Annotated in this window: 46 protein-coding genes (1 of these 46 running past the window's edge); 31 read left to right on the top strand and 15 right to left on the bottom strand. The window is 71.9% G+C overall.

The genetic code is table 11. The annotated features are described in order from the left end of the window. The first annotated feature begins 177 nt into the window (after positions 1-177). Complete coding sequence (locus AB0K52_RS21095; RefSeq protein ID WP_208497450.1) at positions 178-441, top strand: GlsB/YeaQ/YmgE family stress response membrane protein; 264 nt, start codon at positions 178-180, stop codon at positions 439-441. Between the two features lie 90 nt (positions 442-531). Beyond that, a complete protein-coding gene (locus AB0K52_RS21090; RefSeq protein ID WP_363534950.1) occupies positions 532-1200 on the top strand; it encodes a hypothetical protein in 669 nt (222 codons plus the stop codon). 146 nt (positions 1201-1346) lie between these two features. On the opposite strand, the gene AB0K52_RS21085 is transcribed toward AB0K52_RS21090, so the two are convergent. Then, positions 1347-2216 (bottom strand): NlpC/P60 family protein, encoded by an 870-nt coding sequence (locus tag AB0K52_RS21085; protein WP_363534947.1) that lies wholly within the window; start codon positions 2214-2216, stop codon positions 1347-1349. Positions 2217-2552: 336 nt separating this feature from the next. Here AB0K52_RS21085 and AB0K52_RS21080 point away from each other — a divergent pair, with 336 nt between their 5' ends. Next, entirely contained in the window at positions 2553-2990 is a 438-nt protein-coding gene (locus AB0K52_RS21080) for a universal stress protein (RefSeq protein ID WP_363534944.1), read from the top strand. Positions 2991-3008: 18 nt separating this feature from the next. On the opposite strand, the gene AB0K52_RS21075 is transcribed toward AB0K52_RS21080, so the two are convergent. After that, the gene (locus AB0K52_RS21075) at positions 3009-3947 is read right to left on the bottom strand and encodes a WYL domain-containing protein (RefSeq protein WP_363534942.1); all 939 of its coding nucleotides are present in this window, start codon (positions 3945-3947) and stop codon (positions 3009-3011) included. Positions 3948-4029: 82 nt separating this feature from the next. Here AB0K52_RS21075 and AB0K52_RS21070 point away from each other — a divergent pair, with 82 nt between their 5' ends. After that, the gene (locus AB0K52_RS21070; protein WP_363534939.1) at positions 4030-4401 is read left to right on the top strand and encodes a VOC family protein; all 372 of its coding nucleotides are present in this window, start codon (positions 4030-4032) and stop codon (positions 4399-4401) included. Positions 4402-4460: 59 nt separating this feature from the next. On the opposite strand, the gene AB0K52_RS21065 is transcribed toward AB0K52_RS21070, so the two are convergent. Further along, positions 4461-5123, bottom strand: a complete 663-nt coding sequence (locus AB0K52_RS21065) for a helix-turn-helix domain-containing protein (RefSeq protein WP_363534936.1) — start codon at positions 5121-5123, stop codon at positions 4461-4463. 90 nt (positions 5124-5213) lie between these two features. On the opposite strand from AB0K52_RS21065, the gene folE reads away from it, so the two are divergent. Continuing rightward, positions 5214-5801: a GTP cyclohydrolase I gene (gene folE, locus AB0K52_RS21060; protein ID WP_363534933.1), complete on the top strand. Its 588-nt coding sequence runs from the start codon at positions 5214-5216 to the stop codon at positions 5799-5801. Between the two features lie 54 nt (positions 5802-5855). Here the strand turns inward: folE and AB0K52_RS21055 are convergent, their stop codons facing one another. The 3 genes from AB0K52_RS21055 to AB0K52_RS21045 all read right to left on the bottom strand — a co-directional run bounded on the left by AB0K52_RS21055 (position 5856) and on the right by AB0K52_RS21045 (position 8753). Continuing rightward, a complete protein-coding gene (locus AB0K52_RS21055; RefSeq protein ID WP_363534930.1) occupies positions 5856-6431 on the bottom strand; it encodes a hypothetical protein in 576 nt (191 codons plus the stop codon). Positions 6432-6695: 264 nt separating this feature from the next. Then, positions 6696-8228 carry a hypothetical protein gene (locus AB0K52_RS21050; RefSeq protein ID WP_363534927.1) on the bottom strand — a complete coding sequence of 511 codons (1533 nt, stop codon included), beginning with the start codon at positions 8226-8228 and terminating at the stop codon, positions 6696-6698. Positions 8229-8240: 12 nt separating this feature from the next. Continuing rightward, positions 8241-8753 carry a SigE family RNA polymerase sigma factor gene (locus AB0K52_RS21045; protein WP_363534924.1) on the bottom strand — a complete coding sequence of 171 codons (513 nt, stop codon included), beginning with the start codon at positions 8751-8753 and terminating at the stop codon, positions 8241-8243. Between the two features lie 291 nt (positions 8754-9044). On the opposite strand from AB0K52_RS21045, the gene AB0K52_RS21040 reads away from it, so the two are divergent. After that, positions 9045-10238, top strand: a complete 1194-nt coding sequence (locus AB0K52_RS21040) for an MFS transporter (RefSeq protein WP_363534921.1) — start codon at positions 9045-9047, stop codon at positions 10236-10238. A gap of 1 nt (position 10239) precedes the next feature. On the opposite strand, the gene AB0K52_RS21035 is transcribed toward AB0K52_RS21040, so the two are convergent. Then, entirely contained in the window at positions 10240-11196 is a 957-nt protein-coding gene (locus AB0K52_RS21035; protein ID WP_363534918.1) for a WYL domain-containing protein, read from the bottom strand. Between the two features lie 62 nt (positions 11197-11258). Here AB0K52_RS21035 and AB0K52_RS21030 point away from each other — a divergent pair, with 62 nt between their 5' ends. Together AB0K52_RS21030 and AB0K52_RS21025 are read left to right on the top strand one after the other, a co-directional pair. Beyond that, complete coding sequence (locus AB0K52_RS21030) at positions 11259-13490, top strand: excinuclease ABC subunit UvrA (RefSeq protein WP_363534915.1); 2232 nt, start codon at positions 11259-11261, stop codon at positions 13488-13490. A gap of 101 nt (positions 13491-13591) precedes the next feature. Beyond that, complete coding sequence (locus AB0K52_RS21025) at positions 13592-14623, top strand: hypothetical protein (RefSeq protein ID WP_363534912.1); 1032 nt, start codon at positions 13592-13594, stop codon at positions 14621-14623. Positions 14624-14756: 133 nt separating this feature from the next. On the opposite strand, the gene AB0K52_RS21020 is transcribed toward AB0K52_RS21025, so the two are convergent. Further along, entirely contained in the window at positions 14757-15842 is a 1086-nt protein-coding gene (locus tag AB0K52_RS21020) for a helix-turn-helix domain-containing protein (protein WP_363534909.1), read from the bottom strand. 99 nt (positions 15843-15941) lie between these two features. Between AB0K52_RS21020 and AB0K52_RS21015 the strand changes: the two genes are divergently transcribed. Then, positions 15942-17207 (top strand): MFS transporter, encoded by a 1266-nt coding sequence (locus AB0K52_RS21015; RefSeq protein ID WP_363534906.1) that lies wholly within the window; start codon positions 15942-15944, stop codon positions 17205-17207. On the opposite strand, the gene AB0K52_RS21010 is transcribed toward AB0K52_RS21015, so the two are convergent. Then, positions 17180-18082 (bottom strand): AraC family transcriptional regulator, encoded by a 903-nt coding sequence (locus AB0K52_RS21010; protein WP_363534903.1) that lies wholly within the window; start codon positions 18080-18082, stop codon positions 17180-17182. The genes AB0K52_RS21015 and AB0K52_RS21010 overlap by 28 nt on opposite strands. Before the next feature lie 55 nt (positions 18083-18137). Here AB0K52_RS21010 and AB0K52_RS21005 point away from each other — a divergent pair, with 55 nt between their 5' ends. Together AB0K52_RS21005 and AB0K52_RS21000 are read left to right on the top strand one after the other, a co-directional pair. Then, a complete protein-coding gene (locus tag AB0K52_RS21005; protein ID WP_363534900.1) occupies positions 18138-21497 on the top strand; it encodes a DUF5107 domain-containing protein in 3360 nt (1119 codons plus the stop codon). 25 nt (positions 21498-21522) lie between these two features. Beyond that, complete coding sequence (locus AB0K52_RS21000; protein ID WP_363534897.1) at positions 21523-23826, top strand: beta-galactosidase; 2304 nt, start codon at positions 21523-21525, stop codon at positions 23824-23826. On the opposite strand, the gene AB0K52_RS20995 is transcribed toward AB0K52_RS21000, so the two are convergent. Continuing rightward, complete coding sequence (locus AB0K52_RS20995) at positions 23823-24653, bottom strand: MBL fold metallo-hydrolase (RefSeq protein ID WP_363534894.1); 831 nt, start codon at positions 24651-24653, stop codon at positions 23823-23825. The genes AB0K52_RS21000 and AB0K52_RS20995 overlap by 4 nt on opposite strands. 168 nt (positions 24654-24821) lie before the next feature. On the opposite strand from AB0K52_RS20995, the gene AB0K52_RS20990 reads away from it, so the two are divergent. From AB0K52_RS20990 to AB0K52_RS20965, 6 genes are all read left to right on the top strand, one after another. After that, a complete protein-coding gene (locus AB0K52_RS20990) occupies positions 24822-25655 on the top strand; it encodes a sugar nucleotide-binding protein (RefSeq protein WP_363534990.1) in 834 nt (277 codons plus the stop codon). A gap of 175 nt (positions 25656-25830) precedes the next feature. Next, a complete protein-coding gene (locus AB0K52_RS20985; RefSeq protein WP_363534890.1) occupies positions 25831-27069 on the top strand; it encodes a DUF418 domain-containing protein in 1239 nt (412 codons plus the stop codon). Between the two features lie 167 nt (positions 27070-27236). After that, the gene (locus AB0K52_RS20980; RefSeq protein WP_363534887.1) at positions 27237-27899 is read left to right on the top strand and encodes a GAP family protein; all 663 of its coding nucleotides are present in this window, start codon (positions 27237-27239) and stop codon (positions 27897-27899) included. 241 nt (positions 27900-28140) lie between these two features. Continuing rightward, positions 28141-28512 carry a metalloregulator ArsR/SmtB family transcription factor gene (locus AB0K52_RS20975; RefSeq protein WP_363534884.1) on the top strand — a complete coding sequence of 124 codons (372 nt, stop codon included), beginning with the start codon at positions 28141-28143 and terminating at the stop codon, positions 28510-28512. Further along, positions 28509-29570, top strand: coding sequence for an ACR3 family arsenite efflux transporter (gene arsB / locus AB0K52_RS20970; protein WP_363534881.1), 1062 nt, complete (start codon positions 28509-28511; stop codon positions 29568-29570). Before AB0K52_RS20975 ends, arsB begins: the two co-directional genes overlap by 4 nt. 26 nt (positions 29571-29596) lie before the next feature. Further along, entirely contained in the window at positions 29597-30019 is a 423-nt protein-coding gene (locus AB0K52_RS20965; protein ID WP_363534987.1) for an arsenate reductase ArsC, read from the top strand. 9 nt (positions 30020-30028) lie between these two features. Here AB0K52_RS20965 and AB0K52_RS20960 read toward each other — a convergent pair whose 3' ends face one another. After that, positions 30029-30721 (bottom strand): FtsX-like permease family protein, encoded by a 693-nt coding sequence (locus AB0K52_RS20960; protein WP_363534878.1) that lies wholly within the window; start codon positions 30719-30721, stop codon positions 30029-30031. On the opposite strand from AB0K52_RS20960, the gene AB0K52_RS20955 reads away from it, so the two are divergent. The 11 genes from AB0K52_RS20955 to AB0K52_RS20905 all read left to right on the top strand — a co-directional run bounded on the left by AB0K52_RS20955 (position 30720) and on the right by AB0K52_RS20905 (position 48652). Further along, complete coding sequence (locus AB0K52_RS20955) at positions 30720-32843, top strand: MMPL family transporter (RefSeq protein ID WP_363534875.1); 2124 nt, start codon at positions 30720-30722, stop codon at positions 32841-32843. The genes AB0K52_RS20960 and AB0K52_RS20955 overlap by 2 nt on opposite strands. A 293-nt stretch (positions 32844-33136) precedes the next feature. Continuing rightward, complete coding sequence (locus tag AB0K52_RS20950) at positions 33137-34447, top strand: extracellular solute-binding protein (RefSeq protein WP_363534872.1); 1311 nt, start codon at positions 33137-33139, stop codon at positions 34445-34447. Between the two features lie 12 nt (positions 34448-34459). Next, complete coding sequence (locus AB0K52_RS20945) at positions 34460-35875, top strand: sugar ABC transporter permease (RefSeq protein WP_363534869.1); 1416 nt, start codon at positions 34460-34462, stop codon at positions 35873-35875. Continuing rightward, positions 35875-36720 carry a sugar ABC transporter permease gene (locus AB0K52_RS20940; protein ID WP_363534866.1) on the top strand — a complete coding sequence of 282 codons (846 nt, stop codon included), beginning with the start codon at positions 35875-35877 and terminating at the stop codon, positions 36718-36720. The genes AB0K52_RS20945 and AB0K52_RS20940 overlap by 1 nt, the downstream gene beginning before the upstream one ends. Before the next feature lie 76 nt (positions 36721-36796). After that, the gene (locus tag AB0K52_RS20935) at positions 36797-38416 is read left to right on the top strand and encodes a glycosyl hydrolase 53 family protein (protein ID WP_363534864.1); all 1620 of its coding nucleotides are present in this window, start codon (positions 36797-36799) and stop codon (positions 38414-38416) included. 71 nt (positions 38417-38487) lie between these two features. Then, the gene (locus AB0K52_RS20930) at positions 38488-39486 is read left to right on the top strand and encodes a LacI family DNA-binding transcriptional regulator (RefSeq protein ID WP_363534860.1); all 999 of its coding nucleotides are present in this window, start codon (positions 38488-38490) and stop codon (positions 39484-39486) included. A 273-nt stretch (positions 39487-39759) separates the two neighbouring features. Further along, complete coding sequence (locus AB0K52_RS20925) at positions 39760-41049, top strand: RICIN domain-containing protein (protein ID WP_363534857.1); 1290 nt, start codon at positions 39760-39762, stop codon at positions 41047-41049. 86 nt (positions 41050-41135) lie between these two features. After that, positions 41136-43376: a carbohydrate-binding protein gene (locus AB0K52_RS20920; RefSeq protein ID WP_363534854.1), complete on the top strand. Its 2241-nt coding sequence runs from the start codon at positions 41136-41138 to the stop codon at positions 43374-43376. A gap of 124 nt (positions 43377-43500) precedes the next feature. Further along, the gene (locus tag AB0K52_RS20915; protein ID WP_363534851.1) at positions 43501-44742 is read left to right on the top strand and encodes an RICIN domain-containing protein; all 1242 of its coding nucleotides are present in this window, start codon (positions 43501-43503) and stop codon (positions 44740-44742) included. Positions 44743-44780: 38 nt separating this feature from the next. Beyond that, positions 44781-46277, top strand: coding sequence for an RICIN domain-containing protein (locus AB0K52_RS20910; protein WP_363534848.1), 1497 nt, complete (start codon positions 44781-44783; stop codon positions 46275-46277). 11 nt (positions 46278-46288) lie between these two features. Then, positions 46289-48652, top strand: coding sequence for a glycosyl hydrolase 53 family protein (locus AB0K52_RS20905; protein WP_363534845.1), 2364 nt, complete (start codon positions 46289-46291; stop codon positions 48650-48652). 44 nt (positions 48653-48696) lie between these two features. Here AB0K52_RS20905 and AB0K52_RS20900 read toward each other — a convergent pair whose 3' ends face one another. Next, positions 48697-49692 carry a LacI family DNA-binding transcriptional regulator gene (locus AB0K52_RS20900; protein ID WP_363534842.1) on the bottom strand — a complete coding sequence of 332 codons (996 nt, stop codon included), beginning with the start codon at positions 49690-49692 and terminating at the stop codon, positions 48697-48699. 289 nt (positions 49693-49981) lie between these two features. On the opposite strand from AB0K52_RS20900, the gene AB0K52_RS20895 reads away from it, so the two are divergent. Beyond that, positions 49982-51409, top strand: coding sequence for an endo-1,4-beta-xylanase (locus AB0K52_RS20895; RefSeq protein ID WP_363534839.1), 1428 nt, complete (start codon positions 49982-49984; stop codon positions 51407-51409). Positions 51410-51500: 91 nt separating this feature from the next. Here the strand turns inward: AB0K52_RS20895 and AB0K52_RS20890 are convergent, their stop codons facing one another. Then, positions 51501-53822: a heavy metal translocating P-type ATPase gene (locus AB0K52_RS20890; RefSeq protein ID WP_363534836.1), complete on the bottom strand. Its 2322-nt coding sequence runs from the start codon at positions 53820-53822 to the stop codon at positions 51501-51503. A 182-nt stretch (positions 53823-54004) separates the two neighbouring features. Here AB0K52_RS20890 and AB0K52_RS20885 point away from each other — a divergent pair, with 182 nt between their 5' ends. After that, positions 54005-54961, top strand: a complete 957-nt coding sequence (locus AB0K52_RS20885) for a transcriptional regulator (protein WP_363534833.1) — start codon at positions 54005-54007, stop codon at positions 54959-54961. Between the two features lie 25 nt (positions 54962-54986). Here AB0K52_RS20885 and AB0K52_RS20880 read toward each other — a convergent pair whose 3' ends face one another. Next, positions 54987-55532, bottom strand: coding sequence for a VOC family protein (locus tag AB0K52_RS20880; RefSeq protein ID WP_363534830.1), 546 nt, complete (start codon positions 55530-55532; stop codon positions 54987-54989). A gap of 84 nt (positions 55533-55616) precedes the next feature. Further along, the gene (locus AB0K52_RS20875; RefSeq protein WP_363534984.1) at positions 55617-56357 is read right to left on the bottom strand and encodes a GTP pyrophosphokinase family protein; all 741 of its coding nucleotides are present in this window, start codon (positions 56355-56357) and stop codon (positions 55617-55619) included. 276 nt (positions 56358-56633) lie between these two features. Between AB0K52_RS20875 and AB0K52_RS20870 the strand changes: the two genes are divergently transcribed. Next, positions 56634-57671 carry the start of a DUF4132 domain-containing protein gene (locus tag AB0K52_RS20870; protein ID WP_363534827.1) on the top strand. It continues 1902 nt past the right edge of the window, so only the first 1038 of its 2940 coding nucleotides appear in the window; the start codon lies at positions 56634-56636; its stop codon lies beyond the right edge, outside the window.

Here is a 57671-nt window from a genome sequence, read left to right as displayed (position 1 = left end):
GCGGGCCTGAGCGCTTCGCCTCCGCGACGGGGCGATCGACGTCCCTCAGCGACCACGGCCCGGGCCTTCCCGACGCCGTGTTCCGCGACGGTCCGGCCGCTGCTGCCTGCGGCGGTGTGAAACGCACCGGTCGTGGGTAGACCACAGGCCTCGACTCATTCGAATATGGAGGCTGCAATGATCGGATTCATCATCGCCGGGCTCGTGATCGGCGTGCTGGCGCGACTCATCAAGCCCGGGCGGCAGCACCTCGGGATCCTCGCCACGCTCATCCTGGGCCTGGTCGGATCGGTGATCGGCGGGACCATCGCGAACCTGCTCGGGACGGGCGACATCTGGGAGCTGAACGTCCTCGGCTTCGTGGTCGCCGTGGTCGCGTCGGTGCTGCTCATCGGCGTCGCCGAGAGCATCGCCTCGAGCCACCGCAAGACCGCTTCCTGACGTCGATATTCACGCGTTCGAGTGAAAAGTCCGCGGATGCGGCCTAGCCTCAGGGGGTCGTTTTCCGACTCCGAAGGAGGCTCAACAGCCGTGACCATGATCAACACGAAGAAGAGGAAACGCGCGAGGACCGTGCGCCGTGTGACGACCGGAGTGGCCGCTGGCGCGGCCGTGGGGCTGGCGGTCGCGGGGGTCGCCGTGGCCGCCCGCCGCACCGAGCGGGTGCTTCCGAAGCTCCCGGCTCCGGGCGCGACCGCGCAGGTCCAGCTCGTCTCGAAGGGCATCGAACTCGCCGTGGCGGGCCGCAAGATCCGCACCGGGCCGCTCCAGGGCCGGGCCACGTTCGAGATCGAGGCGCACCCGGACGACCCGGGGGCGGTGCGGACGAGGATCACCGAGTTCCGTCTCTCTTCGACCGGCGCACGCGATGCGGTGGTCACCGTGGAGCAGCGTGCGGGCGCCCGCACCGATGCGACCGTGCTGCGGCGCGTCTCGCCGCGCTCGGCCCGGTTCCAGCACACGCTGGCGCTCGAGTGCGAGGTCAACATCGCGAACCCGCGCGCGCTCGGCCTGCCCGAGGCGACCGACGACCCGCTGTCGCTGCGGGCGAACGTGCCGGTCGAGCTGGTCGGCAAGCCTGCCGACTTCCCTGACTTCGACGCGGTCTACAAGCTCCACGAGCCGATCGCGCTGTCCGGGCCGAACGGGGCCGGCGAGGCGTCGATGCTCAGGTTCTCCTTCCAGATCCAGGGCTTCTGACCGGAGCGGCCGCGCGGCGGTCGCGAGACCGCCGACGGCCCGATGAAGATGATCCAGCGTGCAAGAAGGGGCGGGGCATCCCTCTGCGGATGCCCCGCCCTTCGGCTTGCCCGCGTGCGCGCGAGGTCAGCGCGCCGTTCGGGTCGTCACCGCACTCGCCGGTATCCGGACACGGGCAGGACGTCCATGGGGGCGATCTTGACGGTGTCGCCCGGCTTGGAGGCGTGGATGACCTGCCCCCCGCCTACGTAGATGGCGATGTGCCCGGTCCCGTAGGAGAACACCAGGTCGCCGGGGCTCAGGTCGCCGCGGCCGATCGCCGTGGAGTCGCCCCATTGCCCCTGCGACGTGCGGTTGAGCGACACGCCCGACTGGGCGTAGGCGGCGGCCACGAGGCCGGAGCAGTCGAAGGCGTCCGGCCCGGTCTTGCCGTACCCGTAGGGCTTCCCCAGTTGGTCGTAGGCGAACTGGACGACGTCGTTCGCGCCGGCCGGGGGATCGGCCGTCACCGTGACCCGGGTCCGGGCCTCTGCCTCTTCGGCCGCCTCCAGGGCGCGACCGGCCCTGCTGATGTCCCCTGCGAGCTTCGCGATCGTCTCGGTGCTGCGAGGGATCTCAGGCTCGACGGCTTCGAGCCGCGCGGCGGCCTCCTGTGCGGCCTCGTAGCGGAGGGCCTGCTCGGTCCTGAAGTCGCCCAGTGCCTCGATGGTGCCCGAGAAGCCCCCGTCTGCGGCGTCGAGGGCCAAAGTGGCCTGCTCGAGTTGGGATTCGAGGGCGCCGAAGTCGCGCTCGGACGCTTCGATCTCGGCGAGCAGTGCCGTCCGCTCGGATTCGAGCCGGTCGAGTTGCTCCTCTTCGGAGGCCTGGCGCTGCCGGAGGTCCTCCAGATGGGACCTGATCTCGCCGGCGCCGGCGGTGTCGAGGTCGATCTCGCCGGCGTGCGCCGGCGTCGCGGTGAGGCTCACCGCCGCGGTGAGGTCGACCAGTGCGATGGCGATGATCCCGAAGCTCCGCATCCTCGGGACGTGTGCTCGGATCTGTTGCGGGGCATGGCTTGAGCCTTGTTTCGATTCGATCATAGGTTCAATCACCATGGCGCCGCGAGCGGGCCACGTTCGGTTGAGTCGGCTGCACGGTTCTTTCCTCGCTTCCCGGTAGGGGACTGCTGGACCGCCGCGAGGGCGGGGCATCACTGCCGCCATCCACGATGGCCCGGGCAAGGATCACTGGGACGAGTTCGAGGAACACACACCAAACGGGACTCAGCGGACGTATGGTGACGCGGGGGCGTCATCCCTGGAGTACGAATATATATCGGGAACGATGTAATCGATCTGAGGAAAGAGGCCGGCATGGCTCAGCAAGCGCCGGAACGGGTCCTGGTCGGCGTCGACGGTTCGGCGACCTCGGTGCGAGCGCTGCGATGGGCGGTGCTGTACGCGGAGCGGACGGGCGCGAGGCTCGACGCGGTCCACGCATGGCAGATCCCCACGACCTACGGCACCCCCGTGGAGATCCTCCCCGGCGAGAACTTCGCCGCCACCGCCCAGCGGGCGCTGAACGAGACGGTCGACAAGGAACTCGAAGGCCGCGACGATCTCGAGGTGGGGCGCATCGCGGAGATGGGCTACCCCCCGAAGCTCTTGGTCGAGCTGTCGAAATCGGCCGACCTGCTCGTGCTCGGCAGCCGCGGCCGCGGCGGCTTCAGAGGCACCCTCCTCGGCTCCGTCAGCCTCCACTGCGTCACCCATGCGGCCTGTCCGGTCGTCGTGGTGCGCGAGACCGACTAGGCGCCGGGGCTCGCCGGTTCAACGGTAGTGGTCGATGATGCGCCGGGCGAGTGCCTTGAGGTGGTCGCGGGCTTCGGGCGGGCCGGTGATGGTGGCGGAGTCGGCGAAGGCCAGGAGTTGGCGCACGTCTTCGAGGACGCGGCAGCGCAGGACGCCCGGGGTGGTGCCGTCCGGTCCGGGTTCGCCGAGTTCCAGGCGTGAACCGAGGATGCGCTGCGCCCGTTCCACCTGGTAGGCCTGGACGCGCAGGTGCACTTCGAGGTCGCCGGCGCTCTCCCAGCCGGAGGTCAACGCGGCGGCGGCTTCGGCGAGGCGAACGCCGGGGCGGAGCCGCCGTGCGGTGCGGAGCGGTTCCCACCGGTCGATCTTCAGGAGGTTGAGCAGGCGGGGCGTGCCCGCTTCGTCGGCCACGAGGTACCAGCGGCCGCCTTTCGCCAAGAGCCCGTAGGGGTCGACGGTCCGCCACTGCGGCGGTCGGTCCGCCCGCTCGTAGCGGACCTTGAGGCGCACGCCGCGGCGCAGGTCGCCGATGAGCGCGGCGGGGGTGACGCCGCCGGGGTCGCGGCCGAACCACGGCCGGTTGTCGCTGACGACGAGGTCGCCGACGGCGAGCAGGCCGTCGCCGGGGCGGGCTCCGGCGACCTTGCGGCGGGCGCGGTCGCTGATCGCCTCGACGCCGAGGCGGCGGCGCTGGTCGTCGTCGAGTCCGGTGAGCGCCAGGTGCTCCCGTTCGGGCGGCGTGAGGCGGCTCGTGTCGAGGGCGCCGCCGGGAAGCATCGAGACGCCGCCGTAGCGGCCGCGGCGCGCGAGCACGGGGAAGCCGGCGTCCTGGAGCCAGCGCAGATCGCGCATGACGGTCCGCTCGGACACGCCGGTGTCCTCGGCGAGCGCGGCGACCGTCGTGTCCGGCCGCGACCGCAGCGCGAGGAGGAGGGAGAAGCACCTGTCGGGAGTCACACCCACATGCTCCCAGAGAACCTGACAGATCCCGTCAGGTTTCGCGTCTACGGTTGCGGCTCCGACGGAAAGGAGGGCGATCATGCCCGCACCGAACATCTTCATCGTCTACGTCTCCGACGCGCCTGAGGCGGCCCGCTTCTACGGGGACCTGTTCGACATGAAGCCGGTCTTCGAGACGCCGGGGTACCTCTCGTTCGACCTCGGGGGCGGCGTCAGCCTCTCGCTGTGGAGCCGCTCGGGCGTGGACTTCGCCGCGGAACCGGTGCGCACCAGCGAGGTCTGCCTCGCCGTGGACCGGGCCGGCGCGCCCGCATCGGTCGACGCGCTCTACGAGGAGTGGCGCGCCAAGGGCGTGCGGATCGTCGACGAGCCGCGCGACGAGGTCTTCGGCCGCACCTTCGTGGCGGCGGACCCCGACGGCAACCTCATCCGGGTCGCACCCGCCGACTAGCGCGGTGCAGCGGGGCGGCGGCTTCAGGTCGCCGCCCTTGCCTGCAGGCGTGTCACGCCTCAGTCCGGGTGGATGACGACGCAGCAGCGGTCGGGGCCGGGGGTGAGTTCGGCGCGGTCGGGGGCGTCGTCGCGGGCGGTGAGGACGCCGCGGAGGAAGGCGTGGTTCATGCCGCAGACGAGGGCGGTCTCGCGTTGGGCGATGCGGTGGAACGGGCAGTTGCGCATTTCGATGTCGCCGTGTTCGGTGCGCTCGGGTTCGTAGCCGCACGCGGAGAGCGTCGCGAGCAGATCGGTGCCGAGGTCTTCGGTCGCGCGGCCGCGGCGTTCGGAGGCGGTGACCAGGGCCTGGTGCAGCGCGGGGGAGTCGGCGGCCGCGACGCCGTCGGCGAGGATTTCGGCGAGGAGGCCGTAGTCGCGCGGCGGGATGGTGACCGAGACTTCGTCGCGGGCGGGCGCGTACTGCTTGGCGGGGCGTCCGGCTCCGGGGCCGCCGCGGCCTTCGGGGCGGGCGTAGCTGGTGCTGAGCAGGCCGGCTTCGGCGAGCCGGTCGAGGTGGTACGCGGCGAGCGTGCGGCTGATGCCGACCGCTTCGGCCACCTCGTCACGTCGGACCGGCGCCGACTGCGAGGCGACGTGGTCGAAGACCCGGCGCCGCACCGGGTTGGACAGCGCGTCCAGTTCCAGGGCGTCCAGGTCGGCCGGGACGGGAGCCTCCTCCATGCCGTGAACTCTACCACTAATGATTCTTGACAAATTCCGCTCGGGCTCCGACACTAAAGTAAGAACGTTTTGTCTTTAGAAGGGAGCGTCATGTCCACCATTGCGCAGGAGGCCGCCGAGCAGGCGTTCGAGCCGGACCTGATCGCCGCGGAGGCCGCGGCGGCGGACTTCCTCAAAGCGCTGGGCATGCGGCACGACTCCGAGCACCTCCGCGCCACGCCGGGTCGGATGGCGCGGGCCTGGGCCGAGATGCTCACCCCGCGCCCGTTCAACCTCACGACCTTCCCGAACGACGAGGGCTACGACGAGCTCGTCCTCGCCCGTGACATCCCGTTCCGCTCCATCTGCGAGCACCACCTGCTGCCGTTCACCGGCCACGCCTGCGTGGGCTACCTCCCCGGGGAGCGCGTGCTCGGCCTCTCCAAGCTCGCCCGCGTCGTCGAGCACTTCGCCTGCCGCCCCCAGACGCAGGAGCGGCTGACCAAGCAGACCGCCGACTGGCTGCAGGAGCGCTTGGGCGCCAAGGCGGTCGGGGTCGTGATCAGAGCCGAGCACTCGTGCATGACGCTGCGCGGCGCGCTCGCCACCGGCTCGAGCACGGTGACCTCGACGCTGCTCGGGACGCTCCGGACCGATCCCAGCTCCCGCCAGGAGTTCCTCGCGCTGGCCGGCTGCTGACCGGCCAGCCCGGAGCGCTGCGGCGCCGGAACGGCCGCGGGCGCTGTCAGGTCCCTACATCGCCTCTGGCGGGCGCTTCCCGGTGCGTCCGGCGGCGGGGGACTCGGTCTCCATGCGGGTCTGCGCGTCGTCCATTCCCTTGGCCGGGTTGGTCGCCGTGCTGGTGGTCTGCGTGTTGAGGTTCGACCAGGAGCCGGTGGTGCGGCCCATGTACTCGTCCTCGCCGGTGCCGGTCATCGGCGTGGCGCGGGCGGCCGTCGCCAGGGCCCAGATCACGAAGACGTCGATCGCGATCATGACCATCGACCACAGCGGCTGCCAGGGCAGCCAGAAGAACTGGCTGGTGGCCGAGATGGCCGCGATGACGACGCCGGTCCAGTAGGCCCATTTCCTGCCCATGAAGACGAAGGCGCCGGTCAGGGCGACGAGCGCACCGACGATGACGTGGACGGTGCCCCAGGCGGTGAGGTCGAACTGGTAGAGGTAGTTCGGTGTCGTCACGAAGATCTCGTCTTCGACCAGCGCTGCGATGCCGACCAGCACCTGCCAGATGCCGACCATCACCATCATCGAGGCGGCGAAGACGGTGCCTCCTGCAGCCCAGGTGCTGCGCGTCTCTGTGCTTGCCATGGCGCTTCCCTATCTGCTCGGGCTCCCGTCGCGAACCGGCGGAAGACTCGCGAATGCTTACTATTCGAACAGTAGTCACTACTCGGTGTGCGCGCCGGGGATACGTGTTATCTTGCCGCGATTCCAGGCCGAAAGGCGGGCGAGACGCGAGGGGCACGGCGGCGCCTGCGGCTCAGGCCCGTCGTGAGTCGGCGGCCGCGTGACCGCACGCCGCGAAGGGCGTCGTCCTGGTTCGGACGGCGCCCTGGCGGTGGTGATCGCGGGTCAATCGGTGCCGTAGTCGGCGGGGTCGTAGACCGGGGCGGGCAGGGCGGTCGCGAGCTCGGTGAGCGCTTCGAGGCCGTAGCCCTCGACCGTGCCGCCGTCGACGCCGGTCTCGATCACGACGGCCCATCCGGACTCGTCGAAGACCCCGATGAACCAGGAGCAGTGCTCGTCGCCGATGCACCAGGTCCGGGTGGCGACGGTGCGGCCGTCGAGCTCGCTCTGGGCGCACTGGTCGTCCTTGTCGTCGCCCGGGGCCCCGCAGTCGATCAGGTACGGGCCGGTGCCCGCGCCCTCGGGCGGCAGGCCCGGCAGCCATCCGCCCGGCAGGTAGTAGCGGACGTTCAGGCTGATCGGGGTGTCGAGGCCGTCGTTGAACGGCATGGTGACGTCGGCGGTGTAGGTGCGCTGCACGACCTCGCCGGAACCGGTGTGGAGTCCGACGGCGCTCCCGTCGTTGTGCTCGGTCTCGCCGTAGACGCCTTCGATCACGGCCACGGCCGCGTCGAGACTCGCCTGCGCGTCGGCGTCCGCGGCCTGGGGCCAGGACTCGTCGACGGGCCAGGCGGGGGGCATGTCGAGGAACTCGACCGGCGCGAGTTCGCTCGTGTCGTAGTCGATCTGGGGCATGGCGAGCATCGCGGCGCTCAGGTCCTCAAGGGACATCTCGCGGCCGTGGCCGTGGCAGTCGAGGTCCCACCAGGAGGTGAGCGCCGAGCCGTTCGGGTACACGACGGCGGCTTCGAGCGCGCAGCCGTGGTCGGCGGTCATGAGGACGCGGCCGTCGTCGAGGGTCTCGGTGGCGAACTCGGGGGCCTCGTCGGTCCAGACGGCCTCGTCGCTGATGAGGTGCTGGGGGAAGGCGACGTCGCCGGTGGGCCCCGGTTCGGCGGTCCAGCCGCCGGGCTGGAAGCCGGCGATGCGGTACGCCAGGTGCTCGGCCTCCTCGTCCGAGTCGAGCGCGAAGTAGGCGCGCAGGGACGCCTGTCCCCCCTTGGCGTCGAGCGAGCGGGGCTCGAAGTTGAACTGCTCCTGGTTGAAACCGAGTTCGGACAGCGCCGAGTAGTAGTCCAGGCGGTGCTCCTCCATGGCCTCCAGAGCCGCCTCGTCGGAGGGGAACTCGTAGTCCAGCGCGTCCGCGTCGAAGATCCCCGCGTCCACCGCGAGCTCGCCGAACGCTTCCTTGGCGGCGGTGTTGAGCTCCCGGCCGACCGGGTCGGCGGTCTCGTACAGGGGGTGGGCGGGCGGGTAGGCGGCGGTGGCCGGGTCGAAGTCGAACGGCTCGCCCGGCGGGAACGTCTGGGCGGCGTCGGGGGCCCGGCCGTCGTCGCCGAGCCCGGTGAGGGACAGGGCGAGGACCGCGGCGATCGCGGCGACCCCGGCAGCCGAGGCGCCGCCGATCGCGGCGTTGCGGCGGGCCTGGGCGCGGTAGCCGCGGCTCATGACCTGCTTGATGTCCACTGCGGACGGCGGGGCGGGGTCGTCGGGGCGCCCCTGCAGCAGCAGCCGCTCGGTGTGGTCGTGGTGTTCCATCGGTGTCCTTCCTTACGCGCCGGCGGGGACCGGGGTCCCGGCCAGCAGTCGTCGCAGTTTGCCCATGGCCCTTGAGGTCTGGCTCTTCACGGTGCCGGGGGAGCAGCCCATGGCGGCGGCCGTCTCCTCGACGGACAGCTGCTCCCAGTACCTGAGGACGATCGTCACGCGCTCGCGCGCCGCGAGCTGGTCGAGCGCGCCGGCGACGGTGAGCCGCAGCTCGACCTCCGCCTGGGGCGCCTCGACGCGCTGGACCGGCATGTCGTCGGTGGCGCGCTCGCGGCGCACCCAGGCGAGCCGCCGGTGGGACAGGTACACGTTGGTGACGATCCGGCGCGCGTATGCGGGCGCGCCGCCGGGCTCGACGCGGTGCCAGGCGGCGAACAGCTTCGTGAGCGCCTTCTGGACGATGTCGTCGGCCTGGTGCCAGTCCCCGCTCAGGTAGTACGCGTACCGCCTGAGGCGGTCGCGGTGTGCGAGGTCGAACGACTGGAATTCGTCCTCGCGTTGCTCCTTGCTCTGCACTGGGGCCTCTTTCGGGTGACGGGTCGGGGTGCGGGGCCTCGCAGCGGTGGATTCGCGGCCCTGCACCCGTAACTACGCGGGTCCGCGGAACACCCGTTGTCAAGATAATCGCGCCCGTGTCCCAGGGCCTCCTTGATCGGTCGGATCCTCTTGCGCGGGTGGGGATACGGTCCTTAGAATGGGGCGGCCCGGATGCGCGACCCCCTTCACCTCGTCACTCGAGCGGCCCCCATTCGGCGCGTCCGCCGACCGTTCCCCGAACGGCGAGAAGCGACCGAGGTGCGAATCCAGATGACGATACTGTCCGATTTCGACAGGCGATCGGTCGCGGCGCTGCTCGCGCTCGCGGTGGCCGCGTTCTGCTACGTCACCGTCGAGACCGTCCCGGTGGGGCTGCTCGCCGAGATCGCCGCCGACCTCGACGTGTCGCATTCCCAGGTGGGACTGCTGGTCACCGGGTACAGCGTCACCGTCGCAGTGCTCACCCTGCCGCTGGTGAGACTGACCGCCCGCGTGCCGAGGCGCCCGCTGCTCCTGGCCCTCATGGCCGTCCTCGTCGCCGCGACCGCGCTCTCGGCCGCCGCCCCCACCTACGAGCTGCTGTTCGCGGCGCGCGTGGCGACCGCGCTCAGCCAGGCCGTGTTCTGGGGCATCGTCGCGCCGGCGGCCGCCGGGATGTTCCCCGCCCACGTCCGCGGCCGGGTCATGGCCGTGGTCTTCACCGGCGGGTCCATCGGGCCGATGCTCGGCGTGCCCGCCGGGACCTGGCTGGGCCAGGCCGCGAACTGGCAGATCGCGTTCCTCGCCTTCGCCGGACTCGGCATGCTCGCCCTGCTCACCCTCGTACTCGCCCTGCCCGCCAGCCCGGTCCGCAACGAGCACGCGGGACGCGGCACCACGCCGGACGCCCGCCAGTTCACGCTGGTGCTCGTCACGAGCGCCCTCGCGGTCGCCGGGTTCTTCGCCGCCTTCACCTACACCTCGGCGTTCGTCACGATCGTCGCCGGCATGTCCGCGGCGCTGCTCGGGCCGCTGCTGCTGGCGCGCGGCCTGGCCGACTTCGGCGGGATCGCCGCGGGCGGCGCCCTTTCGGACCGCAACCAGCGGCTCGCCGTGATCCTTCCGGTCGGCCTGCTCGCCGCCGCGATGCTCGCCATGTTCGCGTTCGGCGCCGACCCCTGGGTCGCGGCCCTGACCATCATGCTCACCGGACTCGCGATGGGCGCGCTCATCCCGGCCCTGCAGAACCGGGTCATGGAGTTCGCGCCCGGCAGCACCGACACCGCCTCGGCCGGGAACTCGATCGCGTTCAACATCGGCATCGCCCTCGGCTCGTCCCTCGGCGGCCTCGCCCTCACCCACTCGGGGCCGCGGGCCACCGCCCTCACCGGGGCCGCGCTCGCCTTGGCGGCGTTGACGACCGCGATCGCCATGAAGGCGACCGCGCGGATCGAACCGGTCCCCGCGGACGCGGGCGGACGCTGAGTCAGCCCCCCTCGACGGCGGCGCGCAGGCGCTCGGCGAACCGGCGGTAGCCCTCCCGGAAGTCCGCCGGCGCTTCGATCGTGAAGTCGGCGTCGAGCAACGCGAGCGCGGCGAGCGGCCACTCCCAGGATTCGAGGCGCATGTCGACGCGGGTGCGCCCGTCCTCGAGCGAACTCAGTTCCACGGTGTCGTGGCGGAACGCCTCGGCGACCGGGCCCGCCGTTCCATCCACAGTGAACACGACCGGTGCGCGGTTCCGGTTGATGCCCTCGACGAGGTAGTCGACGGCCGGCGGCGACGGCCGCGGCTCGAACCGGGTCGTCGACAGGCGCAGCCCGGAGACGCGGTCGATGCGGAAGACCCGCCAGTCGCCGCGGTCGAGGTCCCAGGCGAGGAGGAACCAGCGCTGCAGGTGGTGGATCTGCCGGTGCGGCTCGACGCGGCGCGAGGAGACCGCGCCGTCCTTGCGCTCGTAGTCGAACGCCACCACCTGGCGGGCCGCGATCGCGTCCGCGAGCGCGCCGAGGTCGCCCGCGCTGGTGCTCGGCGCGGGCACGTCGCTGGTCTCCAGACTGGAGCGCACCCGCGCGATCCGGTGGCGCAGGCGCTTGGGCAGGTACTGCTCGACCTTGCCGTACGCGCGGGTCGCGGCCTCATCGACCGACCCCTCGTCGGCGCTGCCGGTCGAGGCGAGCGCGGCGAGGCCGAGCAGGACCGCGATGGCCTCGTCGTCCTCGAGCATGAGCGGCGGCATCACCGCGCCGGCGGTGAGCCGGTAGTGGCCGCCCGGTCCGGGGCGCGTCTCGACCGGGTAGCCGTACTCGCGCAGGCGGTCGACGTCCCGCCGCAGCGTCCGCGGGCTGACGCCCAGGCGCGAGGCGAGCTCGCCGCCGCTGAACGAGCGTCCGGTCTGGAGGGACGCCAGCAGCGAGAGCATGCGGCGGGTGACATCCGACATGCCTTCATTCTGCCCGAAATCGCGGTCAGGATCCGGCCGCAATCGGGCCTAGTGTCGCGGGCATGAACGAACGCATGATCCGCATCCGCGGCGCCCGGTCCAACAACCTCAAGTCGGTCGACCTGGAGGTGCCGCGGGGAAGCCTGACCGTGTTCGCGGGGCCGTCCGGCTCCGGGAAGTCCTCCCTCGTGTTCGACACCATCGCCGCCGAGGCCGGCCACCAGGTCAGCGAGACGTACCCGCCGTTCCTGCGCAACCGGATGCCGAAGTGGACGCGGCCCGAGGCCGACGAGATCGCCGGCCTCTCGCCCGTGGTCGTCATCGACCAGCGCCGCCTCGGCGGCAACGCCCGCTCGACCGTCGGCACGGTCACGGACACGTGGACGTACCTGCGGCTGCTCTACTCGCGGGTCGGCGAACCGCTGATCGGCGAGTCGACCCGCTTCTCCTTCAACGACCCCGGGGGCATGTGCCCGACCTGCTCGGGCCTGGGGGACGCCGTCGAGATCGACGTGACGGCCTTCCTCGACCCGGGCAGGTCGCTCAAGGAGGGCGCGATCCTCCTGCCCGGCTTCGGCGACGGCGGCTACTGGTTCGACAAGTACACGGGCGTCGAGTGGCTCCCGGCCGACGCGCCGCTGCGGGAGTGGACCGAGGACGAGCGGCTCGCGCTGCTCTACGGCGGCGAGCACATCGCCCGCCTCGGCGTGCGGCCGCCGAAGGACTACGAGGGCCTGGTGCCCTGGTTCGAACGCATCTACCTGCACACCTCCGACAGCATCTCCGACGCCAAGCAGAAGGCCATCGACCGGTTCACCCGGTCGGGCGTGTGCCCCGAATGCGGTGGCGACCGGCTGAACGCCGACGCCAGGGCCGTCACCGTCCACGGCCGCACCATCGGCGAGATGGCGCGCATGGAGGTCGCCGAGCTCGCCGAGTTCGTCGCGGACGTGGACGACACGGCGGTGGCGCCGGTGGTCGCGGCGCTGGTGGAGCGGCTGCGCGCGATGGACGCCATCGGGCTGGGGTACCTCCACTTGGGGCGGGCCACGGCGAGCCTGTCCGGCGGCGAGTCGCAACGGGTGAAGACCGTGAAGCACTTGGGCAGCAGCCTCGTCGAGATGCTGTACATCTTCGACGAACCGACGGTCGGCCTGCACCCGCACGACGTCGAGGCCATGACCGGCCTGCTGGAGCAACTGCGGGACAAGGGGAACACGGTGCTCGTCGTCGAACACGACCCGGCTGTGATGGCCGTCGCCGACCAGATCGTCGAGATCGGGCCCGACGGGGGCGCCGCCGGCGGCAGGGTGGTCTTCCAGGGGACGTTCGACGGGCTCCGCGCGGCCGACACGCCGACCGCGCTCGCCCTGGCGAAACCGGCGCCCACGGCCACCGCGCCGCGGGAGGCCGCCGGGGTGATCACGATCGAGCGCGCCGACCGCAACAACCTGCAAGACGTCACTGTGGACGTCCCGACCGGGGTGCTGACGGTGCTCACCGGTGTCGCCGGCTCGGGCAAGTCGAGTCTGGCGGCGGCGCTGGTCGAGCAGCACGGCGCGATCGTGGTCGACCAGCGCCCGGTCGGCGCCAACCGCCGGTCCACGCCGCTCACCTACGCTGGGATCGCCGCGCCGGTCCGGCGGCTGTTCGCGAAGGCGAGCGGCTTGTCCGCCAAGTACTTCAGCGCCAACTCCGAAGGGGGCTGCCCGGAGTGCAAGGGCCTCGGCGTCGTCTACACGGACCTGGCGTTCATGGAAGGCCACGAGTCGGTGTGCGAGGCGTGCGGCGGGCGCCGGTTCACCGACGAGGCGCTGCGGCACCGCGTCGACGGGCTCACCATCGCGGACGTGGCCGACCTGACCATCGCCGAGGCGATGCGGCGGCTCGCCGACCCCTCGATCCGCAAGGGCTTGCGGCACCTCGACCGGGTCGGCCTCGGCTACCTGCGGCTCGGCCAGCCGCTCTCGACGCTGTCGGGCGGCGAGTGCCAGCGCGTCAAGATCGCGCGGGAGCTGCGGGAGGCCGCCGAGCCGTCGGTGTACGTGCTCGACGAGCCGACGACCGGCCTGCACCTGCGCGACGTCGACACGCTCATGGACGTGCTGTCCCAGCTGCTCGAGGCCGGGCACACCGTCGTGGTCATCGAGCACCACCTCGACGTGATCCGCCGCGCCGACTGGATCGTGGACCTCGGCCCGGGGGCGGGCCGCCACGGGGGCCGGGTGCTGTACGAGGGCCCGGTGGCGGCCATGAGGGGCACGGCGACCGCGCGTGCGCTGGGGCAGGGCTGACCGGCCAGGGGTCCCGGCTGCCCGCTGTGGCGCTCCGGGACCCCTCCCGGGGCGGGGTGTTTACGGTTGCCGCGGTTGACTTCCGGTGAGAGTGAGCAGTGATGGTCGGGACGGAGCCGTTCGACGAGCCTTGGGCCGCGGGGCAGTACGCCGCGGTGCGGCGGCGTACCAGGGCGCTGGTCGAGGAGTTCGCGCGGCAGCCGGGGAGTTCAGGGCGGCGTGTGGACCGCGCGACCTGGGCTAGGGTCATCGAGGCGATGAACGACGCCAACCGGCACCTCGCGCGGTGCGACGGCGTCTGGCTGGAGATGCGGGCGCTCTATCTGGAGGTGATGGCGGGCAACGCGGTTCGGTTCCGCGTCCGGCGGGAGGGGTGGGCGGCGTCGATCCTGACCGCCTGCCGCTATCTCGGGCCGGATCACGAGATCACCGAGCGGATGAAACGCGCCCGGGACTCCGCCGACTGGTACGGGCGGCAGCCGGCCTCTGGCACGCTGCGGCAGGGGCTCAAGGTGGCCGCCGACGTGGATCGGCATCTCGGCGAGCTGGCCGTCGGCAAGCTGCGGCGGGCCGCCCTCAAGTTCGAACACTTGTCGCTGGTGATCGCGACCGTCGCGGTGAAGCGATACGAGGCGGCCGAAGGCGATGCGGCCGTCGCGATCGCGGGCCTCGGGGCCGAGCTGTGCCACGACCTCGGCGAGGTCGAGATCGCGCGGGCACTGTTCAAGCCCTTCTACGAGGAGGTGAGCGCCGTGACTCCCGAAGGCGTCGACGACCTGCTGCTCCTCGCCGAGGCCCGCACCCGGATGGGGACCATGGAACTGCTCAACGGCGACGCCGCGGCTGCCGAGCCGTTGGTGCGCACCGTCGAGCGCGACCTCCAGCCGAGCCCGCGGTTCGCGGGCGTCCGCCGCGCGCAGCACCGCCGCTGGATGCGGGCGCTCGACGACGCGAACGCCCTCCTCGCCGACTGCCTCTTCGTAGGCGGCAAGCGGAACGAGGCGGGCAGGCACTACCGGGAGGCGTACGAGGGCTATCTCACCGCGGGCGGCGAAGGCCCGGGGTACACCGAGCGCTTGAGCGCGGCCTTCAACGCCGCCGTCTTCACTGCGGGGGCCTGGTGGAAGGTGTAGGACGGCGGGTGCACAGCGATCCGCGCTGTCAGCCGAGGGTGCCGGCGAGCGCCCCCACGGTGCACTCTTCGCCGACCGGCCCGCCAGCCCCGGGCGCGGTCCAATCCACGACCGCGGACGCCGCCCGAGGGTGCTAGCGCAGGACCGCGCTCAGCAGGTCCGAACCCAGCGCCGTTACGTCGGTCGGGTTGAGGCTGTAGCGGACGTAGCGGCCGTGCCGCTGGGAGGTGAGCAGGCCCGCCCGGCGCAGGACGGCGAGGTGGCGGGAGACCTCGGGCGGTGAGAGCTCCCAGGCGTGGGCGAGTTCGCCGGTGGTGTGGGCGCCGCGGGCCAGGGTGCGCAGCAGTCGAAGTCGCACCGGGTGCGCCAGCGCCTCCAGGCGCAGGGTGACCGTCTCGAGCGAGACCGACTCCGGTGCGTTCGGTTCGGCGACCGGGTACTGCACGACCGGCTGCCATCCCTTGGCGTAGACCGCCACCAGGTGCGGGCGGCCGAAGACGCTGGGGAGGAAGGTGATCCCGGCGTCATCGGCGGTGGTCGCGGAGTCCTGCAGCTTGTCCACGACGATGGCGCCGCCGTCGGGCGCCAGGGTGACCGCGCTGGAGACCGCAGCCAGTGCCGGCCCGATGCCCTTGCGCTGCAGCAGGTCGTGCTTGAGGCGCCGGTCGTCGGCGAGTCGCACCGCGACGCTCGCCCATGCGGCGTCGAAGAACGCCTCGGCGCACGCTTCGAGGGTCTCGCGCACCCGCGCCCGCACCGCCGCGGGGTCGGTCAGGAGCCGTTCCGCGAAGGCCTCCTGGACCGCGCCGCGAGCCTGGGCGAGGGCGAGTGCCCGGTCGCGGGCCGTCGCGTCGGCGAGGGGCGACGGGGCGTTGAAGCGGACCCGGTTGCTGCCGCAGGTGGTGACGAGCGCGGCGGTCGCGTAGGCCTCGTCGTCGATGCGGTCCACGTCGTCGAGCTCCTCGGCCAGCGTCGGCCGGGGGCGGGCGGGCACCAGGAAGTCCGCCCGTGAAGAGCGCCAGAGGAACTCCGCCTCGTCGAGCCGCTCGGCGAGCTCCGGCGGCAGGGACGCCCAGACGCTGCCGGCCCAGCCGACGTGCTGCGGGTGGTGCGAGGGTTCGGCCAGCACATGGAGCATCGCGGTCAGCTCGGCCAGCGGGGACACGGAGAACCGCACCCGCCCGGGCGGCAGCCCGCCGATGTCGATCCTCAACGCCATGCCCTCATTCTCGCCGGTCGCGGGGCGGGGGGCCGCATCGGTTGACGAACTCCGTCAATCGACGCGGGCGGGCCGGGCGCTGGACGCAACGTTGGGGCCATGCCAACCGCCATCGAGTCCCGGCCGCGCGCCCTCGTCCGCGCCTCCGGAGGACCCCGTTACGCCGTCGCCCTCGCCGTGGACGCGCTCGGCACCGGTCTGCTGCGGCCCTTCCTGCTCCTTTATGGAGTGACCGTGCTCGGGCTGTCCGCGCCCGTCACGGGCATCGCCATGACCGCCGGGATCGTCGTGGCCCTCGCTTGCACGCCCTTCGTGGGCCGCTGGCTCGACCGCGGCGCCCGCAGCACGGTCGTGGCGGCCTCGATGCTGGTCCGGGTGGCCGGCGTGGCGCTACTGCTCGCCGCCCCCGCCGGGAACGTCGCGATGTTCACGGCGGCGGCGCTCTTCCTCGGCGTCGGCAACCAGGCGTGGCCCGCCGCCCACGCGGCCCTGGTCGCCACGGTCGCGCACGGCCGCGAACGCGACGCCGCCCTCGCCGCGGGGCGCGCGCTCCGCAACGGCGGCATGGGCGTCGGCGCGCTCCTCGCGATCGCCTTCCTGACAGGAGGCGCCGGCGCCCTGCAGGCGCTGGCGGGCGTCACCGGCCTCGCCTACTCGGCGGCGGCCGCCTTGACCTGGTCGGTCCGCTTGCGCGCCGGCACGGCCGATGCCGAAGCGGGGGAGAAGGTCCAGGGTCCGCCGCCGAAGATGCGCGCGCTCCTGACCGCGAACGTCGTCTACACCTTCTGCCTCAACGTCCCCGAGATCGCGCTTCCCCTGGTCCTGGTGACCCAGTTGGACGCCTCCCCGGCGTGGTCGGCGGTCGTCTTCATCGCGAACACGGTCATGGTGGTCGCCCTGCAGGTGCCGGTCACCATTCTGACGTCCCGCTATCGCCGCCGGTCCGTGCTGGCCCTCGGCGGCGCGGTCCTGGCCGCCTCCTACCTCGGCTTCCTCGCGGCGAGCCTCCTCGGGCACGGCTGGGCCGCCCCGGCCATCGTGGCCGTGTCCCTGGTCTGCAACCTCGGCGAGATCCTGTACGCCGGCAGCGCCACCGCGCTTGTCACGGCCCTCGCTCCGGCCCATGCGATGGGCCGCGCCCTCGCCCGCTTCCAGTTCTCCACCGGCCTCGGCCTCGCCGTCTCCCCGGCCGCCATCACCGCCCTCGCCGCCCTCGGCCCCGTCGCCCTCTGGGGCGGCCTCGCCGCCGCGACCCTCGCCGCCGCCGGCGCCGTCGCCGCCGAACGCGACCGGGAGACGCCGTCCGTCAGTCCAATGGGGATCGAGCGGGATCGCGTTCAGGTCCCCGCCGGCCGCTCCCGGTAAGCCGTCGGGGTCATGCCGTGCGTGCGGGAGAACTGGCGGGAGAAGTACATCGGGTCGTCGTAGCCGACTTCGCGGGCGACCGAGGCGATCGGGACGTCGGTGCCGTCGAGGAGTTCGCGGGCACGGGCCATGCGGAGCTGGACCTGGAACTGCAGCGGCGAGACTCCCAGGTGCTCCCGGAACAGGGAGCTGAGCTGCGAGGCGCTGAGCCCGACCATCGAGGCCAGGGCGGTCACCGACGTGCGGCGCGGCGCGGTGGCGCGCAGGTGGTCGACGGCCCGTTCGAGCGGGTTGAGGGCCGGGCCGGGGTTCCGGCGGCCGGTCGCGATCACGTGCGCGAGCGCGTGCCAGGCCGCGCCCGACGCCCGGATGAGCGCCGACATCGTCGGCCCCGAGTCGAGGGCGTCGATCACCTGCGAGAGCAGGCTCGCCACCGGCGCCGGATCGCGCAGATGGGTCACGCGCCCGCCCGCCGCCGCATGTGCGGTCAGGACCAGGTCCGCGGCGTCCGCGCCGGTGAAATGGCACCACCAGAGCGTCCACGGGTCCTCGTCGGAGGCGCCGTACGCATGGGGGCGGTCGGCGGGCAGGAGCACCACGCCGCCGCGCGAGACGGTGACGTCGGCGCCCTCCGAACGGCACCAGCCCTTCCCGTCGGTGCAGACCAGCAGCAGGTGCTGGCCCGCGCCGCGCGGCCGCGAACGGCCGTGCCGGGCGGCGTGCGGAAAGTACCCGGCGTCGGTGACCAGGAGCTTCCCCGTCACCGGGTGGCGCAGCGCCTGGTCGACGGCCGCGCGTGGCACGACCAGCATGCGCTGGCCCGCGAACCCCTCCCGGACGCCGTCGGCATCGGTGACGATCATCGGTTCGTCCATATCCGCTAGTGAAATGACCATCGACAGGCATGTCAAGTCTTCATAGGCTCTGAACATGCCCACCGAAGAGTCGAGGATAGTCCTGCCCGAGGCCCCCGCGGCGCTCGCCGACCGGCCCGTGCGCGCCTGGCGGGAGGCGGTCGCGATCGACGCGTACGCGCCCGCCGCGCCGGACCGCTACCCGGCCTACCTGGACCAGCGCGTCTACCAGGGCTCCTCCGGGGCGGTCTATCCGCTGCCGTTCATCGACGCGGTCTCGCGCGAGAAGGCCCCGCGCGACTGGGACGCGGTGCACCTCGAGAACGCGTACGTGCGGCTGATGATCCTCCCGGAACTCGGCGGTCGCATCCACATCGGACTCGACAAGACCCGCGGTTACGACTTCTTCTACCGCAACGACGTCATCAAGCCCGCCCTCGTCGGCCTCGCCGGGCCCTGGGTCTCCGGCGGCGTGGAGTTCAACTGGCCCCAGCACCACCGACCCGCCACGCACCTCCCCGTCGAGGCGCTGATCGAGCACGAAGCCGATGGGGCCGTGACGGTCTGGTGCTCCGACCACGACCCGTTCGCGCGCATGCAGGGCATGCACGGCGTCCGGCTGCGGCCGGCCAGCGCCGTGATCGAACTGCGCGGCCACTTGGTCAACCGCACCGACGAGGTGCAGACGTTCCTGTGGTGGGCCAACGTCGCCGCCGCAGTCCACGACGACTACCAGTCGTTCTTCCCTGCGGACGTGCGCGCGGTCGCCGACCACGCCAAGCGCGCCACCACGACTTTCCCTGCGGCGCAAGGCCGCTACTACGGCGTCGACTACCCCGCGCAGCGGACGGCGGATCGCCCTGACGGCGACCGGCTCGACTGGTACCGCAACATCCCGGTGCCCACCTCCTACATGTGCATCGGGACCGAGGACGACTTCTTCGGCGGGTACGACCACGCCGCGCGCGCCGGGTTCGTGCACTGGGCCGACCACCGGATCGCGCCCGGCAAGAAGCAGTGGACCTGGGGCCACGCCCCCTTCGGCCGGGCCTGGGACGCGCACCTGACCGACACGAACGGCCCGTACGTGGAGCTCATGGCCGGGGTCTTCACCGACAACCAGCCCGACTTCGCCTTCCTCAAGCCCGGCGAGACGAAGACCTTCTCGCAGTACTGGTACCCGATCCAGGACACCGGCCCCGTCCACCAGGCCACTTTGGACGCGGCGGTCAGGCTCGACGTCGACGGCCACCGGGCGCGGATCGCGGCGGCGGCGACCTCGCCCCGCCCCGGTGCGCGCGTCCTGCTGCGCTCCGGCGGCCGCGTCGTCCGCGAGATCGTCGCGGACCTCGCGCCGGGCGCTCCGCTGGTCGAGGAGTTCGACCTCGACACCGGAGGAGAGCCGGAAGGCGCGGCTCTCGGAACCGGCCTGGAACTCGCCGTCGAGCACGACGGCGAAACGCTCGTGTCCTGGCGGCCCCCGCCCGCGCCCACCGCACCCGCCTCCGCCGATCCCGCCACCGAACCGCCAGCGCCCGAAGCGATCCCATCGGTCGACGAGCTCTATCAGACCGGCCTCCACCTCGACCAGTACCGGCACGCCACCCGCCTGCCCGAACCGTACTGGGCCGAGGCCCTGCGCCGCGACCCCGGCGACGCCCGCACCAACACCGCGCTCGCGGCCCGCCGTCGCAAAGCCGGCCTGCTCGACGAGGCCGAAGCCCTGCTGCGCACCGCGACCGAGCGCCTGACCCGCCGCAACCCGAACCCGCGCGACGGCGAGGCCCACTACCAGCTCGGCCTCGTCCTCGCCCGCCAAGGCCGCGCCGCCGAAGCCCGCGAAGCCTTCGGCAAGGCCCTGTGGGACCAGGCCTGGGCCGACGCCGCCGCCGTCGCGACCGCCCGACTCGACCTCGCCGAAGGCCGCGACGCCACGGCGGGACTCGCTGCCGTGATCGAACGGAGCCCCCGCCACGTCCAGGCCCGCGACCTCGCCGCCGTCGCCGCACTGCGAACCGGCGACATCGCCGCGGCCGGCGACCTCGTGCGCGGCACCCTCCGCGACGACCCGCTCGACGCCTGGGCCCGCGACCTCGCCGTGCGCCTCGGCCTCGAAGCCGAGCCGACCACCGACCCGACCATCGCCCTGGACGTCGCCCTCGAATACCGCTCCATCCGCGAGGACGACGCCGCGATCGACCTCCTCACGGCCGCCGCGACGCTGGACCCTGCCCCCGGCCAGGTCAACGTCGCGCCGATCGCCTGGCTCCACCGCGCCGACCTCGAGTTCGAACGCGGCGACCCCTCGGCCGCCGACCTTGCGCTGCAACACGTCCACGCCATCGACCGCACCTGGTGCTTCCCCTCGCACACCGAGGACGACGCCCTGGCGCGCCTCCGCGGGCGCCGCCCCGACGACCCGGTCCTCGCCGCGCTGGCCGGACACCGCCTCTACGCCGCGGGCCGGCGCGAGGAGGCCATCGCCGCCTGGGAGACCGCCGCCGGCCTCGGCGACCCGGTGGTGCTGCGCAACCTCGGCGTCGCCGCCCACAACGTGCAAGGCGACCCCGAACGGGCCGCGCACTGGTACGCGCTGGCCCGCGCCGCCGCGCCCGATGACGCCCGCCTGCTCTTCGAGGCCGACCAGCTCGACGGCCGACGAGGTCTCGATCCGGCCGAACGCATCGCCGCCCTGGAGCGCCGGCGCGATCTCGTGGACGCGCGCGACGACCTGTCCGTCCAGCTCGCCGAGCTCCTGACCGCCGTCGGCCGCCCGGGCGAGGCCGTCAGCGTGCTGTCCGGACGGGCGTTCCAGCCCTGGGAGGGCGGCGAGGGCCGGGTGCTCGCCGCGTGGGAGGACGCGCATCTCCTCCTCGCCCGCAACGCGATCGGAAGCGACCCGCAGCGCGCCGTCGTGCACGCCAGGGCCGCGCTGGAGCCGCCGCGCAGCCTCGGCGAGGCCCGCCATCCGCTCGCCAACACCGCTGACCTGCACCTCGTCCTCGGTGACGCTCGCTTCGGGGCAGGGGAGGAGCTCGCCGCGCGCGCCGCCTGGGAGCAGGCCGCCGCGCAGGCAGGCGACTTCCAAGGGATGCAGGTGCAGGCCCACTCCGAGCACACCGCCGCCGCGGTCACCGCGCTGCGCCGCCTCGGCAAGCGCGACGCCGCGACCGCCTTGCGCGACGACCTCGAGCGGTACATCGCCGAGCAGGCCCTGGCGGCGGCGACGGTCGACTACTTCGCGACGTCCCTGCCGGCGATGCTCCTGTTCACTGTGGATGCACAGGCCGCCCACGAGACGCGCGTGCTCGTCCTCCGCGCCCAGCTCGCGCTCCTGGACGGCGCCACCGAGAGGGCCGCGGACCTGGCACGGCGCGTCCTCGCCCGTGACCCCCTCAACCCCTACGCGCGTACGGCCGCCACACGCCGACACTGACGCTGAACTTGCTCAAAGGACCGACATGAACGCCCACGAACTGCGCGTCTTCCCTCCCGCCCCGCCCCTCCGCGGCCACCTGCCGTTCGGCGACCCCGCGGGCGCACCCGACCGGATCGAGGTCACCAGCCGGTGGTTCGAACGCGGCGGCCGTCCGTGGATCCCCATCACCGGCGAGATCCACTACTCCCGCATCCCGCGCGAACGCTGGAGCGAAGTGCTCGGCCAGGCCCGCGCCGGCGGCCTCGACTCCGTTGCCACGTATGTCTTCTGGGCCGCGCACGAACCGGAGCCGGGCCGATTCGACTGGTCGGGGAACCTGGACCTGCGCGCGTTCATCGAGCTCGCCGCCGCCCATGGCCTCGACGTGATCGTCCGCCTCGGCCCGTGGGGCCACGGCGAGTACCGCTACGGCGGCTTCCCCGAATGGCTCGCCGAGCGCGACGACCTCCGCACCCGCACCGACGACCCGGCCTACCTCGAACTGGTGCGGCCCCTCTACGCGCAGATCATCGCCCAGCTCAAGGGCCTCACCCACGCCGAAGGCGGCCCGGTCATCGGCGCCCAGGCCGACAACGAGCTGTACGACCGGCCCGACCACCTCGCGACCCTCCGCGGGATCGCCGAGGAGTCCGGCCTGCGGGTGCCGATGTGGACGGCCACCGGGTGGGGCGGCGCGCAGGTGCCCGCCACGCTCCTGCCGCTTTACAGCGCCTACGCCGAGGGCTTCTGGGAGGACGAGACCACCGAGTGGCCCGCCTTCGCGCCCTTCCACTTCCGCTACTCCGAGGTCCGCGACGACCTCACCGTCGGCGCCGACCTCCGCGAAGCGCTCGACGGGATCGCCACCGAGTCCGCCGAACCGCTCGAGCACGACGACCGGACCCCGTTCGCCACCTGCGAACTCGGCGGCGGCATGCACGTCGCTTACCACCGCCGCCCGCTCGTCTCCTCCGCAGACGTGGCGAACCTGGCGCTCGCCAAGATCGGCTCCGGCTCGGCCTGGCAGGGCTACTACATGTACGCGGGCGGCACCCAGCGCACCGGAGCCCAAGGGACCCAGCAGGAGTCGCACGCCACCGGCTACCCCAACGACGTCCCGCAGCTGACCTACGACTTTCACGCGCCGATCGGCGAGCACGGCCAGATCCGCCCGCACCACCACTACCTGCGCCGCCAGCACCTCTGGCTGCGCGAGGAGGGCCACCGGATCGCCACCATGGCCTCCACTGTGGGCGGCGGCAGCGACGACCCGGACGAGCTGCGATGGGCCGTCCGCTCCGACGGCCGCAGCGGCTACCTGTTCACCACCACGTACCAGCCGCCCAAGCGGCCCCTCGCCGCGCAGTCGGGTGTCCAGTTCACCGTCCGCTTCGACGACGGCGAAGTGACCGTTCCGACCGCGCCGATCGACCTCCCCGCCGGGGTCTCGGCGGCCTGGCCGCTGCGATACCCGCTCACCGCCGACCTCGAATTGCGCAGCGCCACAGCGCAACTGCTCACGCGCCTCGACGACCTCGTCGTCCTGGCCGCGACGGACGGCGTCCCGGTCGAGATCGTCCTCGGCGACGGCACCGTGGTCGACCTGCCCGCCGCACCTGGCCCGGACTGCGTCATCGACCTCGACGGCGTGCGCCTCCTCGTGCTCGACGACGCGAGCGCGAACCGCCTCTACCGGCTCCCCTTCGCCGGCCGCGACCGCCTCATCCTCGCCGACGCGCCCGTCCACCTCGACGACGGCGACCTCATCGTCCGCCCCGCCACCGAGCACGCCGCGATCGCGTTCCTCCCCGCGCCGACCGCACTCGAAGCCGAGGGCGGCCGACTCGAAGCCGACGCCGGCGACGGCCCTTGGGCGACCTGGACGCTCACCGCGGCGCACGCCGGTGCGATCCCGGTCCCGGTCGAACGGCCCGGACCCGCCACCGCACCCGAGCCGCGCCGCGGTGGCCCCATGGGCCGCCTCAGCGCCCCGACCGACTACACGGGCGCGGCGACCGTCCACATCGAAGTGCCGGACTTCGGCGACGCCGACCGCGCCCTGCTGCGCCTGGACTGGACCGGCGACACCGGCCGCGCCTACATCGGCGACGCGTTCGTCAGCGACCACTTCTGGCACGGCCGCAATTGGGACATCGACCTGACCCCGTACCGCGACACCGTCGCCCGGCACGGCGTCCGGCTCGAACTCCTCCCGTGGCGGCGCGCCGCCGGTGTCTGGGTCGACCAGTCGGTCCGCGCCATCGAGGACGGCATCGCGATCAAGTCGGCGGCGATCATCCGCGTCGGCACGATCCGCCTCAACGCCCCGACGTCGGAGGTTCCCTAGACGCCGCCGCGCTCATGGCGTTCGGCGAGGCGCGCGACCTGGTCGGCACTGATGTCGGTCGTCCACTCCCAGCCGGGCTTGGCGGTGGAGCCGACGCGCGGGTCCTCGGGGACGTCGCCTTCCTGCAGGGTGAGGACGTAGGCCCGGTCCTGCTCGATGCGAGCCCGCAACTCGTCCGCGCCGCCGACCGACCCGTGGCCGGGGATCACGAAGTCCGCATCCCCGGCCACGGCCTCGAGCCGCCGCAGCCCGACCAGGTACTCCTCGGTCGGGTCGTTGGCGTCGTTCAAGGTGTCGAGGTTCGGGACCAGGACGTCGGAGAGCATGTCGCCCGCGATGAGCACCCCCCGGTCCGCCACGAGCAGCGCCGCATGGCCCGGGGCGTGCGCCGGGTGCTCGATGATGCGGACTCGCGGCCCGTCCCAAGGGAACTCGGTCGTGCCGGCGGGCAGGCCGGTGATGAGGCCGAACAGGTCGAGCGGGGTCTCGTCCGCGATCTCCGGCGGCAGGGCCGCGGCGGCGAGGGCCCGCCAGTCCGGGTTCGAACGGAAGTCCCGCATGAACGCCGCGCAGCGGGCGGTGCCGTAACGCGGTGCTGCGCCGAGGTCGGGGTGCCAGAGCACGTGGTCCCAGTCGGGGTGCGTCGCGAACCCCGCCGCGACGCTCTGGCCCGACTCGCGGAGATCGTTGGCGAGACAGGTCATTTCGGCCTCGGTCAGGCCGGGGTCGACGAGCAGCGCGCCGTTGCGGCCCCGCACGACTACGGCGTTGTTCTCCAGCAGCGCGCTCTGGTGGGTGAACACGCCCTCCGCGACCTGGCTCAGCATCGGATTCCTCCTCAGGACGGTCGGCGACCGCTCCTCTCGGACGGTACGCCAGCCGCCGCGCCGGCGGCGGAGGTCCCCGGGAGGCGCGGACGCGGCGATGCGCCTCGCAGGTCCGCCGCGTCGATCACTCATGCGACAATCGTGGCGAGGAACAGGGGGCCGGTCGTGATGGACAACCGCGGTGCCCCGGTGCTCCTCTTCGGCTGCGGCAAGGTCGGCACCCGGCTCGGCGAAGCGCTCGTCGAAACCGGCCGCCCGGTGTTCGCGGTGCGACGCGATGCCGCCGCCCTCCCCGACTCGTTCACGGGCATCGCCCTCGACTACCGCCGGCCCTTCACCGCGGCGCTCCCGGCCGTCGACTCGATGGTCGTCACCCTGACCCCGGACCGGTCCGAGTCACCCGACCTCGTCACCCCGCTGCGCCGGCTCGCCGAGGCGCTGCCCGCGCTCCCGCGGCGGGTGATCCTGGTGTCCTCGACCCGCGTGTTCGACGGGGACCCCGGCCTGCGGACCCTCACCGAGGACGACGCGCCGAACCCCGCGAGCCCGCGCGCGCAAGCCCTCCTCGACAGCGAGAACGAGGCCCGCCGCCGGTTCGGCGCGATCGTCCTGCGCCCGGCGGGCATCTACGGGCCGGGTCGCGAACACCTCATCCGCCAAGTCGCCCGCGGCGTCCCGATCGACCGGAACCGGCGCACCAACCGCATCCACGAGGCCGACCTGGTGCGGGCGCTCCACGAACTGCTCCGGACGCCCACGCCCCCTTCGACACTGCACGCCACCGACGACCACCCGGCCACCAGCGGCGAGGTCGCCGACCACATCGCCCGGCTGCTCCAGGTCCCGCCGCCGCCCGCGCTGCCCACCGGCCCCAGTGGACACGTCCTCTCGGGCGAGCGGCTCGCGGCGCTCCTCGGGCCGCTGCTGTACCCCGACTACCGCGCGGGCTACGACGCGATCATCGCGGCCGCGGGCCCTGAGCGCTGGCGCGACGCCGAGTAGGAGCGACCGCCGCACGCCCGGCGAGTGGGGCCAGCCCTACCCCGGCGCCGGGGGAGCGCAAGACGGCGCAGGGTCAGGTCAGCAGGATGGTACTTGTCCGCTTTGTGATCGAAAATCGTTGTGACAGTTGACTTCTGCGGAAGCACTCACTCCTAACGAGACACAGGCGGCGATTGTGGCCCACCCACCGACCGACGGTTCCGACACCGTCCTCCTGCCCCGGGTCCGCGGGACCGGCCCCGGCGACCCGACCGAGCCGCCCACCGCGGCCTCGCGCGCGCCCGCGCAGCGGGTGCTCGCGCCCGACCTCGCCCGCGGCTTCATGCTCCTGCTCATCGCCATGGCCTACGCCCCGGTCTACACGACCGGCGGCGACGCGGGCGGCTACGGCCGCCGCCCCGGAGGCTCGTCCCTCGACCAGGCCGTGAGCTTCGTATCGACACTGGTGGTCGAGAACCGGGCGTTCCCGATGTTCGGCGTGCTGTTCGGCTACGGCCTGGTCATGCTCGTCGAAGGCGGGCGGCGCAAAGGCCTGAGCGAGGAGGAGAGCCGCCGCATCCTGCGCCGCCGGAGCCTGTGGCTGCTGGTCTTCGGCACCGTCCACACCCTCCTCGCCTACACCGGCGAGATCCTGGCCGCCTACGGCCTGGCCGGGCTGACCATCGGCCTGCTCGTCTTCAAGCCGCACTTCAGGCTCGGCAAGGCCCTGGCGATCCTCGCCCCGATCTACCTGACCACCTCCGTGATCATGATGTCGGTCCTGGTCGCCGACGAGGGCACGCTGGTCCAGCCCGGCTACGCGACCGGCGAGGACTGGGCCCTGCGCCTGATCGGCGTCATCGCCGGGCCGGTGGGCAACACGTTCCTGTTCCCGATGTTCGCCTTCGTGGTCATCGGCATCTGGGCCGCGCGCAAACGCCTGCTCGACCGCCCCGCCGACAACGCGCCGCTCCTCAAGCGCCTGGCCCTCCTCGGGGTCTCGGTCTCACTCGCCGGAGCGCTGCCGCTGGCGCTGGCCGGCGCGGGCGCGTTCGAGGTCGGCGGCATCGCCTACGGCGTCCTGAACACGGTCCAGGAACTCACAGGCGTCTTCGCGGGCATCGGCTACGCGGCCCTGTTCGGGCTGCTGAGCCTGCGCCTGGCGGACCGGCAAGGCCCCGGCACCCGCCTCCTGGCCGCCGCCGGGCAGCGCTCGTTGAGCGTCTACCTGTTCATCTCGCTGACCATCGCCCTGGTCATGAACCACGACCTGATCGGCGTCGGCGACGCGGTCGGCAAGGCCGGGGCGGTCGGAGTGGCCCTGGTGATCTGGGCTGTCGGCGCCCTGGCCGCCCGGGTCCTCGAAGTCGAAGGGCGGCAAGGCCCGGCCGAGGTCCTGCTCCGCAGGCTCGTCTACAAGCGGCCGCGCCGCTGAGCCCGGTGGACCCCTCGCCCGGCGAGGGGTCCACCGGCCCGGCCCGCGGCGGAGGCGCAGGCGCGCCTGGGTACTGTGCGCGGACGGGCGGCGCGGGCCGCCTTCGACACGGCGGGAGCGCCGTCGACCGGGAGGAGATCGCGCATGGGCCAGCGGGGCGGTGCCCGGTGACGGGCGGGCTGCTGTGGGGTTTGACGGGGCTGGCGCTGCTGGACTCGGTGAACGCGGCCACGATCTGGATCGTCATCGTGATCCTGCTCGGCGCGAAACGACCCGCGCCCACCGGGTGGGCCTTCATGCTCGGTGCGGCCGTGTCATTCCTGGCCCTGGCCCTGATGTTCTACTTCGGACTCTCATTCGCGGACTCGGTGCTGGACGACTTCACGCTGTGGCTGCGCCGCCTGCTGTTCGCCGGGCTGGCGACGGCGCTGATCGTGATGGGCGCGCGGCGGCTCCGGCCGCGCGAGCGCAAGGGCTTCACGCTGCCGCCGTGGGTGAACGCCTGGAGCGCGCTGCCGTTCGGCGTCCTCGCCACGGTCGGCGACCTTCCCAACGCGTTCCCGATGGTCCTGGCCGTCGAGCGCCTCATCGCCGCCGACGTCGCGGCCCCGGCCGCAGTCGCCGTCCTCGTCGGCTACACCCTCGTCTACGCCCTGCCCTCGGCGCTGATCCTCGCCGCCGGGCTCGCGTTCAACGAGGAGCTGCGCGACCGACTCGAGTCGATGCTGAGCGGCCACACCGGTACCGTCGGGCCGAGCCCCAAGACGGCCGCCGCGTGCTTCACGGGGGCCGCCGCGAGCCTCGCCGTGCTGGTGTTCTGGGTCGGGTGAAGAGCAGCGGCCGAGGCGTACACGAGCTCGGCTGGAGCCAAGACCGGGAGGTGGATGCGCCGGTCCGGTCCCAGGTGAACCGCCGGTGAAATGCGGGCCGCAACTCAACGACGCTCGCGCCCCAGGAGCACCGCCTTTTTGCAGGTAGTAGCCCATGCGGGCAGTACCGGCAGCGACCGCGCCGGCGCGGACCCGCTGGTCCGGGGTTGCCGATCGACTCGATGGCCATCAAAATAGACGCATGTCGAAACAGCCACTGCGCCTCGCGAGCGCCGCTGACCTTGAGGAATGCCGCGTCCCCCTGGTCGCCGAGCCCTTGACTGCGCCGCAGGCCGAACGCCTGGCGCCCGGGTTCAAAGCGCTCGGAGACCCGGTGCGGTTGCGGCTGCTCTCGCTCATCGCCTCGCACGCGGGCGGCGAAGTGTGCGTGTGCGACCTGACCGAGGCGTTCGACCTGACCGCCCCCACCATCTCCCATCACCTCAAAGTCCTCAAGGAGACCGGCCTCGTCACCTCCGAGCGGCGCGGCACCTGGGTGTACTACCGCGCCCAGCAAGCCGCGCTGAACCTGCTCTCGACGGTGCTCTCGGTCCCGGAAGCGGTCGACGCATGACCGCCGCCGAACTCGGGCGGCTGTCCACCCTCGACAGGTACCTCCCGGCGTGGATCGGCGCCGCCATGCTCGCCGGGATCGCCCTCGGCCAGTGGGTGCCGGTAGTCGGCAAGGCGCTCAACGCGATCCAGATCGGCGGCATCAGCCTGCCGATCGCCGCCGGGCTCCTCGTCATGATGTACCCGGTCTTGGCGAAGGTCCGCTACGACAGGCTCGACGCGGTCACCGCCGACAAGCGGCTGCTCGTCTCCTCGCTGGTCCTCAACTGGCTCGTCGGCCCGGCCCTGATGTTCGCGCTGGCCTGGATCTTCCTGCCCGACCTGCCCGAGTTCCGGACCGGCCTGATCATCGTCGGCCTCGCCCGCTGCATCGCCATGGTCGTCATCTGGAACGACCTCGCCTGCGGCGACCGCGAAGCCGCCGCCGTCCTCGTCGCCCTCAACTCCGTCTTCCAGGTGATCGCCTTCGGGGCCCTCGGCTGGTTCTATCTGGACGCCCTCCCGCGCCTGCTCGGTCTCGACGCCGCGGGCCTGGACGTCTCGGGTCGGGAGATCGCGCTGAACGTCGCGGTCTTCCTCGGCGTGCCGCTCGCGGCCGGATACCTGACGCGCCGCATCGGCGAGCGCCGCCGCGGCCGCGACTGGTACGAGGAGCGGTTCCTGCCGCGCATCGGCCCGTTCGCGCTCTACGGGCTCCTGTTCACCATCGTCGTGCTCTTCGCCCTCCAAGGCGAGGCGATCATCGCGCGGCCCTTGGACGTCGTGCGCATCGCCGTCCCGCTCTTGGTCTACTTCGGACTCATGTGGGCCGGGGCGTTCGCCCTCGGCCGGGCCATCGGCCTGCCGTACGAGCGCACCGCCACGTTGGCGTTCACCGCTGCGGGCAACAACTTCGAACTCGCCATCGCCGTCGCCGTCGCGACATTCGGCGCCGCCTCCGGCCAGGCCTTGGCCGGGGTCGTCGGCCCGCTCATCGAGGTCCCGGTGCTCGTGGCCCTGGTCTACGTGAGCCTGCGGGCCCGATCCCGCTTCCGCGCCCTTGAAGGAGCCCGGCCATGACCGCCATCGAAAGCAAAGGAACGCCCATGCCCGCCAAGCCGTCCGTCCTCTTCGTCTGCGTCCACAACGCGGGCCGCTCCCAGATGGCCGCGGGCTGGCTCGCCCACCTCGCGGGCGACCGCGTCGAAGTCCGCTCCGCGGGCTCCGCCCCGGCCGAGAGCGTCAACCCGGCGGCCGTCGAGGCGATGCGGGAGGTCGGCATCGACATCGCCGACCAGCGCCCGAAGCTGCTCACCGTCGACGCGGTCGAGGCCTCCGACGTGTGCATCACCATGGGCTGCGGCGACGCCTGCCCCGTCTTCCCCGGGAAGCGCTACCTCGACTGGCAGCTCGACGACCCCGCCGGACAGGGCGTCGCCGCCGTCCGCCCCATCCGCGACGAGATCAAGACCCGTATCGAAGGCCTCCTCGCCGAGCTCTTCCCCGCGGACGGCGCCGAGACCCGCTGACACGGCGCGCTACTCGCGCGAGGCCGCCAGCCGGACCGGCGGCGTGCGCGTCGCCGACAGCACCGCGACGACCGCGGTCGCCCCGTTCACGACGGCGGGGCCGAGCGCCAGTCCGGCGAGGAGCGGCCATTGGACGTCGACCACGGAGAGCCCGTTCAGGTTCCGCAGCGCCGTAGAGACGCCCAGGACCGATGCCGCCGCGGCCGCGCCGCCGAGCAGCAGGCCCACGGCCACCACCGCCTGCGACTCGCCGAACGCCGCCCGCACCACCTGCGCCCGGGACAGCCCCGTGACCCGCGCCGCCGCGAACTCGCGGCGGCGGTTCGACGCGGCGATCACGACCGCGTTGACCATCGCGATGACGGTGTACACCATCGTCAGGCCCAGCAGCATGACCATGAGGTTCCGGGTCAGCCGGTCGTCCTCCGCGGCCGTCGCGCGGACCCACCGCTCGACCGTCGACACCTCGCCGAACGACCCGAGCGCGGCGGCGACCGCGGCCTCGTCGGCGCCGTCGGCGATCCGCATGACCTGCCGCCAGGGACCGGCCTCCGCCGACACGAGGTCCGGTGACAGCAGGTAGTGCTCGAGTGTGAGCAGTGGCGCTCCGGACCGCGCGGGACCGGTCAGTTCGCTGACGTAGAGGCGAATACGCTGCCGGACCGATGCGCGTGCGGGTTCGAGCGGCGAGATTCGGGGCATGGCAATCCCTTCCGAAACACTCCGCCCTTCGTCCGCCCCGCTCCGCCTCCTCGCCTTCGCGGCCGGGCGGCGCGGCCGGTGGCCCGCCCTCGTGGTCTGGGTGCTCCTCGCCGCCGTCGGCTTCGCCCTCGCGCCGAAGCTCGCCGACATCCAGGACGACGCCCAGATCAACTGGCTCCCGTCCGACGCCGAGTCCACCGAGGCCAAGCGCGTCGCCGAAGCCGAGTTCAACCAGCGGGGCCTCACCGGCCTCGTCGTGCTCTACACCGCCGACGGGTCGCTCGATGACGCCGTGTACGCGGCCGTCGAAGCCGACCGCGCCGCCCTCGACACGCTCGCCGCCCTAGGCGAGGCCACTGTGGGGCCGGTCCCCTCGGAGGACGGCGAAGCGCTCATGCTCATCGTTCCCTTGCAGGACACCGCGATCGACACCGACGGCGAGGCGATCTTCGCCGAAGCGGACGACATCGTCCAGACCGGACTCCCCGCGGGCGTCGAGGCCGGGTTCACCGGCGGCGCCGCGGTCGCCCGCGACATGGAGTCCGCCTTCGAGGAGCTCGACGGGCCGCTCACGTACATGACCGTGGCCGTGGTCGCCCTCGTCCTCGCCTTCAGCTACCGGTCCCCGCTGCTGCTCGTCCTGCCGCTGGCGTGCATCGGCCTGTCCGAGCAGCTCGCCGCCGGCGCCGCCTACCTCCTCGGCGAGTACGCGGACGTCACCGTGAACGGCCAGAGCACGGGCATACTCACCGTCCTCGTCTTCGGCGTCTCGACCGACTACACGCTCCTCCTGGTCTCCCGCTACCGCGAAGAACTCCACCGCCGCGCCGACCGGTTCGACGCGCTCCGCGAGGCCGTCCTGCGCACCGCGCCCGCCGTGCTCGCCTCCGCCGCCACGGTCGTCTTCGCGCTCGCGGTCATGCCGCTCGCGTCCGTCGCCTCGACCGCTGCCCTCGGCCCGGTCCTCATCGCGGGCGTCCTCAGCGCCGTCCTGGCCTCGCTGACCCTGCTTCCGGCCGTGCTCTCCCTGTTCGGCCGCGCCGTGTTCTGGCCCGTCGTGCCCAGGCTCAAACCGACCGGAACCGAGGCGCCCCACCGCTTCTGGGGCCGCATCGCCGCAGCCGTCGCCGCCCGGCCGCGCGTCATCGCGACCTCGGCCGCCCTCGTCCTCGCGCTGCTCGCCCTCGGCTGGACCGGCCTCTCCAGTGGCCTCGAACGCTCCGAACTCCTCACTGCCGAGACCGAGGCCCAGCGCGTCGCCGCCCGGCTCGCCGAGCACTACCCTGCCGGTGCCACCGAGCCCGCCGAGGTCTACGTGCGGGCAGCGGCACTCGACGCCGCGACCGCGGTCCTCGCGGGGGCGGACGGCATCGCCGAGACGCGCGAGCCCGAGCACGCCGCCGGCTCCGACTGGGTTCGCGTCACCGCCGTCCTGACCGAAGAACCCTCCTCCGCCGCAGCGGAGGACGCCGTCGCCGACCTCCGCGCCGCGTTCGACGACGCGGGCGTCGACGCGCTCGTCAGCGGCCCGACCGCCACTCAGATGGACCTCGCCGTCGCGAGCGGGCGCGACACCGCGCTCCTCATCCCGCTGATCCTCGCGGTCGTCTTCCTGGTGATCCTCGTGCTCCTGCGGGCGCTCATCGCCGCGGCCGTGCTCATCGCCGCGACGGTCCTGTCCTTCGCCGCCGCGGTCGGCGCCGCCGCGCTCATCCTGGACGCCCTCGGGCACGGCACGGTCGACACGGGCTTCCTCCTCTTCGGGTTCCTGTTCCTCGTGGCGATGGGCGTCGACTACACGATCTTCCTCATGACCCGCGTCCGCGAGGAGGTCCCGCACCGGGGCCACCGCGAGGGCACCCTCAACGCGCTCACCGTCACCGGCGGCGTCATCACCTCGGCCGGGCTGGTCCTCGCGGCGACCTTCACCGTATTGACGCTCATGCCGCTCACCTCGCTCATGCAGCTCGGGGTCGTCGTCTGCGTCGGCGTCCTCTTGGACGCCATCGTGGTCCGGTCCCTCCTCGTCCCCGCGCTCGGCCTGTGGATCGGCGAACGCCTCTGGTGGCCCGGCGCCACCGCGAAACGCGTTGCACGCGAACGGGAACCGTCCGACATTTGATCCCGCACACCGCTGCGGCCGCCTCGCGAACCGGTGTCGCGCGACGGCCGCAACGGTGTGCCACGCGACTGTGAACGTGCACGCGAAATAATGGGATTCATGGGGTTCAAGAGGCGGGATCGCGGCGGCACGTGACAGAACGGCAATCATTTTAACGTTTTCGATCCGGGCATTCGGTCTATTTGGTACAGAAGCGGCTTGCATTCAGTGATGCATGTCGCTATTTTTATGCAAACGTTCACAGTCGCCGGGTTACCGGCGGCGTGATCCCTCAACGGAGACAAGGACACGCGATGCGAGGCAGAGGAGTTGCCGCCGGCGCGGCGGCGGCAGTGCTGGGACTGGCCGGGTGCGGCGGACCGGCCGAGGAGGAGCGGACCTCCGAACTGGAATGGGACGCCGAGGCCGGGCAGTACGTCATCGAGGAGGACATCGCCTCCGGTGCCGTGCCGCTGAAGGTCTGGTTCGAGGAGGACTACCTCGCCGAGGCCGTGATCGCAGCCTTCGAAGCGGAGTTCCAGGACGAGTACCCGAACATGGAGATCGAGTACGAGCTCGTCGCCAAGAACGACGCGGTCGAGAAGATGTCCCTCGCCGGCGAGGCCGGGAACGGCGCCGACGTCTACATGAGCTTCTACGACCAGGTCGCCCGCGCGATCGACGACGGCACCGCCGCGCCGATGGGGGAGTACACCGGTGTGCTCCAGGAGCGGATCAGCGAGGCCTTCACCAGCGTCGTCACGGTCGAGGACCAGATGCACGCCGTGCCCGTGACCACCGAATCGCTCGCGCTCATCTACAACACCACGCTGCTCGAGGAGCTGACCGGCTCCGATCGGCCGGCCGCGACATGGGAGGAGATCGGGTCGCTCGCCGCCGATTATAACGATCCATCGGCGAACCGGTGGACCCTGCGCATGTCCACCGCCGAGATCTACCGGGCCTATCCGATCCTCTCCTCCGCGGGTTGGCAGGTGTACCCCGGCGGCGATGTGGACGCCCCCGGGTTCGACGACCCGGCCCTCACCGACGCGCTCGACTACTACGCCGGCCTGCGCGAGCTCTACGACGTGCCCAGCGCCGACAGCACCTGGGAGACCATCGAAGAGGCCTTCGCCAAGGGCGAGACGCCCTACGTCATCACCGGTCCATGGAGCTTCTCGCTCTTCGACGCCGGCGCCGCCGAGCACGGCTTCGACTACGGCGTGACCACGCTGCCGGGCATCGAGGGCGGTGAGCCCGCGGGCTCGTTCGCCGGGATGCACGTCGCGGTCGTCTCCGGCTACTCCGAACATCCCGCCGCGGCCAGGGTCTTCGCGAACTTCATGGCCTCCGACGCGGGCGCCGCCGCCGTCTACGGCGCGACCGGTCAGATCCCCGCGATCAGCGGCGACCTGCTCTCGGGCATCGAAGGCATCGCCGACGACCCGCACGTGGCCGGCGTCGTCGCCCAGTCCGCGAACGCCGAACTCATCCCTCAAGTGCCGCAGTATTTCTGGGAGACCGGCAACACCATGGTCATCGACGTCTGGGACGGCCTCTCCGACGCCGCGGCGGCGCAGGAGAAGGCCGCCGCCAGCTACAGCGAACTGCACGGACTCTGAGGACCGGCGGCAGTGACCACCACGACGAACCCGGAAACCCCCGCCCCGACCCGGGACCGCGCCCCGCGCGGCCCGGGCTGCCTCCCCGCTGCGGTGCCGGGCCTCGCCTCGGCGCTGGCGTGGGGGGCCGGGCAGCTCATCAACCGGCAGGCGGGCAAGGCCGCGTTCTTCTTCGCGGCATTCGCCGGAACCATCGCCTGGGAGATCGCCAGCGGCAACTACTACCCCGGGATGGACTTCACGGCGCGCGCCAACGGCGGCTTCTTCATCCACGGCCTGTGGGGCCTGGCCACGCTCGGCACCCAGCCGCGCGAGATGACCCTGACAGGCCTCACCGAGGGCGACAACTCGATCGTCCTCATGGCCAACGGCCTCATCGCGCTCCTGACCCTGGCGCTGCTCGCCGTCCTGTGGGGATGGAGCGTCCGCGACGCCGTCCGGTACCGGGCCGCCCTGAACGCTGGCGGCGCGGCCGAGACCTCGCGCGCCTACTTCAGGCGGCTGTGGGAGGGCGCGTTCGCGTACATCGTGCTCTCACCGGGCATGGTCCTCCTGGTCTTCATGGCGGTCCTGCCGGTGCTCTTCGGCATCCTCGTCGCGTTCACGAACTACAACCGGGACAACCTCCCGCCCAAGAACCTCGTCGACTGGGTCGGGTTCGACAACTTCGCGACGATCTTCGCCGTCCCCTCCTGGACCGAGACGTTCGGCGGCATCCTGGGCTGGACCGTCGTGTGGGCCGTCCTCGCCACCGTCACGACGTACGCCGCGGGAATGCTCCAGGCCGTGCTGCTCGCCAGCCCGAAAGTGAAGTTCCCGCGGATGTGGCGCTCGGTGTTCCTGCTGCCGTGGGCCGTGCCGGCGATAGTCTCGGCCCTGGTGTTCCGCTCGATGTTCAACGGCCAGTTCGGACCCGTCAGCCAGTGGCTGGTCGACCTCGGCGTCACCGACGAGCGGGTCTACTGGTTCACCGACCCGTCCCACCCCAACCTCGCCCGCGCCGTGGCCCTCCTGGTCAACCTGTGGCTCGGCTTCCCGTTCTTCATGGCCCTCGTCGGCGGCGTCCTCGCGAACATCCCCGAGAGCTACTACGAGGCCGCGCGCATCGACGGCGCCGGGCCGGTGCAGCAGTTCCGGCACATCACGCTGCCGATCGTCCAGCGGACCGTCATGCCCCTGCTCGTGCTGTCGTTCGTGCACAACTTCAACAACTTCGGCGTCATCTACTTCCTCACCGAGGGCGGTCCGGACAATGTGGACTACCGGTTCGCCGGGAGCACGGACCTGCTCGTCACGTGGCTGTTCAAGCTCACCCTCGACAACCGCCTCTACAACATCGGCGCGGTCATGAGCCTGGTCGTGTTCGTCATCGTCGGCACGATCTCGGTGCTGAACCTCAACCGCACCAAAGCGATCCGGGAGCTGTGATGGCCGCAGTCAACCAGCGGGCGCGCGACCGCGCCACCTCCGCGCTGCTCCACCTCCAGCTCCTCGCGGTCGCGGTCGTCGTGGTCTTCCCGCTCCTGTGGGTCGTCGGCTCCTCGTTCGGGCCCGCCGGGGGACTGGCGAACGCGGGCCCGATCCCCGCGGACGCGACGCTCGACAACTACACCGAGCTGTTCACCCAAACCGACTACGGCCGCTGGTACCTGAACTCGCTGTACGTCGCGGTGCTCAACATGGCCGGATCGGTCGCGCTCTCAGCGCTGTGCGGCTGGGTGTTCGCCCGCATCCGCTTCCGCGGCCGCAAGGCGAGCATGCTCGGCATCCTCATCCTGCAGATGTTCCCGAGCTTCCTCACCGCGATCGCCGTGTACATGCTGTTCCTCAACTTCGGGCTGCTCGACTCCCTCACGGGGCTCGCGCTGGTGAGCATCGCCGCCGCCCTGCCGTACAACACGTGGCTCATGAAGGGCTATACGGACAACCTGCCCGCGAGCCTCGACGAGGCCGCGGCGCTCGACGGCGCGGGGCGGCTGACCATCTTCCGCAAGATCGTGCTGCCGCTCATGCGCCCGATGCTCACCTTCGTGGCGATCACGAGCTTCACGGCGCCGTGGATGGACTTCATCCTGCCGCGGCTGCTGCTGCAGAGCAGCGACAAGCAGACGGTGGCGATCGGCCTGTTCCAGCTGATCACCGACCAGTACGCCAACGACTTCACCACGTTCGCCGCCGGAGCGGTGGTGCTCGCGGTGCCGATCACGATCCTCTACATCGTCCTGCAGCGACACCTCGTCACCGGCGCCATGGCAGGGGCGGAGAAGGGATGAGACCCACCGGCCCCCTCCAGGGCCTCGACCGCCCGGGCGCGCGGCGCCCGGCACCCCCATCGCAAAGGAGCGACACATGAGACGCATTGTCGCGGTGGCCCTCGCCGCCGCCTTGAGCTTCACCGCCTTCGCCACCGCCTCGCCCGCCCAGGCCGTGCGCGACGACTTCTACATGGGCGTGGACCCCGGCACCCTCATCGACGTGGAGCGGTCCGGGATCCGCTTCTCCGACAACGGGGTCCAGGACGACGCCCTGAGCATCATGGCCGACAACGGCGCCAACCTGGTGCGCCTGCGGCTGTGGAACAACCCGTACAGCTCCTCGGGCCAGGCCTACGGCGGCGGCACGAACGACCTCGCCAAGACCATCGCGATGGCGCAGCGCGCCAAGGCCCTCGGCATGGACGTGCTGCTCGACCTCCACTACTCGGACTTCTGGGCAGACCCGGGCAAGCAGATCAAGCCCAAGGCCTGGCAGAGCCTGTCGTACAGCCAGCTGACGACCGCGGTGCGCGACTACTCCCGCAGCGTCGTCTCGCAGATGGCCGCCGCGGGCGCGACCCCCGACATCGTGGAGGTCGGCAACGAGATCACCAACGGCATGCTGCTGCCGACCGGCAGCACCTCGAACTGGAGCCAGCTGGGCGGCCTGCTCAAGGCCGGAATCGCGGGCGTCCACGAGGGCGCGGGCGGCATCGAGATCGCGCTGCACCTCGACCGCGGCGGCAACAACGCCGCCTACCGCACCTGGTTCGACAACGCCCGCAACCAGGGCGTGCCGTACGACATCATCGCCATGTCCTACTACCCGTACTGGCACGGCACGCTGAGCCAGTTGCGCACCAACATGAACGACGTCGCCGCCCGGTACGGCAAGGACGTGCTCATCGTGGAGACCGCCTACGCCCACACCCTCACCGACTGCGACGGGCGCGGCAACATCTTCACCAGCTCCCACGCGCAGGAGTCGGGCTATCCGGCCACGGTCGCGGGGCAGACGCAGTTCCTGCGGGATCTGCGCAACGCCGTGCAGGCCGTGCCGAACGACCGCGGCCGCGGCCTGGTCTGGTGGGAGCCGGCCTGGCTGGGCACCACGAGCTGGGCGAACCAGGCGGGCATGGCGTACATCAACGACTTCGCGGGCGAGAGCAACGCCTGGGACAACCAGGGCCTGTTCAACTGCAGCGGCGCGGCCGTCTCGACTCTCGACGTCTTCGCCGAGACCACCGGCGGCGGGGACCCCGGCACCGGCCAGAACGTGCTCGCCAACGGCGGCTTCGAGACCTCCGGCAGCCCCGCGAGCGGCTGGAGCGTGTGGGGGCCGACCAGCGCCGACACCAGCGCGGTCTTCCGCGAATCGCGCGGCAGCATCTACCAGGGCTCGAGCAAGCTCACCTTCTGGAAGTCCACTGCGTACACCGCCTCGGCCTACCAGGCGGTGACCGTGCCGAACGGGACCTACACGCTCACCGCCTGGGTCATGAACGGCGGCGGCCAGAGCGCGGCGCGCTTGTACGCCAAGCACCACGGCGGCACCGAACGCCAGGCCGGTCTGCCCGTGACCTCGACGTGGACGCAGGTGACCATCGCCGGCATCCAGGTCACCAGCGGCCGGATCGAAGCCGGCTTCTACACGAGCGCCAACGGCGGCAACTGGATCAACGTCGACGACGTGCGCCTGGTCCGGACCGCGTGAGGGGGGGCGGGGGCGGCCGCGCGCCGCCCCCGCCGACCACGCGCACGGACCACCGAAGGAAGGACCGGGTTTTGGTACGGAAACGGCCGACCATCAACGACGTCGCGGCGGCCTCGGGCGTCTCGACGGGGACCGTCTCGCGCGTCCTCAACGGGCACGCGAACGTCTCGCTCGCCGCCGAACTGGCGGTGCGGCGGGCCGTGGACGAGACCGGCTACGTCGTCAACCGGGCGGCCCGCAGCCTCAAGACCAGCCGCACCGGCTCGGTCGTGATGGTGGTGTCCGAGCCGCAGGAGCGGCTGTTCGAGGACCCGAACTTCCCGGTGCTGCTGCGGGCGGCCACGCGGCGGCTCGCCGAGCGGGACATGTCCTTGGTGCTCATGGTGGTCGACGACGAGGGGCGCGACCGGGTCGCCCGGTACCTGCGCGGCGGCCACGCCGACGGGGTGCTCCTCATCTCGGCCCACGCGGGCGACCCGCTGCTGGAGTCCATCGAGCGCAGCGGGGTCCCGGCCGTGGCGTGCGGCGCGGTCCTCGGCAGCGAGCGCGTCGTCCCGTACGCGGCGGCCGACGACCGCGGCGGCGCCAAGCTGATCACCGAATACCTGGTGGGCCTGGGCCGCCGCAGGATCGGCATGGTCACCGGTCCGCTCGACACGCCCGGCGGGACGCTCCGGATGGAGGGCTTCACCGGCGTGCTCGGGCGCAAGGCGACCAAGCGCATGGTGGTGCACGGCGACTACACGCAGGCCGGCGGCGAGCGGGCCATGACCGAGCTCCTGGCGAACGTCCCGGCGCTCGACGCGGTCTTCGTCGCATCCGACCTCATGGCGGCAGGGGCGCTGCAGGCGCTCCAGCGGGCGGGCCGGGCGGTGCCCGGCGACGTGGCGGTGGGCGGGTTCGACGACTCCGCGATCGCCGCGGCGACGAGCCCCATGCTCACCACCGTCCGCCAACCGCTCGACCGGGTCGCGGAGGAGGCCGTGCGCCTGCTCATCGCCCTGCTCGACGGCGAGCCGGCCGAGTCGGTCGTGCTGCCCACCGAACTGGTCGTGCGCGGCTCGGCCTGAGCCGGCACCGCCCCAGGGAAAACCGTTCGCAAGCGCTCGCCGGAACGCTTGACCAAGTATCGATTTATCCATATAATTCAATTTGTTGTAACCGCTTCCACGGAAGCCGCGGCCTTGAGACCTGAAGGACCGCGACATGAACGGGGCCGACCCGGCAGCGGCCTCCTCACACGACCTCCCACCCGGCGCCGCGAGCGCGCCCGCACCGCCACGGCCGTGCGCCAGCGCACGGCCGCCGATCTCCCGAACCTCACTCAAGGAGCAACCATGCCAATGCAGCGCAGGACCTTCCTCGGCCTCGGCGCCATGGCGGCCGCCGGCGCGGGCGCCGCCCTCCTCGGCGGCGCCCCGGCGCACGCCGACCCCGCCCCCTCCACCCCGTTCGCCGTCGGCGTGCGCCGCTACAACTGGACCCGCGGCAGCCGCCCCTGCACCACCTACGTCTACTACCCGGCCACCGGCTCGGCAGGCGGCAGCCCGGTGACGGACGCCCCCGCCGCGAACGGCGTCTTCCCCGTCTACAACTTCACCCACGGTTACGGCAGCAGCCCCCAGAACTCGCTGTTCATCATCAGCGCGCTGGCCGCGGCGGGCTTCGTCGTCCCCGCTCCGCACTTCAACCACAACTTCACCGACGTCAACAACGGCAACACCTCCAAGGACGTCTCGCAGATCCTCACGAACACGCTGGCGCTCAACGCGAGCGGACCCCTGGCCGGGCGGATCGACACCAGCGTCGGCGTGGGCGTCTCGGGCCACTCCCTGGGCGGCATGACCACCCACGGCCTGTTGACCTCCTGGCCCGACAGCCGGATCGTCTCCGCCAACCCGCAGTCCTGCGTGGACATGGGCAACCCGGCGGCGGCCGTGAACGCGAAGGTCCTCTTCGTCCACGGCGACCGGGACTCGACCACCACCTACTCCTCAGCGCGCCAGGCGTACACGGAGATGAACTGGCCCAAGGCCTTCCTGACATTCGTCGGCGGCAGCCACACCAGTTTCTGGAGCGACCAGCGGTTCCCGCGCACGGTCGTGGACTGGGCGCGCTGGACCATGTACGGGGACACCGCCGCCCGCGACCGCCTCCCGTCCGACGCGGCCGGGTCGAACACCAGGTGGGAGTCCCAGCTCGGCGACACGCCCGGCCCTTCGGGGCACTACCGGTTGATCGCCCAGCACAGCGGCAAGTACGCCGACATCGACGCGCTCTCCACCGCGGCCGGGGCGCGGCTGATCCAGTGGGCGCCCACCGGCCGCACCAACCAGGACTTCGCGTTCACCGACGCGGGGGAGGGGCACGTCAGGATCAAGGCCCGCCACTCCGGACTGGTCCTGCAGGCGGGCAGCGGCAGCGGGGCCGACATCACCCAGCAGCCCGAGAGCACCTCGACGAGCCAGCACTGGCGCGTCACCGACAACGGCGACGGCACGGTCAGCCTCATCAACCGCTCGAGCGGCCTCGCGATGGACGTCTGGGAGAAGTCCACCGCGGACGGCGCTCGCATCTCGCAGTACACCCCGAACGGTGCCCCGAACCAGCGCTTCACCCGCCAGGCCGTCTGACCCGCGCGTATTGGAACGATCCAACCGCCCGACGCGGCTCGCACCGCCGCGGCGGGCGGCCCTCGACCATCCGATCTGGAGTGAACATGCACAAGCCAACCTCTCGCAAGGCGCGACGCCTGCGAGCCCCCGCGGCGGCGGTGATCGGCCTCGTGGCCGCGGCCGCCACGATGATCACACTGAACGCCGCCGACGCCGCCACCGTCCGCTATGAAGCCGAGAGCGCACCGGCCACCTGCGACGGCACCATCGACACGAACCACGCCGGCTTCTCCGGCAGCGGGTTCTGCAACTCGAGCAACGCCGCGGGCGCGGCGAACCAGTTCACGGTGAACGCCGCGAGCGCGGGCACCGCGACCCTGGCGATCCGGTACGCCCACGGCGGCACCGACACCCGCTCGGCCGACATCGTCGTCAACGGCACGACCGTCCAGGCGGCGAGCGCCTTCCCCGCCACCGGAGCCTGGACGACCTGGTCGACGAAGAACGTGACGATCCCGGTCAACGCCGGTGCGAACACGGTCCGCCTGGCCGCCTCCACCGCAGCCGGGCTGGCGAACATCGACTTCATCGAACTCGAGGACGGCGCCCCGCCGCAGACCGGCGACGGCCGCTACGAGGTCGAGGCGCTGACGCGCGGCGTGACCGTGGTGCCCTCGGGCAGCGGCCGACTCGTCTCGTGGCGGCTGCTCGGCACCGATCCATCCAATGTGGCCTTCAACGTCTACCGCGACGGCGCGAAGGTCAACGCCTCGCCGCTCACCGGTGCGTCGAACTACCTCGACACCGGCGGCGCCGCCACCTCCCAGTACACCGTCCGCTCGGTTGTGAACGGGACCGAGGGGCCGGCCGCGGGCGCCGAAGCGGTGTTCAACTCCAGCGGTCACCTCAACATCCCGATCCAGCGACCCTCGGCGAGCGGCTTCACTTACGAGGCCAACGATGTCAGCGTCGGCGACCTGGACGGGGACGGCGACTACGAGTACATCGTCAAGTGGTACCCGTCCAACGCCAAGGACAACGCGCAGGCGGGCGTCACCGGCAACACCATCATCGACGCCTACCAGCTCAACGGCCAGCGCTTGTGGCGCATCGACCTGGGCCGCAACATCCGCTCGGGCGCGCACTACACCCAGTTCCAGGTCTTCGACTACGACGGCGACGGCAAGGCCGAGGTCGCGATGAAGACCGCCGACGGCACCCGCGACGGCGCCGGGACCGTCATCGGCAACGCCAGCGCCGACTACCGCAACGGCGACGGCTACATCCTCTCCGGGCCCGAGTTCCTCACGGTCTTCAACGGCCAGACCGGCGCGGCGATGGACACCGTCAACTACAACCCGCCGCGCGGCAACGTCTCGTCCTGGGGCGACAACTACGGCAACCGGGTCGACCGGTTCCTCGCCGGGACCGCCTACCTCGACGGCGCGACCCCGTCGATGATCTTCGCCCGCGGCTACTACACGCGCTCGGTGATCTGGGCGGTCGACTGGAACGGCACCGACCTGACCACCCGCTGGACCTTCGACTCCAACACCGCCGGCTCCCAGTACGCGGGCCAGGGCGCGCACAGCCTCTCCATCGCCGACCTCAACGGCGACGGGAACCAGGACGTCGTCTACGGCGCCATGGCGGTCGGCTCGAACGGGCAGGCGCTGTGGAACACCCGGTTCGGCCACGGGGACGCGCTGCACGTCTCGGACTTCGTGCCGAGCCGCGCGGGCCAGGAGGTCTTCATGGTGCACGAGGCCGGCAACCAGCCGTCCTCGCACCTGAACGGCTCCAACGGCCAGATCATGTTCCAGACCGGCGCGAGCGGCGACAACGGCCGCGGCGTGGCCGCGAACGTGCTCGCCTCCAACCCGGGCGCGGAGTACTGGTCGGCGAACGTCGGCGGCCTGCTCAACGCCTCGGGTCAGAACATCGGGGCGAAGCCCGGCTCGATGAACTTCCTGTCATGGTGGGACGGCGACGGCGAGCGCGAACTGCTCGACGGCACCCAGATCACCAACTACCCCTCGGGCACGCTCCTGAGCGGTTCGGGCGTCACGTCGAACAACGGCACCAAGTCCACTCCGGCGCTCTCGGCGGACCTGTTCGGCGACTGGCGCGAAGAGGTCGTCTGGAAGACCTCCGACAGCTCCGCTCTGCGGATCTACGCGACCCCGCACCAGACGAACCTGCGCATCGCGACCCTCATGCACGACCCTCAGTACCGGGTCGCGATCGCCTGGCAGAACACGGCCTACAACCAGCCGCCGCACCCGAGCTTCTACATCGGCAGCGACAAGACCGCCTACCCCTGGCCCGACGTCCACACCCCGTGAGACCCGCATGCCCCGGGCGCCCGTGCCGGAGGCGCCCGGGGCATGCGCCCGCCCTGTGCCGCTCGCATGCGGCCAACGACCCGGCCGCGGTCCCGCCCCGGCCCATCTCCCACCTGGAGCGATCATGAGCACTTGCGACACCGCCGGCCCGTTCGGGGCCAAGTTCACCCGCCGCGCCCTGGCCGGCCTGGTCGCCGGAGCGGCGGCGGGCGGACTCGCCGCCGCCGCACCCGCGCGCGCCGCGTTCGAACCCGGCGCCTGGTACCTCCTCCAGAGCCGCCACTCAGGTCTCTACCTCGACATCGAGGGCCGCTCGACCGCGAACGGCGCCATGCTGGTGCAGTGGAACCGCACCGACGCGACCAACCAGCAGTTCCGCTTCCTCGACGCGGGCGGCGGCTACTTCAAGATCCAAGTGCGCCACTCGAACGCGGTCCTCGACCTGCGCGACTCGAGCCGGGCCGACGGCGCGGACGTCGTCCAGTGGGCCGACGACGGCGGCACCGACCAGCACTGGCAGATCCTCGACGACGGCACCTACCTGCGCTTCGTGAACCGCCACTCCGGCAAGGCCCTCGACGTGTGGGCCAAGTCCACCACCGCCGGGGACCGCATCTCCCAGTACACCTCGAACGGCGGCACGAACCAGCAGTTCCGGGCGGTGCCCGTCGGCGCCCCTCCCAGCGACGGCACGCCCACGATCTTCATCGCCTCCGACTCCACCGCCCAGACCTACAACTCCGGCTACTTCCCGCAGATGGGCTGGGGCCAGAAGCTCGCCGGTTACTTCGACGCGAACACCGCGGTGGCGAACCACGCCATCGGCGGGCGCTCCTCGCGCTCGTTCATCAACGAGGGCCGCCTGGCCGCGATCCTCAACGCGATCCGCCCCGGCGACTACCTCTTCGTCCAGTTCGGGCACAACGACGCCACGGTCTCGCGGCCCGAGCGGTACACCTCGCCCGCGGACTACAAGATGTACCTGCGCGACCACTACATGGCGGGCGCGACCGCGCGCGGCGCCGTCCCGGTCCTGCTCACCCCCGTCTCGCGGCGCGACTACGACTCCAGCGGCAACTTCCGGGTCTCCTTCCCCGACTACGTCAACAAGGTCTACGAGCTCGCCAACGAGACCGGCGTCGCCATGATCGACCTCTCGGCCCGCTCGCGCGCCTACCTCAACGGCATCGGCCCCGAAGCCGCCAAACGCGTCTTCCTCCACCTCGCCGCCGGTCAGTACCCGGCCTTCCCCAACGGCGTCGCCGACAACACCCACTTCCAGGAGTACGGCGCGAACCAGATGGCGCGCATCGTCTCCGAAGGCGCGAAGGCGCTCCCGCTCCCCATCGCCGGGCACGTGAAGTAGCCCGGGACAGTCCATTCCTCCTCGAGATCGGAGCGGTCATGCCGTCCTCCCCGTGGCTGCGCAAGCCGGCCGCCGTCCTGGCGGCCGCGGCAGCGGTCCTCACCTTCCTGGTCTTCACCCCCGCGGCAGCGTCCGCCGCGCCCGACACCTCGGCCTGGTACGTGATCCAGTCGCGGTCCTCCGGGCTCGTGTTCGAGATCCAGGGCGCCTCAACCGCGACCGGCGCCGGCCTGGTCCAGAACACCCGCACCGACGCGCAGAGCCAGCAGTTCCGGTTCATCGACTCAGGCGGCGGCTACTACCGCATCCAGGCCCGGCACTCGGGCCAGGTGATCGACGTGTGGGGCAAGAGCCTCGCCGACGGCGCGACGATCGCGCAGTACACCGACCAGAACTCCACCAACCAGCAGTGGCAGGTGCAGGAGAGCGGCGGCTACGCGACGTTCATCAGCCGCCTGTCCGGCAAGGCGCTCGACGTCTGGGAGCGCTCGACGACCCCCGGCACCCGTATCAGCCAGTACACCCCCAACGGCGGCGCCAACCAGCAGTTCCAGCTGATCCCCGTCGGCGGCGGCACCCCGGGCGGCGGCCTCGACGGCTGCACCGGCACCTCGCCGATCACCTGCCGCTACAACGTGGCACCGGGAACGTACGAGGTCACCGTGGTCCTCGGCGGCGCCCAGACGGGATCCACAGTGGTCACCGCCGAGTCCCGGCGCACCATGCTCGGCACCACGGCCACCGCCGCCGGGCAGCAGGTGACCAAGACTTTCACCGTCAACGTGCGCAACCCCGAAGGCCAGCCCACGGGCGCCACCGGCAGCCAGGGACTCGACCTGTACTTCGGCGGCTCCGCGCCGCGCGTCAGCAGCGTGACGGTCACCCCCGCAAGGCAACCCCAGCTCTTCCTCGCCGGGGACTCCACCGTCTGCGACCAGTCCACCCGCCCGTACACCGGCTGGGGCCAGCAGCTCCCGCAGTACTTCGACCAGGGCCTCTCGGTCGCCAACTACGCCGACTCGGGCGACAGCTCCGGCTCCTTCCTCTCGGACTCGCGGCTCTTCCCGACCATGCGCCCGCTCATCCGCCCCGGCGACGTCGTGCTCATCCAGTTCGGGCACAACGACAAGCAGACCAGCGCCGCCACCTTCCGCTCGAACCTCACCCGGCTCATCGACGGCGTCGAGGCCCAAGGCGGCGTCCCAGTCCTCGTCACACCGATCGTCCGCCGCTCGTTCAACGGCGACGGCACCCTCAACAACGGCACCGCCCTGCACGTCAACGGCGTCGGCGCCGACCTGCCCCGTGAGATGCGCTCCCTCGCCCAGCAGCAGGGCGTGCAACTCATCGACCTCACAGCGCTCACCAAGCAGATGGTCGAGCAGCTCGGCCCGGAACGCTCCAAGGCCCTCTTCCTCACCAACGAGGCGAGCGACAACACCCACACCTCCGAGTACGGCGCCGACCAGTTCGCGCAGCTCGTCCGCAATGAGATGCGCCGCCAGGGCATCGTGCCCGCCGGCCTGTTCCGCTGAGAGGAGACGCCTTGCACAGCAGACGATCACGATCCGCGGCCGGCGCCTGCGCCGCGCTCGCGCTGGCCGGAGCGCTCGTAGGCGCGCTCGGACCGGCCGACGCGGCCTCCGCCCTGTACGGCACCGCCGACATCCAGCCGATCGAGAGCAACCTGGCCCTGAAACCCTGGGTCGAGGCGACCGCGAGCAGCGGTGCCGCGACCGCCCCGCTCGCGGTCGACGGCGATTCCGGGACCGCCTGGGCACCGACCGAACCCGCTGCGGGCCAATGGCTCCAACTGGACCTCGGTGGCGCCTACGACAACCTCCGCAAGGTCCACGTGGCCTTCGCCGACCCGGGAGCCGTCCACCAGTACCGGGTGGAAGCCTCCTCTGACGGCGAGACGTGGGCGACCGTCGCCGACCGGACCGGCGCCCAAGCACCGGGCGCGGGCGGAGTCGACCTGTTCACCCGGCCCGGGACGAGGTTCGTGCGGGTCGCCGTCACCGGAGCCTCACCGGGCGCGGCGGTCGGCGTCAGCGAGCTCGAGGTCTACAACTACCTGCGAGACGACGTCGTCCTCGGCGCCGATCTGTCCTGGATGGACGACCAGCGGGGCCGCGAGTACTGGGTCCACCCGCAGGCCGAGGACCGCGGGGCGGGGCCGTTCCTGCTCGACGTCATGCAGGACAGGGGCATGGAGTACACGCGGCTGCGGGTGTTCAACGAGCCGCGAAACGAGTCCACCGGCAACCCGAACGCTATCCCGTACCAGGGCCCCGAGCGCACGCTCACCTCCGCGAGGTGGGTCGCCGAACGCGGGCTCGGCCTCGGCATCGACTTCCACTACGCCGACTCGTGGGCCGACCCCGGCAAGCAGCCCAAGCCCCGCGCCTGGGCCGGGCTGGAGTTCGAGGAGCTGACCGACGCGGTCTACGACTACACCCGCGAGTACGTCGCGCAGCTGGTCGCCCAGGGCACCGTCCCGGACAAGGTCGCGGTCGGCAACGAGATCGCCAACGGGTTCATGTGGGGCAGTGAGGCGGTCGGCGCTCCGTCCACAGAGGCCGTGCACGCGGGCGCCGACCCGCCGTACTTCCGCAATCAGGCCGCGCTCTACCAGTCCCAGCCCGGCGGCGGCATCCTGTGGCAGTACCGGTTCTCGCAGGACCCCGCCGAACATCAGCGCTACCTGGACTCCTGGGACCGGTTCACCACCCTGCTCGCCGCCGGGATCGCGGCCGTGCGCGACGCCTCGCCGGAGTCCCAAGTGGAACTGCACTCGGTGGTCGGGCGCATCAGCGGCATGGGCAAGGCGGGGGAGTACTGGCAGCAGTTGACGACCCGTCTCAACGCCAAAGGCCAGGACTTCGACGTGCTCGCCCTCTCGTACTACCCCGAGCACCACGGCAGCCTCGCGCAGATGGAGGCGAACCTCCACACGCTCGCCACCGCCTACCCGCAGTACGAGCTCGAGATCGCCGAGACCTCCTACCCCGCCACCGGCGGCGGCACCATGCCGAACTCGACGTTCCCGCGCACCGTCCAGGGCCAGGCCGATGCCGTACAGGCCGTCTTCCAGATGGTCAACGACATCGTGGACAACCGCGGGGCCGGGGCCCTCACCTGGGAGCCCGCGGGCTTCCAAGCGATGTTCCGGGCGGTGCCGGGCATGGCGAACACGTACGAGCCGAACGCCTCGATCGACGTCTACCACCGCAGCCGCGCCACCCATGTCATCGAGGACACGGTCTACCGCAGCGCCCTGACCGGCAGCGCAGCCGAACTGCCGGGCACGGTCGAGGTCCTCACTGTCGCCGACGGCTCCCGATCGGCCGTCCCGGTCGACTGGGGCGACCTCCCCGCGACCGATGCGCCGGGCCGGACCGCGGTCACCGGAACGACCGAGTACGGCGAGGTCACCGCGGTCGTCGATGTCGTGGACGCTTACGCCGCACCGGCATGCGACACGGTCGTGACCGGTGTGCGGTCCGGCCCGCTGTCGATCGCGTCCGGCACCACCTGCCTGGCCGAGGGCACCGCAGTCCACGGCCCGGTGACCGTCGCCCCGGGGGCCGGCCTGGTCGCCGACGGCGCGCAGATCCGAGGACCGGTGACCACCACGAGTGCGGCGGTCGTGTTCCTCTGCGGCACCGACATATCCGGTCCCGTGACACTGGACGGCGGCACCGCGGTCACCCTCGGCGACCCCGCCCTGGACTGCGCGTCCAACGAGATCCGCGGCCCCGTCTCGGTCACGGGCTCATCGGGCTGGAACGTCATCGCGGGCAACGACATCAGCGGCCCGCTGTCATGCAGCGGCAACGAACCGGCCCCGGCCGGATCGGGCAACGACGTGCGGGGGCCGAAGAGCGGCCAGTGCGCCGGACTGTGAACCGAAGGGCCCGGCGGTGCGCCGGGCCCTTCGTCCGCAGGCGTTCAGGCGGTCGACTCCCGCTGCACGACCTCGAACGGCGCAGTGAACTCGCGTGGCGGGATCAGCGGGTCGTCGATGCGGGAGAGGATCAGGTCGACGGCCTTGGCGGCCTTCCACCGGTGGTCGGGGGCCACGGTCGACAGCGACGGGATGAAGACCTCCGACTCGGGCAGGTCGTCGAAACCGATGACGCGGACGTCGCCGGGGACGCTCACGCCGCGGTCGTGCAGGCCCCGGATCACGCCCATGGCCACCATGTCGTTGAGCGCCACCACACCGTCCGCGCCGAGCCCTGAGTCCGCGATCCGGCGGCCGGTGGCGCGGGCGCCCTCGCGCGAGAGCGCGTCGACGACGAAGCGCAGCCGCGGGTCGGGCCGGATCCCGCGCTCCTCGAGCGCCGTCCGGTAGCCGTTGTACCGCCGCGTGAACATCGTGAGCCGGTCGAGGTTCCCGCCGGTGACGACCGCGATCCGCTTGCAGCCCCGGTCGAGCAGGTGCGCGGTCGCGGCGGCGGTGCCGGCCTCGTTCGCGACGGTGACGTGGTCGAACCGGCCTGCGGGGTCCTGCTCGCCGAGGACGACGATCGGCGGGCTCTGGTCGGTCAGCGGGAGTCCGGGTGCGTCGGCTTCGGCGTTCGCCAGGGAGAGGATGAGGCCGTCGAGCTGGAGCCGGCGCGACTGCGCGACGGCCGCGGCCTCGCCCACGGCGACGGCGCCCGTCTGCTCGACCGCGACGTGGTAACCGTGCCGCCGCGCCTCCTCGATCACCAGCGCGGCGAACATCCCGAAGTAGGCGTTGCCGACCTGCGGCACGGCGAGCCCGATGACGCCGCTGCGGCCGGACCGGAGGCTCCGCGCCGCCGCGTTGATCTGGTACCCGGACTCGCGGATGGCGGCGAGGACCCGTTCGCGGGCTTCGGGGCTGACCCTGACGCGGTCGTTGATGACGTTGGAGACGGTCATCGTCGAGACTCCGGCGAGCTCCGCCACGTCGTTCATGGTGATCCTGCCGCGCTTCACCACGCCTCCACAACTCGCGCATCGGCCGCTTCCGGGGGTCCGGGGAGCGCCAGGGGTCCGCCGCGGCGGGGGCGCCGCGGACCCCGAGTGTATCGGTCCGCGCCGGACCGGCCGCCGAGCGGACGAGTCGCCGGGCCTGAGCGGGCAGCGCGGTCGGGGCGGGTCCTGTCCGCCCGGTCCCCTTGACCAAACATCGAAATATATCTATAGTTCGAAAGCATAAGTTTCGGTATGTTCTCCGAAAGTTTCGATCACCCAGGGATTGAACATGATCAACACCTCACCGAGGCGGCGGCATCGCGTCTGGTCGGCGCTCGCCGCAGTCGCGACCGTGGGCCTCACCGCCACGACCGCGCTCGTGCTCTCATCAGGGACCGCACAGGCCGCGAGCACGCTCGGGGCCTCCGCCGCCGAGAGCGGCCGCTACTTCGGGGCGGCCGTCGCCGGCAACCGCCTCAGCGAGTCCGGCTACGCCAACACCCTCGCGACCGAGTTCAACTCGGTCGTGGCCGAGAACGCCATGAAGTGGGACGCGACCGAGCCGAACCCGGGCCAGTTCAACTTCTCGGGCGGCGACCAGATCGTCAGCTGGGCGCAGGCCCGCAACATGAAGGTCCGCGGCCACACCCTGGTCTGGCACGCCCAGCAGCCCGGGTGGGTGCAGAACCTGACCGGGCAGAACCTGCGCAACGCGATGCTCAACCACATCGCCGGCGTCGCGAACCACTACGAGGGCAAGGTCTTCGCCTGGGACGTGGTCAACGAGGCGTTCGAGTGGGACGGCTCGCGCCGCCAGTCGAACCTGCAGATCCAGCTCGGCAACGGCTGGATCGAGGAGGCCTTCCGCGCCGCGGACGCCGCCGACCCGAACGCCCGCCTCTGCTACAACGACTACGGCACCGACGCCATCAACTCCAAGAGCACCGCGATCTACAACATGGTGCGCGACTTCAAGGCCCGCGGCGTCCCGATCGACTGCGTCGGCTTCCAGTCCCACCTCGCCTCCAACGAGAACCTGAGCAGCTACCAGGCCAACCTCCAGCGCTTCGCCGACCTCGGCGTGGCCGTGGAGATCACCGAGCTCGACGTCGGCCAGGGCTCCGGCCAGGCGGCGACCTACGAGACCGTCACCAAGGCCTGCATGGCCGTCTCCCGCTGCACCGGCATCACCGTGTGGGGCGTGACCGACAAGTACTCGTGGCGCGACGACAACCCGCTGCTCTTCGACGGCAACTACCAGAAGAAGCCGGCCTACCACTCGGTGCTCGCGGCGCTGAACAACGGCACCCCCGGCGGCGGCGGCGACTCGGGCCAGCTGCGGAGCGCCGCGTCGAACCGCTGCCTCGACGTGCCGAACCAGTCCACGACGAACGGCACCCAGCTGCAGATCTACGACTGCTGGACCGGCGCGAACCAGCAGTGGACCTACGCCAACGGCGAGATCTCGGTCTACTCCGGAACCACCCGCAAGTGCCTTGACGCCTCGGGCGGCGGCACTGCCAACGGCACGGCCGCGATCATCTGGAGCTGCCACGGCGGCGCCAACCAGCGCTGGAACCTGAACTCCAACGGCTCCATCACCAACGCCGCCTCGGGCCTGTGCCTCGACGTGGCCGGTGCTGCGACCGCCAACGGCACCAAGGTCCAACTCTGGTCCTGCACCGGCGCCGCCAACCAGCGGTGGTCCTTCGCATAACACTCCTGCTCCCAAGGGAAAACGACCGGGCGGCCCGCATGGGCCGCCCGGTCCTTCCGCGTTCGGCCCGACGCGAGCGGGCGTCCGGGGCTCAGGACTCCGGCGTGAGGTCGACCCTGCGGAGCAGCTGGGCGTTGAGGGCGACCACGATGGTGGAGGCCGACATCAGGACGGCGCCGATGGCCGGGCTGAGGGTGATGCCGACGCCGGCGAGGACGCCGGCGGCGAGCGGGATCGCCACGATGTTGTAGCCCGCGGCCCAGCCCAGGTTCTCGATCATCTTGCGGTAGCTGGCCTTCGAGAGGCGGCGGACGCCGCCGACGCCGCGCGGGTCGGAGGAGGCCAGGACCACGCCGGCGGACTCGATCGCGACGTCGGTGCCCGCGCCGATCGCGATGCCCACGTCGGCCCGGGCGAGCGCGGGGGCGTCGTTGACGCCGTCGCCGACCATCGCCACCCGCAGTCCCCGGGACTGGAGGTCGGCCACGGCCCGGTCCTTGTCCTCGGGCAGGACCTCGGCGAAGACCTCGTCGTCGGCGGTGAACCCGAGGTCGGCGGCGACCGCGTCGGCCACTGCCCTGGCGTCGCCGGTGATCATCGCGATCTTCCGCACCCCGAGGGAACGTAGATCGGCGACGGCCTGCTTGGCCTCCGGGCGGACCTCGTCCTCGAGCGCGATCGCGCCGAGCACCTCGGCCCCGTCCTCGAGGCCGATCAGGTAGAGCACCGTGGCGCCCCGGCCCGACCAGGTCTCGACGTCGCCGCTCAGTTCGTCGGGCGCGTCGATGCCGAGTTCGCGGAGCAGCGCGGGGCCGCCGACCGCGTAGCGGCGGCCGTCGACGGTCGCCTCGACGCCTTTGCCGGTGCGCGAACGGAAGTCCGTGGCGTGCGCGCCTTCACCGTGCTCGTGCCCGTGGTGGGCCACGATCGCGCGGGCCAGCGGGTGCTCGGAGTCGGACTCGACCGCCGCGGCCAGGTGCAGGATCTCGTCGGTGTCGCGGCCGCCGGCCCCGGCGATGCCGGCGACGGTGTGCGCGCCCTTGGTGAGCGTCCCGGTCTTGTCGAAGAGCAAGGCGTCCACAGTGCGCATCCTCTCGATCGCGAGCCGGTCCTTGACGAGGATGCCGGCCTTGGCCGAGACCGCCGTGGTGATCGAGATGACCAGCGGGATAGCGAGGCCGAGCGCGTGCGGGCAGGCGATGACCAGGACCGTCACCGTGCGGACCACGCCCGAGGTCGCGTCGCCCAGGAGCGACCAGACCGCGAACGTGACGACGCCCGCGGCCATGGCGACGTAGAAGAGCAGCGCGGCGAACTTGTCGGCGAGGACCTGCCCGCGGCCGCGCGACTCCTGCGCCTGCGAGACGAGGCGCTGGATGCCCGCGAGCGCGGTGTCGTCGCCGACCGCGTTGACGCGCACGCGGATCGCCGAGTCGGTGGCGACGGTCCCGGCCACGACCCGGTCGCCTTCGCCTCTTGACACGGGCCGGGACTCGCCGGTGATCATGGACTCGTCCATCTCGGCCTCCCCGTCGACGATCTCGCCGTCGGCCGGGACGCGCGAGCCGGAGCGGACCAGCACCACGTCGCCGATCCCCAGCTCGTGCACCGGCACCGTCGAGGTGCTCCCGTCCTCGCCCACCCGCTCGGCCTCGTCGGGCAGCAGCGCCGCGAGCGCGGCGAGCGCCCCGCGGGCCTGCCCGATGGCCTTCATCTCCTGCCAGTGGCCGAGCAGCATGATGGTGACGAGCGCGCCGAGCTCCCACCAGAACTCGAGGTCGAACAGGCCGAGGCTCGTTGCGAGCGAAGCGATGTAGGCGACCGTGATGGCGGTGGCGATGAGCAGCATCATGCCGGGCGCGCGGTCGCGGATCTCGCGCACGCCGCCGACGAGGAACGGCCAACCGCCGTAGAGGAACACGGCCGTACCGAGGACGGGACCGACGAGCGCCATCCCCGGGAAGTCCAGTGTGTAGCCGAACCAGTCCATCACCATGTGGCTGGTGGCGACCAGCGGCACGGTCAGGGCCAGGCTGAGCCAGAACTTGCGGCGGAAGGCCTCCGGATCGTGCCCGGCGTGCTTGTCGTGCCCGCCGTGTCCGCCGTGGCCCGCGTCGGCCCCGTGGGGGCTGTGGGTCGGGTGTCCGCCGTGGCCCGCGTCGGACTCGTGAGGGCTCTGGGCCGCGTGCCCGCCGTGGCCCGCGTCGGCCCCGTGGGGGCTGTGGGCCGCGTGCCCGCCGTGGACGGCCTCGGCTTGGTCCTGTCCGTGGCCCGCCGGGGCCTCGTGCGCGCCGTGACCGTGGTGCTCGTGGTGCCCGCCCGCGGCCGGGCCGGCATGGGGCTCGGTGTGGTCGGCGTGCGGTGTGCGCTGGTGGTGCCCCGTGTCGTCGCCGCGGGCGTGGTGACCGCTCACTGGAGGCTCCTTCCTCTGGTTGCCGAACGCTTCGACCATATACCCCTAGGGGGTATCTGGCAAGGCTATGCAACCACTCGTCCACCCGAGGTATTCCCGCGCCCCGGTCTGAGAAACAGGGGAGCCCCGACCTGCGGCCTACCAGGACGGGATCTGTCACCGTCATGCCGGATGATCGGCCCATGTCCGACACGACCGCCCGCGCGCTCAGTCTGCTCAACCTGCTGCAATCGCACCGGCACTGGTCCGCGCCGGAGCTGGCCCGGCGGCTCGGCGTCACCGTCCGGACCGTGCGGCGGGACGTCGGACGCCTGCGCGACCTCGGCTACCGCATCGACTCCGCGCCGGGAGCGTTCGGCGGCTACCGCCTCGAAGCGGGCGCCTCGCTGCCGCCGCTGCTGCTCTCCGACGAAGAGGCGGTCGCCATCGCGATCGGGCTCCGCCTAGTCGCGGCGGGTCGCCTCGCGCGCGGCGCCGAGTTCGCGCTGTCGGTCCTCGCGAAGCTCGAACAGGTGCTGCCCGCCCGGCTGCGGCGGCGCGTGCGCGCCTTCGGCCCCGAACCCGGGACCGCGGGCCGGGACGGGGCCGCGACCGACGTGCTCGTGGACCTGGCGCTGGCGTGCCGCGACCGCGAACGGGTGCGGCTGCGGTACCGACCCGGCGGCGGCGAGGAGCAGGAGCGGCGGGTCGAACCGCACACGCTCGTCCCGACCGGCGGCGACTGGTACCTCGTCTGCTGGGACCTCGACCGCGCCGACTGGCGCACCTTCCGCGCCGACCGCCTCGCCGCCGTCGAGCACCTGCGGGTCGGCGGCACCCCGCGCACGCTGTCGCCCAAGCAGGTCGATGAGTTCGTCACCGTCGCGAGGACATGGAGCCCGGGGGTGCCCGACGCGGCGGCGGTCGTCGACATGCCGCTCGCGGCATTCCAAGCGGCCCTTGGCGAATGGGCGAAGGGCGCGACAGCGGAGGGACCGGAGCGGACGCGCTGGCCGGTGGGCGGCGCGAGCGCGCGGGACATCGCGTACGGCCTCTCGTGGCTCCCGGCGGGCACGCCCTACCGGGTCGAGATCCCCGATGCGGACCGCGCCGAGCTGCGGGCGCTGCTCGCGCGGACGGCCGACGCGCTGGACCGGTGACCGCGCCACCGGCCCAGCGCGGCCCTCAGCCGGCGGTTCGGGTGTCGCGGATCGCGCTCATCGCCTCGTCGAGGGAGGAGTGGACGTACTCCAGCTCAGGCGTGGTGAACGCGGTCCAATCGGCGGCCTCCCCGGTCTCGGACCACCCTTCGGCGTCCTCGGACCAGTCCTGCTCCGCGCCCGGGTCGTGCCGGTAGACCCACCACAGGTTCGAGGCCGGGTCCTGGAAGCGGGCGAGGGTGTCGCCGAAGAAGTCGGTGGGCCGCGTGACGATGCGCCCGCCGAGCTTCTCGGCCCGGGCGAGGACCGCTTCGACGTCGTCGACGTACACGCGGATCAGCGAAGGCGTGAACGGCCAGGCGGGTTTGCGGTCGGCGACCGTCACGGTCGAATCGCCGATCCGCAGCTCGGCGTGCAGGATCAGTCCATCGGTGTCGAGCGTGCGGGCCTCGGGCACGTCCTCGGCGTCGAAGACGGCGACCAGGAACTCGATCAGTGCCCCTGCGGCGTCGGCGACGATGAACGGGTTCACGGTGTTCGATCCGGCCGGGACGGCGGGTGGGGTTGCCATGGCGTTTTCCTCTCATCGGAGATTGACTCCGCCATGGTCACCGGCGATGAGGACCGATCCTGTCCGCATCGCCGAGCCGGTCGCTCACGACCGCGGCGCGCCGGGGCCGTTGAGGGTCCAGAGTCGGCGGAGGAGGTCGTCGCCGATCTCTGGGACCGCGGGCGGCTCGGAGTCGTGGGTGCCCGCGGGGCCGTGGACCTCGGCGTGCAGCTGCTCCATGCGCTGGTCGAGGTGCGCGGCGGCGTCGGCGGCCGCGGAGAGCTCGGCGGCCAGGTGCTCGGGGACCTCGCCGTCGTATTTGTAGAAGATCTTGTGCTCCAGGCTCGCCCAGAAGTCCATGGCGATGGTGCGGATCTGCACTTCGACGATCACCGGCACCGGCCCGGTGGAGAGGAAGATCGGCACTTCGATGATCGCGTGGAGGCTCTTGTAGCCGTTGGGCTTCGGCTTGGCGATGTAGTCCTTGATCTCGACCACCCGCACGTCGTGCTGCGAGGTGAGCGCGTCGAGGATCCGGTAGGTGTCGGCCTTGAACGCGCAGGTGATCCGGATGCCGGCGATGTCGGTGATGTTGGCGCGGATCGACTCCAGCCGCGGCGGGAGGTTCCGGCGCGCGACCTTCTCGAGGATGCTCTCGGGGGACTTGACGCGGGAGGTGACGTGCTCGATCGGGTTGTAGCGGTGCAGGTGCCGGAACTCCTCGCGCAGGATCGTCACCTTCGTGAGCACTTCGTCGACGGCGAACTGGTACTCCATCATGAAGCGCGCGAAGTCCTCCCGCATCTGCCGCGCGAAGTCGAGCATCCCCCCGTCGGCCTGCACCATGGCGGAGCCGACCTCCGGCGCCCCTTCGCCGCGATCCTCACGACGCCGCTCGGCGATGCCCTCTGCCACGGCCCGTACCTCCCCGACCGTCAGGGGACGGTCACTGCTCGCTCAACTGGATGGATCACCGTAGCAAGTGCGGAACCCTCATAAACCGAACGGCCGCAAGGGTGAGACCCGCGCGATGGCGCCTTCGGCGAGCCCGATGCCGCCCAGGGAGACCGCTCGGCGGGCACGGCAGCGGGGCACGGGCACGGCCGCGCCAGAATGTTGGCCATGACCGATGTGCAGCTCCCGAACGAGGACCGCGATCCCACCCGGCCCTGGCTCGACTACCGCGGGACGTTCGAACTCAAGCCCGCGCCCCGGCGCGGCTTCCCGTCCGGCGACGTCGCCTACACAGCGGATGCGTCCATGCCGGGGCACTGGCAGGAGGTCCGGGAGCGCACCGCGGAGCAGGTTCAGGCGGCCGTCGCGTCCCCGGCCAGCGAGTCCGCGATAGCCGCGGCGGCCCGGGCCTACCTCGACGGTGAGCCCGATCCGCTCGGCGCGGCGGCCGTGTTCCAGGCCGCGGCCGGCTCCACCAGCCTGTACGAGGTGTCCAAGGACTACCGCCAGTTCGACGCCTGGATCCACGAGCACGGCGCCGAGTTCGCCACCCGTGCGCTCATGCGGCAGTTCGAGATCCGGATCGTGAGCGAGCACACCGGGAAGGTCTACGCGCCGACGCGGTACCGGCCCGATTCGCCCGCGTTCCGGTACGCGACCGAGCAGCCTCGGGGCGCGCAATGGACTCGTACCGAGCAGTGGCACCTGCGAGCCTTCCTTGCGGCCCAATCAGAGTCGGACTACCGGCGATACCGGGCCGTGCTCGAGCCCTTCGGTCGCAACCACCAGCAGCGGCTGGCCCGCGCGTTCGTCATGCCGACCGAGCGGGACTGGGTCGACGCGGTGTGCGCCGAATGGCCCGAACGGGACATGAAGACCTGGCACGACCAGTACCAGCTCACCGCCATCGCGCCCTCGCTCGAACTGCTGGCGGCGGCCGGGTTCCACCGGGCCCCCAGCCACAACCCGCACTCCGACGCGGTCGCCTCGCTCGTGGAGGCCTTCGGCGCCGACTGCGCCCCGCTCCTCATCGCGGCCCTGGAGGTCGACACCCACGAGTACATCGGCGACGAGGGCATGCACGTCGTCCTCGCTGGACTCCCCAGCGACGCGGTCGCCGACTACCTCCTCGTGAACCTGGTCGCCGAACGGACCGGGCCGTTCGCGCGCGACTTCGCCGAGCGCTTCCCGCGCCGGATGCTGCGC

Source organism: Glycomyces sp. NPDC049804 (assembly GCF_040674615.1).
GTDB classification, from domain to species: domain Bacteria; phylum Actinomycetota; class Actinomycetes; order Mycobacteriales; family Micromonosporaceae; genus Glycomyces; species Glycomyces niveus.
This window is presented reverse-complemented; position numbering and strand designations above follow the sequence as displayed.

What these genes read in the sequence shown, in the direction of transcription:
- AB0K52_RS20910 (WP_363534848.1), top strand. Translation starts at nt 44,781, where the DNA reads ATGCCGTCCTCCCCGTGGCTGCGCAAGCCGGCCGCCGTCCTGGCGGCC.
- AB0K52_RS20975 (WP_363534884.1), top strand. Translation starts at nt 28,141, where the DNA reads ATGTCGAAACAGCCACTGCGCCTCGCGAGCGCCGCTGACCTTGAGGAA.
- AB0K52_RS21040 (WP_363534921.1), top strand. Translation starts at nt 9,045, where the DNA reads ATGACGATACTGTCCGATTTCGACAGGCGATCGGTCGCGGCGCTGCTC.
- AB0K52_RS20925 (WP_363534857.1), top strand. Translation starts at nt 39,760, where the DNA reads ATGCAGCGCAGGACCTTCCTCGGCCTCGGCGCCATGGCGGCCGCCGGC.
- AB0K52_RS21005 (WP_363534900.1), top strand. Translation starts at nt 18,138, where the DNA reads ATGCCCACCGAAGAGTCGAGGATAGTCCTGCCCGAGGCCCCCGCGGCG.
- arsB (WP_363534881.1), top strand. Translation starts at nt 28,509, where the DNA reads ATGACCGCCGCCGAACTCGGGCGGCTGTCCACCCTCGACAGGTACCTC.
- AB0K52_RS21035 (WP_363534918.1), bottom strand. Translation starts at nt 11,196, where the DNA reads ATGTCGGATGTCACCCGCCGCATGCTCTCGCTGCTGGCGTCCCTCCAG.
- AB0K52_RS20995 (WP_363534894.1), bottom strand. Translation starts at nt 24,653, where the DNA reads ATGCTGAGCCAGGTCGCGGAGGGCGTGTTCACCCACCAGAGCGCGCTG.
- AB0K52_RS20965 (WP_363534987.1), top strand. Translation starts at nt 29,597, where the DNA reads ATGCCCGCCAAGCCGTCCGTCCTCTTCGTCTGCGTCCACAACGCGGGC.
- AB0K52_RS21080 (WP_363534944.1), top strand. Translation starts at nt 2,553, where the DNA reads ATGGCTCAGCAAGCGCCGGAACGGGTCCTGGTCGGCGTCGACGGTTCG.
- AB0K52_RS20880 (WP_363534830.1), bottom strand. Translation starts at nt 55,532, where the DNA reads ATGGCAACCCCACCCGCCGTCCCGGCCGGATCGAACACCGTGAACCCG.
- AB0K52_RS21085 (WP_363534947.1), bottom strand. Translation starts at nt 2,216, where the DNA reads ATGCGGAGCTTCGGGATCATCGCCATCGCACTGGTCGACCTCACCGCG.
- AB0K52_RS20960 (WP_363534878.1), bottom strand. Translation starts at nt 30,721, where the DNA reads ATGCCCCGAATCTCGCCGCTCGAACCCGCACGCGCATCGGTCCGGCAG.
- AB0K52_RS20940 (WP_363534866.1), top strand. Translation starts at nt 35,875, where the DNA reads ATGGCCGCAGTCAACCAGCGGGCGCGCGACCGCGCCACCTCCGCGCTG.
- AB0K52_RS21070 (WP_363534939.1), top strand. Translation starts at nt 4,030, where the DNA reads ATGCCCGCACCGAACATCTTCATCGTCTACGTCTCCGACGCGCCTGAG.
- AB0K52_RS21095 (WP_208497450.1), top strand. Translation starts at nt 178, where the DNA reads ATGATCGGATTCATCATCGCCGGGCTCGTGATCGGCGTGCTGGCGCGA.
- AB0K52_RS21030 (WP_363534915.1), top strand. Translation starts at nt 11,259, where the DNA reads ATGAACGAACGCATGATCCGCATCCGCGGCGCCCGGTCCAACAACCTC.
- AB0K52_RS20895 (WP_363534839.1), top strand. Translation starts at nt 49,982, where the DNA reads ATGATCAACACCTCACCGAGGCGGCGGCATCGCGTCTGGTCGGCGCTC.
- AB0K52_RS21015 (WP_363534906.1), top strand. Translation starts at nt 15,942, where the DNA reads ATGCCAACCGCCATCGAGTCCCGGCCGCGCGCCCTCGTCCGCGCCTCC.
- AB0K52_RS21010 (WP_363534903.1), bottom strand. Translation starts at nt 18,082, where the DNA reads ATGGACGAACCGATGATCGTCACCGATGCCGACGGCGTCCGGGAGGGG.
- AB0K52_RS21055 (WP_363534930.1), bottom strand. Translation starts at nt 6,431, where the DNA reads ATGGCAAGCACAGAGACGCGCAGCACCTGGGCTGCAGGAGGCACCGTC.
- AB0K52_RS20955 (WP_363534875.1), top strand. Translation starts at nt 30,720, where the DNA reads ATGGCAATCCCTTCCGAAACACTCCGCCCTTCGTCCGCCCCGCTCCGC.
- AB0K52_RS20935 (WP_363534864.1), top strand. Translation starts at nt 36,797, where the DNA reads ATGAGACGCATTGTCGCGGTGGCCCTCGCCGCCGCCTTGAGCTTCACC.
- AB0K52_RS20885 (WP_363534833.1), top strand. Translation starts at nt 54,005, where the DNA reads ATGTCCGACACGACCGCCCGCGCGCTCAGTCTGCTCAACCTGCTGCAA.
- AB0K52_RS20950 (WP_363534872.1), top strand. Translation starts at nt 33,137, where the DNA reads ATGCGAGGCAGAGGAGTTGCCGCCGGCGCGGCGGCGGCAGTGCTGGGA.
- AB0K52_RS20915 (WP_363534851.1), top strand. Translation starts at nt 43,501, where the DNA reads ATGAGCACTTGCGACACCGCCGGCCCGTTCGGGGCCAAGTTCACCCGC.
- AB0K52_RS21065 (WP_363534936.1), bottom strand. Translation starts at nt 5,123, where the DNA reads ATGGAGGAGGCTCCCGTCCCGGCCGACCTGGACGCCCTGGAACTGGAC.
- AB0K52_RS21050 (WP_363534927.1), bottom strand. Translation starts at nt 8,228, where the DNA reads ATGGAACACCACGACCACACCGAGCGGCTGCTGCTGCAGGGGCGCCCC.
- AB0K52_RS20990 (WP_363534990.1), top strand. Translation starts at nt 24,822, where the DNA reads ATGGACAACCGCGGTGCCCCGGTGCTCCTCTTCGGCTGCGGCAAGGTC.
- AB0K52_RS21025 (WP_363534912.1), top strand. Translation starts at nt 13,592, where the DNA reads ATGGTCGGGACGGAGCCGTTCGACGAGCCTTGGGCCGCGGGGCAGTAC.
- folE (WP_363534933.1), top strand. Translation starts at nt 5,214, where the DNA reads ATGTCCACCATTGCGCAGGAGGCCGCCGAGCAGGCGTTCGAGCCGGAC.
- AB0K52_RS20900 (WP_363534842.1), bottom strand. Translation starts at nt 49,692, where the DNA reads ATGAACGACGTGGCGGAGCTCGCCGGAGTCTCGACGATGACCGTCTCC.
- AB0K52_RS20875 (WP_363534984.1), bottom strand. Translation starts at nt 56,357, where the DNA reads ATGGTGCAGGCCGACGGGGGGATGCTCGACTTCGCGCGGCAGATGCGG.
- AB0K52_RS21000 (WP_363534897.1), top strand. Translation starts at nt 21,523, where the DNA reads ATGAACGCCCACGAACTGCGCGTCTTCCCTCCCGCCCCGCCCCTCCGC.
- AB0K52_RS21020 (WP_363534909.1), bottom strand. Translation starts at nt 15,842, where the DNA reads ATGGCGTTGAGGATCGACATCGGCGGGCTGCCGCCCGGGCGGGTGCGG.
- AB0K52_RS20920 (WP_363534854.1), top strand. Translation starts at nt 41,136, where the DNA reads ATGCACAAGCCAACCTCTCGCAAGGCGCGACGCCTGCGAGCCCCCGCG.